This window comes from Microvirga zambiensis WSM3693 (genome assembly GCF_016735695.1).
Lineage (GTDB): Bacteria > Pseudomonadota > Alphaproteobacteria > Rhizobiales > Beijerinckiaceae > Microvirga > Microvirga zambiensis.
Genome location: NZ_JAERQD010000003.1, coordinates 55,652 through 113,322, shown reverse-complemented (window position 1 = coordinate 113,322; position 57,671 = coordinate 55,652). Strand labels below are relative to the sequence as shown.

47 protein-coding genes (2 of these 47 running past the window's edge) are annotated in these 57,671 nt (G+C 62.1%); 22 read left to right on the top strand and 25 right to left on the bottom strand.

The genetic code is table 11. The features are described 5' to 3' along the window. From JKL46_RS04040 to JKL46_RS04010, 7 genes are all read right to left on the bottom strand, one after another. On the bottom strand, positions 1-5,806 hold the 5' portion of the coding sequence (locus JKL46_RS04040; protein WP_201830131.1) for a HAMP domain-containing protein. 44 nt of this gene lie to the left of the window's left edge; the window shows 5,806 of its 5,850 coding nt (coding positions 1-5,806); its start codon is at positions 5,804-5,806; its stop codon lies off the left edge, out of view. Positions 5,807-6,113: 307 nt separating this feature from the next. Further along, positions 6,114-6,464 carry a cupin domain-containing protein gene (locus JKL46_RS04035; protein WP_201830130.1) on the bottom strand — a complete coding sequence of 117 codons (351 nt, stop codon included), beginning with the start codon at positions 6,462-6,464 and terminating at the stop codon, positions 6,114-6,116. 19 nt (positions 6,465-6,483) lie between these two features. Further along, positions 6,484-7,242 (bottom strand): 2-dehydro-3-deoxy-D-gluconate 5-dehydrogenase KduD, encoded by a 759-nt coding sequence (gene kduD / locus JKL46_RS04030; RefSeq protein ID WP_201830129.1) that lies wholly within the window; start codon positions 7,240-7,242, stop codon positions 6,484-6,486. A 10-nt stretch (positions 7,243-7,252) separates the two neighbouring features. After that, positions 7,253-8,089, bottom strand: coding sequence for a 5-dehydro-4-deoxy-D-glucuronate isomerase (gene kduI, locus JKL46_RS04025; protein WP_201830128.1), 837 nt, complete (start codon positions 8,087-8,089; stop codon positions 7,253-7,255). Between the two features lie 24 nt (positions 8,090-8,113). Beyond that, positions 8,114-9,394, bottom strand: coding sequence for a TRAP transporter large permease (locus JKL46_RS04020; protein ID WP_201830127.1), 1,281 nt, complete (start codon positions 9,392-9,394; stop codon positions 8,114-8,116). Positions 9,395-9,398: 4 nt separating this feature from the next. After that, entirely contained in the window at positions 9,399-9,938 is a 540-nt protein-coding gene (locus tag JKL46_RS04015) for a TRAP transporter small permease (protein WP_201830126.1), read from the bottom strand. A 71-nt stretch (positions 9,939-10,009) separates the two neighbouring features. Continuing rightward, complete coding sequence (locus JKL46_RS04010; protein WP_201830125.1) at positions 10,010-10,990, bottom strand: TRAP transporter substrate-binding protein; 981 nt, start codon at positions 10,988-10,990, stop codon at positions 10,010-10,012. 195 nt (positions 10,991-11,185) lie between these two features. Between JKL46_RS04010 and JKL46_RS04005 the strand changes: the two genes are divergently transcribed. Then, entirely contained in the window at positions 11,186-11,866 is a 681-nt protein-coding gene (locus JKL46_RS04005) for a GntR family transcriptional regulator (RefSeq protein ID WP_343074007.1), read from the top strand. A gap of 13 nt (positions 11,867-11,879) precedes the next feature. Here JKL46_RS04005 and JKL46_RS04000 read toward each other — a convergent pair whose 3' ends face one another. After that, positions 11,880-12,335 (bottom strand): Lrp/AsnC family transcriptional regulator, encoded by a 456-nt coding sequence (locus JKL46_RS04000; protein ID WP_201830253.1) that lies wholly within the window; start codon positions 12,333-12,335, stop codon positions 11,880-11,882. Between the two features lie 413 nt (positions 12,336-12,748). Between JKL46_RS04000 and JKL46_RS03995 the strand changes: the two genes are divergently transcribed. From JKL46_RS03995 to JKL46_RS03980, 4 genes are all read left to right on the top strand, one after another. Continuing rightward, positions 12,749-13,582, top strand: coding sequence for a MetQ/NlpA family ABC transporter substrate-binding protein (locus tag JKL46_RS03995; protein ID WP_201830123.1), 834 nt, complete (start codon positions 12,749-12,751; stop codon positions 13,580-13,582). A gap of 76 nt (positions 13,583-13,658) precedes the next feature. Continuing rightward, entirely contained in the window at positions 13,659-15,059 is a 1,401-nt protein-coding gene (locus JKL46_RS03990) for an LLM class flavin-dependent oxidoreductase (RefSeq protein ID WP_201830122.1), read from the top strand. Positions 15,060-15,083: 24 nt separating this feature from the next. Beyond that, on the top strand, positions 15,084-16,391 hold the full coding sequence (locus tag JKL46_RS03985) for an acyl-CoA dehydrogenase family protein (protein WP_201830121.1): 1,308 nt from the start codon (positions 15,084-15,086) through the stop codon (positions 16,389-16,391). 21 nt (positions 16,392-16,412) lie between these two features. Next, complete coding sequence (locus JKL46_RS03980) at positions 16,413-17,066, top strand: methionine ABC transporter permease (protein WP_201830120.1); 654 nt, start codon at positions 16,413-16,415, stop codon at positions 17,064-17,066. A gap of 67 nt (positions 17,067-17,133) precedes the next feature. Here JKL46_RS03980 and JKL46_RS03975 read toward each other — a convergent pair whose 3' ends face one another. Together JKL46_RS03975 and JKL46_RS03970 are read right to left on the bottom strand one after the other, a co-directional pair. After that, a complete protein-coding gene (locus JKL46_RS03975) occupies positions 17,134-21,435 on the bottom strand; it encodes a translocation/assembly module TamB domain-containing protein (RefSeq protein ID WP_246529130.1) in 4,302 nt (1,433 codons plus the stop codon). Continuing rightward, positions 21,435-23,375 (bottom strand): autotransporter assembly complex protein TamA, encoded by a 1,941-nt coding sequence (locus tag JKL46_RS03970; RefSeq protein WP_246529129.1) that lies wholly within the window; start codon positions 23,373-23,375, stop codon positions 21,435-21,437. The genes JKL46_RS03975 and JKL46_RS03970 overlap by 1 nt, the downstream gene beginning before the upstream one ends. A gap of 641 nt (positions 23,376-24,016) precedes the next feature. On the opposite strand from JKL46_RS03970, the gene JKL46_RS03965 reads away from it, so the two are divergent. Genes JKL46_RS03965 through JKL46_RS03945 form a run of 5 tightly spaced genes read left to right on the top strand, consistent with a single transcriptional unit; the run spans position 24,017 to position 28,437 of the window. Next, a complete protein-coding gene (locus tag JKL46_RS03965; RefSeq protein WP_201830118.1) occupies positions 24,017-24,826 on the top strand; it encodes a cytochrome c oxidase subunit II in 810 nt (269 codons plus the stop codon). 55 nt (positions 24,827-24,881) lie between these two features. Then, a complete protein-coding gene (locus JKL46_RS03960) occupies positions 24,882-26,663 on the top strand; it encodes a cbb3-type cytochrome c oxidase subunit I (RefSeq protein ID WP_201830117.1) in 1,782 nt (593 codons plus the stop codon). Beyond that, a complete protein-coding gene (locus JKL46_RS03955) occupies positions 26,656-27,360 on the top strand; it encodes a cytochrome c oxidase subunit 3 (RefSeq protein ID WP_201830116.1) in 705 nt (234 codons plus the stop codon). Before JKL46_RS03960 ends, JKL46_RS03955 begins: the two co-directional genes overlap by 8 nt. A 13-nt stretch (positions 27,361-27,373) precedes the next feature. After that, on the top strand, positions 27,374-28,093 hold the full coding sequence (locus JKL46_RS03950; RefSeq protein ID WP_201830115.1) for a heme-copper oxidase subunit III family protein: 720 nt from the start codon (positions 27,374-27,376) through the stop codon (positions 28,091-28,093). An 8-nt stretch (positions 28,094-28,101) separates the two neighbouring features. Continuing rightward, complete coding sequence (locus JKL46_RS03945; RefSeq protein WP_201830114.1) at positions 28,102-28,437, top strand: cytochrome C oxidase subunit IV family protein; 336 nt, start codon at positions 28,102-28,104, stop codon at positions 28,435-28,437. Between the two features lie 51 nt (positions 28,438-28,488). Here JKL46_RS03945 and JKL46_RS03940 read toward each other — a convergent pair whose 3' ends face one another. Both JKL46_RS03940 and JKL46_RS03935 read right to left on the bottom strand, forming a co-directional pair. Continuing rightward, positions 28,489-29,313 carry a DUF2189 domain-containing protein gene (locus JKL46_RS03940; protein ID WP_201830113.1) on the bottom strand — a complete coding sequence of 275 codons (825 nt, stop codon included), beginning with the start codon at positions 29,311-29,313 and terminating at the stop codon, positions 28,489-28,491. Between the two features lie 189 nt (positions 29,314-29,502). Beyond that, positions 29,503-30,891: a dipeptidase gene (locus tag JKL46_RS03935; RefSeq protein ID WP_201830112.1), complete on the bottom strand. Its 1,389-nt coding sequence runs from the start codon at positions 30,889-30,891 to the stop codon at positions 29,503-29,505. Positions 30,892-31,115: 224 nt separating this feature from the next. Between JKL46_RS03935 and tam the strand changes: the two genes are divergently transcribed. From tam to JKL46_RS03920, 3 genes are all read left to right on the top strand, one after another. Next, entirely contained in the window at positions 31,116-31,889 is a 774-nt protein-coding gene (tam, locus tag JKL46_RS03930; protein WP_201830250.1) for a trans-aconitate 2-methyltransferase, read from the top strand. Positions 31,890-32,031: 142 nt separating this feature from the next. Continuing rightward, a complete protein-coding gene (locus tag JKL46_RS03925; protein ID WP_201830111.1) occupies positions 32,032-32,580 on the top strand; it encodes a FecR domain-containing protein in 549 nt (182 codons plus the stop codon). 7 nt (positions 32,581-32,587) lie between these two features. Further along, the gene (locus JKL46_RS03920) at positions 32,588-34,474 is read left to right on the top strand and encodes a CHASE2 domain-containing protein (protein WP_201830110.1); all 1,887 of its coding nucleotides are present in this window, start codon (positions 32,588-32,590) and stop codon (positions 34,472-34,474) included. A gap of 43 nt (positions 34,475-34,517) precedes the next feature. On the opposite strand, the gene JKL46_RS03915 is transcribed toward JKL46_RS03920, so the two are convergent. Next, positions 34,518-36,401, bottom strand: coding sequence for a tetratricopeptide repeat protein (locus JKL46_RS03915; RefSeq protein WP_201830109.1), 1,884 nt, complete (start codon positions 36,399-36,401; stop codon positions 34,518-34,520). Between the two features lie 151 nt (positions 36,402-36,552). On the opposite strand from JKL46_RS03915, the gene JKL46_RS03910 reads away from it, so the two are divergent. After that, positions 36,553-37,626: a GlxA family transcriptional regulator gene (locus tag JKL46_RS03910; RefSeq protein ID WP_201830108.1), complete on the top strand. Its 1,074-nt coding sequence runs from the start codon at positions 36,553-36,555 to the stop codon at positions 37,624-37,626. 339 nt (positions 37,627-37,965) lie between these two features. Here JKL46_RS03910 and JKL46_RS03905 read toward each other — a convergent pair whose 3' ends face one another. From JKL46_RS03905 to JKL46_RS03875, 7 genes are all read right to left on the bottom strand, one after another. Further along, positions 37,966-39,333 carry an FGGY-family carbohydrate kinase gene (locus JKL46_RS03905; RefSeq protein ID WP_201830107.1) on the bottom strand — a complete coding sequence of 456 codons (1,368 nt, stop codon included), beginning with the start codon at positions 39,331-39,333 and terminating at the stop codon, positions 37,966-37,968. A gap of 6 nt (positions 39,334-39,339) precedes the next feature. After that, positions 39,340-39,660: an L-rhamnose mutarotase gene (gene rhaM, locus JKL46_RS03900; RefSeq protein ID WP_201830106.1), complete on the bottom strand. Its 321-nt coding sequence runs from the start codon at positions 39,658-39,660 to the stop codon at positions 39,340-39,342. Beyond that, the gene (locus JKL46_RS03895) at positions 39,657-40,703 is read right to left on the bottom strand and encodes an ABC transporter permease (RefSeq protein ID WP_201830105.1); all 1,047 of its coding nucleotides are present in this window, start codon (positions 40,701-40,703) and stop codon (positions 39,657-39,659) included. The genes rhaM and JKL46_RS03895 overlap by 4 nt, the downstream gene beginning before the upstream one ends. Beyond that, a complete protein-coding gene (locus JKL46_RS03890; RefSeq protein WP_201830249.1) occupies positions 40,700-41,719 on the bottom strand; it encodes an ABC transporter permease in 1,020 nt (339 codons plus the stop codon). The genes JKL46_RS03895 and JKL46_RS03890 overlap by 4 nt, the downstream gene beginning before the upstream one ends. A gap of 18 nt (positions 41,720-41,737) precedes the next feature. Then, entirely contained in the window at positions 41,738-43,255 is a 1,518-nt protein-coding gene (locus JKL46_RS03885) for a sugar ABC transporter ATP-binding protein (protein ID WP_201830104.1), read from the bottom strand. 75 nt (positions 43,256-43,330) lie between these two features. After that, positions 43,331-44,326 carry a rhamnose ABC transporter substrate-binding protein gene (rhaS, locus tag JKL46_RS03880; RefSeq protein WP_201830103.1) on the bottom strand — a complete coding sequence of 332 codons (996 nt, stop codon included), beginning with the start codon at positions 44,324-44,326 and terminating at the stop codon, positions 43,331-43,333. 36 nt (positions 44,327-44,362) lie between these two features. Continuing rightward, entirely contained in the window at positions 44,363-45,172 is an 810-nt protein-coding gene (locus JKL46_RS03875) for a DeoR/GlpR family DNA-binding transcription regulator (RefSeq protein ID WP_201830102.1), read from the bottom strand. 224 nt (positions 45,173-45,396) lie between these two features. On the opposite strand from JKL46_RS03875, the gene JKL46_RS03870 reads away from it, so the two are divergent. The 4 genes from JKL46_RS03870 to JKL46_RS03855 all read left to right on the top strand — a co-directional run bounded on the left by JKL46_RS03870 (position 45,397) and on the right by JKL46_RS03855 (position 50,185). Beyond that, positions 45,397-47,502 (top strand): bifunctional rhamnulose-1-phosphate aldolase/short-chain dehydrogenase, encoded by a 2,106-nt coding sequence (locus JKL46_RS03870; RefSeq protein ID WP_201830101.1) that lies wholly within the window; start codon positions 45,397-45,399, stop codon positions 47,500-47,502. A gap of 21 nt (positions 47,503-47,523) precedes the next feature. After that, positions 47,524-48,819, top strand: coding sequence for an L-rhamnose catabolism isomerase (gene rhaI / locus JKL46_RS03865; RefSeq protein ID WP_201830100.1), 1,296 nt, complete (start codon positions 47,524-47,526; stop codon positions 48,817-48,819). A 32-nt stretch (positions 48,820-48,851) separates the two neighbouring features. Continuing rightward, on the top strand, positions 48,852-49,463 hold the full coding sequence (locus JKL46_RS03860; RefSeq protein WP_201830099.1) for a LysE family translocator: 612 nt from the start codon (positions 48,852-48,854) through the stop codon (positions 49,461-49,463). 101 nt (positions 49,464-49,564) lie between these two features. Continuing rightward, positions 49,565-50,185, top strand: a complete 621-nt coding sequence (locus JKL46_RS03855) for a MarC family protein (RefSeq protein WP_246529128.1) — start codon at positions 49,565-49,567, stop codon at positions 50,183-50,185. Positions 50,186-50,192: 7 nt separating this feature from the next. On the opposite strand, the gene JKL46_RS03850 is transcribed toward JKL46_RS03855, so the two are convergent. The 5 genes from JKL46_RS03850 to JKL46_RS03830 form a co-directional block, all read right to left on the bottom strand. Beyond that, positions 50,193-51,035 (bottom strand): endonuclease/exonuclease/phosphatase family protein, encoded by an 843-nt coding sequence (locus JKL46_RS03850; protein ID WP_201830097.1) that lies wholly within the window; start codon positions 51,033-51,035, stop codon positions 50,193-50,195. A 14-nt stretch (positions 51,036-51,049) separates the two neighbouring features. After that, positions 51,050-51,925: an ABC transporter permease gene (locus JKL46_RS03845; protein WP_201830096.1), complete on the bottom strand. Its 876-nt coding sequence runs from the start codon at positions 51,923-51,925 to the stop codon at positions 51,050-51,052. 23 nt (positions 51,926-51,948) lie between these two features. Continuing rightward, complete coding sequence (locus JKL46_RS03840; RefSeq protein ID WP_201830095.1) at positions 51,949-52,782, bottom strand: ABC transporter permease; 834 nt, start codon at positions 52,780-52,782, stop codon at positions 51,949-51,951. Between the two features lie 69 nt (positions 52,783-52,851). Further along, the gene (locus tag JKL46_RS03835) at positions 52,852-53,985 is read right to left on the bottom strand and encodes an ABC transporter substrate-binding protein (RefSeq protein WP_201830094.1); all 1,134 of its coding nucleotides are present in this window, start codon (positions 53,983-53,985) and stop codon (positions 52,852-52,854) included. Beyond that, positions 53,978-55,069 carry an ABC transporter ATP-binding protein gene (locus JKL46_RS03830; protein WP_343074006.1) on the bottom strand — a complete coding sequence of 364 codons (1,092 nt, stop codon included), beginning with the start codon at positions 55,067-55,069 and terminating at the stop codon, positions 53,978-53,980. The genes JKL46_RS03835 and JKL46_RS03830 overlap by 8 nt, the downstream gene beginning before the upstream one ends. Before the next feature lie 200 nt (positions 55,070-55,269). On the opposite strand from JKL46_RS03830, the gene JKL46_RS03825 reads away from it, so the two are divergent. From JKL46_RS03825 to JKL46_RS03810, 4 genes are all read left to right on the top strand, one after another. After that, on the top strand, positions 55,270-55,632 hold the full coding sequence (locus JKL46_RS03825) for an ArsR/SmtB family transcription factor (protein ID WP_201830248.1): 363 nt from the start codon (positions 55,270-55,272) through the stop codon (positions 55,630-55,632). Then, entirely contained in the window at positions 55,629-56,105 is a 477-nt protein-coding gene (locus JKL46_RS03820; protein ID WP_201830092.1) for an SRPBCC family protein, read from the top strand. Before JKL46_RS03825 ends, JKL46_RS03820 begins: the two co-directional genes overlap by 4 nt. Next, the gene (locus JKL46_RS03815) at positions 56,102-56,500 is read left to right on the top strand and encodes a VOC family protein (RefSeq protein ID WP_201830091.1); all 399 of its coding nucleotides are present in this window, start codon (positions 56,102-56,104) and stop codon (positions 56,498-56,500) included. Before JKL46_RS03820 ends, JKL46_RS03815 begins: the two co-directional genes overlap by 4 nt. 838 nt (positions 56,501-57,338) lie before the next feature. Beyond that, on the top strand, positions 57,339-57,671 hold the 5' portion of the coding sequence (locus tag JKL46_RS03810) for a lysozyme inhibitor LprI family protein (protein WP_201830090.1). The gene runs 21 nt beyond the window's last position; 333 of the gene's 354 nt are visible here — the first part of the coding sequence; its start codon is at positions 57,339-57,341; its stop codon lies beyond the right edge, outside the window.

Below are 57,671 nucleotides of genomic sequence, written 5' to 3'. Positions count from 1 at the left end.
TTCCCTCTGGGATATATGTGCTCCGGCTCAATTGAACCCGCAGGACTGCGAGAAGCTGATCGACATCCACAGGTTTCGACACGTAATCCGTGGCACCGGCCTCGATGCACTTTTCGCGGTCTCCCTTCATCGCCTTCGCGGTGACCGCAACAAGCGGGAGATCCTCATATCGTGGAATTCTCCGGATTGCCCGCATGGTCTCATAGCCGTCCATCTCGGGCATCATGATATCGACCAGGGCCACGTCGACATCAGGATTGGCCTGCAGCTTCTCGATGCCCTCGAGGCCGTTCTCCGCAAAGATGACCGATATCCCATGCTGCTCCAACGCGCTCGTGAGCGAGAAGATGTTGCGCATGTCGTCGTCGACGATCAGAACCTTGCGGCCATCGAGGGAAGCATCGGCACGCCGCTCCACGATGATGTGCTTTTCCTCCGGTATCGCACTGATCGCACGGTGAAGGAACAACGCCGTATCGTTGAGGAGACGCTCGGGCGAACCTTCGCCCTTGACGATGAGCGTCGCCGCCATGCTTTGCAGGCGGCGCTCCTCCGCCTTCGTGAGATCCTGTCCCGTATAGATGACGATCGGCAGCTCCGCTCCGCCCTTGAACTTGCGGATGCGCTCGATGAGCTCCGTGCCAGGCAGGTCAGGAAGCCCGAGATCGACGATGGCGCAATCGAACTGCCGCGCACCGATGACCTCCAGCGCACCCTCGGCCGTTCCAACCGCCGTGACATCGACCTGCTCATCCTTCATGAGCTCGGACAGGCTCATCCGCTGATTGTCGTCATCCTCCACGAGAAGCAGCTTCTTCACGGGCCGGTCGATGAACTCCTTCGTCCGGTTGAGCGCGCCCATGAGCGCTTCCCGATCAACAGGCTTCTCAAGGAAGCCGAAGGCACCGGCCTTGAGTCCGCGCTTCTTCTGATCGTCCACCGAGATCACATGGATCGGTACGTGACGGGTGCGCGGATCGTGCTTCAGCAAATCGAGCAGCGCCCAGCCATCCATGTCGGGCAATCCGATATCGAGGGTGATGGCATGCGGCTTGTAGCGGTGAGCAAGAGCCAGTGCCGAGGCGCCGTCCATGGCGATGAGGCCCTTGAATCCCTCCTCGCGGGCCAGTTCGAGAAGGACGGACGCGAACATCGCGTCATCCTCTACGATGAGGACGACGCGATCGCCGTTGGTGATGGCATGGCGGTCGTCGAGCGATGCTGAAAGTGCCATTGCCGCTGATGGTTGGCGGATCATGGACGCGGAAGCATCCTCGGACCCTGCATAATATCCGACCGCGTCGCCGTTCGGTCGCGCGGCGGCTCCGGAACCCACCAGCCCGTGGCTTGCGGGCGGCTCCGCCGGCACGAACAACGTGAAGGTCGAGCCGCTTCCCGGCGTGCTCGACACCACGATCTCGCCGCCGAGCAGGCGGGCGATCTCTCGGCTGATCGACAACCCGAGGCCGGTTCCACCATATTTGCGGCTCGTGGTGCCATCGGCCTGCTGGAATGCCTCGAAGATGATGCGCTGCTTGTCTTCCGGAATGCCGATTCCGGTGTCCGTCACCGACATGGCGATCCACTGACTGCCGGCTCGCAGCGGCGATCCTTCGGCCGATCCGATCTGAAGCGTGACGCCTCCCCGCTCGGTAAACTTGAAGGCGTTCGAAAGGAGATTGCGCAGTACCTGCTGCAGCCGCTTCGAATCCGTCCTGATTGCTGGCGGCAGATTGGGATCGACCTCCACATGGAAGTCCAGCTTTCGCTCCTCCGCGACCTGCCGGAAGGTGCGGTCCATGTTGTCGACGAGGTCCTTGAATCCGACACCCGACACTTCGAGGCTGACCGTGCCGGACTCGATCTTGGACAAGTCCAGGATGTCGTTGATCAGCGCCAGCAGGTCGGAGCCTGCGGCATGGATCGTCTTGGCGAATTCCCGCTGCTTGTCCGTCAGATTGCCGTCGGAATTCTCCGTCAGAAGCTTTGAGAGAATGAGCAGAGAGTTCAGAGGCGTCCTCAGTTCGTGGCTCATATTGGCGAGGAACTGCGACTTGTAGCGCGAGGTCAGCGAGAGCTGCTCGGCCTTCTCCTCCAGAGCGGTCTTCGCCACCGAGACTTCCTGGTTCTTCGTCTCCACTTCCCGCTTCTGGAGTTCCAGCAGGCGGGCCTTGTCCTCAAGCTCCTCGTTGGTCTTCTGGAGCGCTTCCTGCTGTTGGCGCAGGAGCTCTTCCGATTGACGGAGGGTCGCCGCCTGCTGCTCCAGCCGGTCGTTGGTGTTTCGCAGTTCTTCCTGCTGGCTCTGCAGCTCGGTGGTCAGAAGCTGAGACTGCTTCAGCAGACCTTCCGTGCGCATGTTGGCGGCGATCGTGTTGAGAACGATTCCGATCGATTCCGTCAGCTGTTCGAGGAATGACTGATGCGCCTCCGAGAAGCGGCTGAACGAAGCGAGCTCGATCACCGCCTTCACCTCCTGCTCGAACAGCACCGGCAGCACGATGATGTTGAGGGGCGGTGCTTCGCCGAGGGCAGAGCCGATGGTGATGTAGTCGCCAGGCACATTGGTAAGGAGAATGCGCTTTTTCTCGTAGGCCACCTGGCCGACCAGCCCTTGGCGCAGACGGAAGCGGTTGTTGAGATGCTTTCTCTCGGTGAAGGCATAGGAAGCGACGAGATCGAGAATTGGCTCGCTGCCGTCGGTTCCGACGGTGTAGAAGACACCCTGATGCGCATTCACCAGCGGCGCGATCTCGGACAGGATCATGTTCGAGACGGTTGTGAGATCGCGCTCGCCCTGCAGCATCCGGGTGAACTTGGCGAGGTTGGTCTTGAGCCAGTCCTGTTCCGCATTCTTGAGCGTCGTATCGCGCAGGTTGCGGATCATCTCGTTGACGTTGTCTTTCAGCGAAGCCAGCTCGCCCGAGGCCTCGACCGAGATCGACCGGGTCAGATCGCCCTTGGTCACGGCAGTAGCAACGTCGGCGATCGCGCGCACCTGCGTGGTAAGATTGGCTGCGAGCTGGTTCACGTTGTCGGTGAGGTCGCGCCACAGGCCGGCGGCGCCTGGCACTCTCGCCTGCCCGCCGAGCTTGCCTTCGACACCCACTTCGCGGGCCACGTTCGTCACCTGATCGGCGAAGGTCGCGAGCGTGTCGATCATCTCGTTGATGGTCTCGGCAAGCGCCGCGATTTCACCCTTGGCATCGACCGTCAACTTGCGCTTGAGATCGCCTTCGGCCACCGCCGTCACGACGCTGGCGATGCCGCGCACCTGACCGGTGAGGTTGTTCGCCATCATGTTGACGTTGTCGGTGAGGTCTTTCCATGTTCCCGCAACGCCGCGCACCTGGGCCTGCCCACCGAGCTTTCCTTCGATGCCCACCTCGCGCGCCACGCGCGTCACTTCCGAGGCGAAGGAGTTGAGCTGGTCCACCATGGTATTGATCGTCGACTTCAGCTCCAGGATTTCACCCCGGACATCGACGGTGATCTTTTTCGACAGATCGCCATTCGCCACGGCCGTCGTCACTTCGGCGATGTTACGAACCTGACCGGTCAGGTTAGCGGCCATCATGTTCACATTGTCGGTGAGGTCTTTCCAGACGCCGCCGACGCCGCGCACCTGGGCCTGTCCACCGAGCTTTCCTTCCGTGCCCACCTCGCGCGCCACGCGCGTCACCTCGCCGGCAAAGGAGTTGAGCTGGTCCACCATAGTGTTGATCGTGGATTTCAGCTCCAGGATTTCGCCTTCGACCGCCACGGTGATCTTTTTCGAGAGATCGCCGTTCGCCACCGCGGTGGTGACCTCTGCGATGTTTCGCACCTGGCCGGTGAGGTTCGCCGCCATCATGTTCACATTGTCGGTCAAATCCTTCCAGACGCCGCCGACGCCGCGCACCTGCGCCTGACCGCCGAGCTTTCCTTCCGTGCCCACTTCGCGCGCCACACGTGTCACCTCGCCGGCAAAGGAGTTGAGCTGGTCGACCATGGTGTTGATGGTGGATTTCAGCTCCAAAATCTCACCCCGGACATCGACGGTGATCTTTTTCGACAGATCGCCGTTCGCCACCGCAGTTGTGACCTCTGCGATGTTACGGACCTGACCAGTCAGGTTCGCCGCCATCAGGTTCACATTGTCGGTGAGGTCCTTCCAGGTTCCGGCCACGCCTTCCACGCGGGCCTGACCACCGAGTTTGCCTTCCGAGCCCACCTCCTTGGCCACGCGGGTCACCTCGCCGGCGAAGGAATTGAGCTGGTCCACCATGGTGTTGATCGTGGATTTCAGCTCCAGAATCTCGCCGCGCACTTCCACGGTGATTTTCTTCGAGAGGTCGCCATTCGCCACCGCTGTGGTGACCTCGGCAATGTTTCGCACCTGGCCGGTGAGGTTCGCCGCCATCAGGTTCACGTTGTCGGTGAGGTCCTTCCAGGTGCCGGCAACGCCGCGCACTTCGGCCTGGCCACCGAGCTTGCCCTCCGAGCCCACCTCGCGGGCCACACGCGTCACCTCCGAGGCGAAGGAATTGAGCTGATCGACCATGGTGTTGATGGTGTTCTTCAGCTCCAAAATCTCGCCGCGCACTTCCACGGTAATTTTCTTCGACAGGTCGCCGTTCGCGACCGCCGTCGTGACTTCGGCGATGTTACGCACCTGACCGGTCAGGTTCGCAGCCATCATGTTCACGTTCTCAGTCAGATCCTTCCAGGTACCGCCAACGCCCTCCACCTGGGCCTGTCCGCCGAGTTTTCCTTCCGAGCCCACCTCTTTCGCCACACGTGTCACTTCCGAGGCGAAGGAGTTCAGCTGATCCACCATCGTATTAATCGTGGATTTGAGTGCAAGAATTTCACCCTTGACGTCCACCGTGATCTTCTTCGAGAGGTCACCCCGGGCGACCGCCGTGGTGACTTCCGCGATGTTACGGACCTGACCGGTCAGGTTCGCGGCCATCATGTTGACGTTGTCGGTGAGATCCTTCCAGACGCCCGCGACGCCGCGCACCTGCGCCTGCCCACCGAGCTTGCCTTCGGTGCCGACTTCCTTCGCGACACGCGTCACTTCAGAGGCGAAGGAATTGAGCTGATCCACCATGGTATTAATGGTGTCCTTCAACTCCAGGATCTCGCCCTTCACATCGACTGTGATCTTCTTCGAGAGATCGCCATTGGCCACGGCGGTCGTGACCTCGGCGATGTTACGCACCTGGCCGGTCAGGTTCGCGGCCATGAGATTCACGTTCTCGGTCAGGTCCTTCCAGGTGCCGGCGACGCCCTTGACCTTCGCCTGTCCACCGAGCTTACCCTCCGAGCCCACCTCGCGGGCCACACGCGTCACCTCCGAGGCGAAGCTTCCAAGCTGCCCAACCATGGTGTTCACGACCTTGCCGATGCGCAGGAATTCGCCGCGCAGAGGCCGCCCGTCGGTTTCGAGATCGATGGTCTGACTGAGGTCGCCCTTCGCCACGGCGCCGATCACGCGCGCCACTTCGGTCGTGGGCTGGACGAGGTCGCCGATCATGGAATTCACCGAGTCGACACACTCACTCCAGCAGCCCGTCGCGCCGGCGAGACGTCCGCGCTCCTCGATGCGCCCCTCCTTGCCGACGACCTTCGCGACCCGCTCGAGTTCACGCGCAAGGCCTTGATTCAGGTCGGCGATGTCATTGAAAGCTTCCGCGATTTCGCCCTCGATGCCTATGAGATCGGAGGGAAGGCGGGCAGAGAAATCGCCTTTTCGAAAGGCACGCAATGTTTTGAGAAGCAGCTTTGGATTAAGCTGCATAGCGGCAGTTTCGACTTGTGACATTAGGCCCCCCGTTACGCTATTCCAGGCCAACTTCCCCCGCCTGGATCCCCATATGCCGACATCCAAAATGCGACTTTGTTCGTCATCAGATGGAATTCGACCCTATGTAACGCTTTTCAAGGGCAGGAAGTTTCAGGGCCGGGAAAATTTTGCGGGGCGCTCGGGAGAGCGATATTTTGTATCCTTGCGGCAGCGCCATTCGGGCCGTCACAGCACCTTGCCTCAGATTACGCAACGTAAGTTAAAATGGAAAACCGGGAGGTTATCCCGGTTGATCTGATCATAAGCTGTTGTAAGCCGTTGATTGTTAACGCTTGAGGCCGACGAAATCCTCGCGCATGGGGGTGAACACGTCGAGCAGCACACCGGCCTCTACAGCCACAGCGCCATGGATGGCGTCCGGCGGCACGAGAAAGCTGTCGCCCTGCTTAAGGCGCTCAGTACGCCCGGCGACGGTGATGTCGAAGACGCCCTGCTCGACGAGGCTGCACTGAATGTGCGGATGCGAATGCGCAGCGCCGACGGCGCCTGCTTCGAAGGCCACGCGCACCATCATCACCTCGGCATTGTAGGTGAGGATCTTGCGGCGGATGCCTTCGCCCGCGGGCTCCCAAGCGACATCGCTGTCGAAGGCGAAGGGTTGGTTGATGCGGTTCATCGGTTTTCTCCAGAAAGGTTCATCGGGCCAGCCATCCACCATCCACCGGCAGAACGATGCCATGAATATAACGCGCGGCAGGCGATGCCAGGAACACGGCCGCCCCGCCGAGATCGCCCGGATCGCCCCAACGGCCGGCCGGGATGCGCGCGAGAATCTCGCCTCTCCGCTTCGGATCGGCGCGGAGCGCTTCGGTATTGTTGGTCACGAAATAGCCCGGCGCAATGGCATTCACATTGATGCCCTTAGCCGCCCATTCACAGGCGAGAAGACGCGTGAGGCCGGCAAGTCCGCTCTTGCTCGCCGTGTAGGAGGGTATGCGGATGCCGCCCTGGAAGGACAGGAGCGATGCAATGTTGATGATCTTGCCTCCACCCTCGTCGGCGAGCATGGTTTTTGCCACCGCCTGAGACAGGAAGAAGGTCGATTTGAGATTGACGTTCATCACGTCGTCCCAATCCTGCTCCGTGAAATCGATGGCATCGGCGCGGCGGATGATGCCGGCGTTGTTGACGAGGATGTCGATGCGCCCGCCCGCCGATACGGCCTCCGTGACGATGCGCTCGATGGGTTCGAGGTTCGACAGATCGGCCTGGACCGCGTGAAAGCCGGCGCCGGCTTCGCGGCACAGCCGCTCGGTCTCGTCCATGCTCGAGCGGCCGACCCCGACGATGGAGGCTCCCGCTTGAGCCAAGGCGACTGCAATCGCCTGGCCGAGTCCGGTATTGGCCCCGGTCACGACCGCATTCTTGCCTGTCAGATCAAAGGAGAATGGCATCGCCGACCTCTCAGCGCAGAGCGTCCATGGACACCATATCCATATCGGTGAAATCCTGGTTGTCGCCGCCCATGGCCCAGACGAAGGTGTAGTTGCTCGTGCCGACACCGGAATGGATCGACCAGCCGGGAGACAGGATCGCCTGCTCGTTGGCGACGACGAGGTGCTTCGTCTCGTCCGGCTCACCCATGAGGTGGAACACGCGCGTGTCGGGCTGCATGTCGAAATAGACATACACCTCGGAGCGGCGGTCATGCACATGCGCCGGCATGGTATTCCACATGCTGCCGGGCTTGAGCTGCGTCATGCCGAGGACGAGCTGGGCCGAGCGGCACACATCCGGGTGGATCATCTGAAAGATCGTGCGGACATTGCCGTTGGCGGCATCGCCCAGGTCGACCCGGCGGGCGCGTTCGAGCCCGATCTTCACCGTCTCGAAGCGGGCATGGGCCGGGGTACTGACGAGGTAGAATTTCGCCGGGGTTGCTGCGTCGAGACTGTCGAACCACACGTCCTTCGTGCCCATGGCGATATAGAGAGCGTCTCGCGGCCCAAGATTATGGATCTCGCCGTCGGTGTGAACCCGCCCGGCGCCGCCCAGATTGACGATGCCGATTTCCCGGCGATCCAGGAAATTCGGCGAACCGATTTGCTTGTTCGATTCGAGCTTGATCGCACCCATCGTCGGCGTCGCGCCGCCCACCACCAGCCGGTCGATGTGGCTGTAGGTAAGCTTGATCTCTCCAGGAACGAACAAGGTCTCGATCAGGAAGTGGCGGCGCAGATCCGCCGTGCTGAAGTGGCGAACGGCCTCCGGGTGGCATACCTGCCGGATGTCGATGGTCATAGGTGCCTCGTTGAATATGAATGATCAGCGGAAAAGGGCCGGGAGCCAGAGCGACAGGCCGGGAATGTAGGTGACGAGAAGCAGCACCAGGATGCTGGCTCCCAGGAATGGCCAGATGGTCTTCATGGCCTCGCCGATCGTGATCTTGCCGACCGCGCAGCCGACGAAGAGGACCGAGCCCACCGGCGGCGTGTTGAGGCCGATGCCGGCGTTGAGGATCAGGATCACGCCGAAATGCACCGGATCGATGCCGAACGCCTTGATCACCGGCAGGAAGATCGGCGTGCAGATGATGATCATCGGCGCCATGTCCATGAAGGTGCCGAGCACCAGCAGGATGATGTTGATGAGGAGCAGGACGACGATCGGGTTGTCCGATACCGTCTTCATGAGGGCGATGGTCGCCTGCGGCACCTGCAGGAAGGCCATGAGCCACCCGAAGGCGCTTGCCGTGCCGATGACGAGGAGAACCATCGCCGTGGTTCGCACCGCGCCGAGGGTCGCCTCGACGAAGCTCTCCCAATTCATCTCGCGATAGACGAAGAGCGTGACGAGCAGGGCGTAGATGACGGCGATGCAGGAACTTTCGGTCGCCGTGAAGATGCCCGAGCGGACGCCGCCGAAGATGATGAAGATGAGCAGGATACCCGGAACGGCCGAAACGAGGAAGTAGCCGAGCATCCGGAAACCGGGGAATGGATCGGCCGGGTAGCCGCGGCGCACGGCGACCCAATAGGCCGTGATCATCAAGGCCGCCGCCAGCAGAAGCCCTGGAACGATGCCGGCCGTGAACAGGTCCGCGACCGAGATCGTGCCGCCCGCGGCAATCGAATAGATGATCATGTTGTGCGACGGCGGGATGAGGAGCGCGATGATGGCCGCATTCACCGTGACGTTGACGCTGTAATCTTTGGCGTAACCCCGCTTCTCCATCTGCGGGATCATGATGCCGCCGATGGCGGAGGCATCCGCGATCGCGGAGCCCGAGATGCCGCCGAAGAGTGTCGATGCGACGACGTTCACCTGCCCCAGGCCGCCGCGCAGGTGCCCGACGAGGCCGGCGGCAAGACGGATCAACCGGTCGGCGATGCCGCCGCGCATCATCAGGTCTCCGGCATAGATGAAGAACGGGATTGCCATCATGGCGAAGGCGTTCATGCCGGAATTGAGCTGCTGGAACACCACGATCGGCGGCAGCTGCATATAGAGAATCGTGGCGAGCGATGCGATGCCGAGGCAGAACGCGACAGGCGTGCCGATGATGAGCAGGAGCGTGAAGACGCCGAAGAGAACCCAGATCTCCATTGACTTAATCCTTCACGGCAACGAGATGGGGCTCGTCGACGCGCACCATGGGCGCTTCGTCGCCAACCAGGAGCAGGCGAACGAGCTTTTCGAGGGAGAAAAGAGCGATCAGCACACCGCCCACGGCGAGAGGCACGTAGTCGAAGCCCTGCGGGATCGGCAGGCCCGGCATCAGAGCGGACCAGGTTTCGACCGCAAGCGACGTGCCGTACCACGCCATGGCGGCACCGAAGAACATCACGAGCACTTCCGTGACGGCGAGCATGATCTGCCGCAGGCCATGCGGCGCATAATGGAGGGCGATCTCGAAGCCGAGATGATTGCCGTCGCGTACGCCGACGGCGGAGCCGAGCAGAATGAACCAGCTCATGAGCAGCAGCGAGGCCGGCTCTGTCCAGCTCGGCGACTGGTTCAGCACGTAGCGGCCGAACACCTGCCAGGCGACGAAGGCTGTCATGAGAACAAGGCCGATCCCGGCGATCCACAAGGCCGCTCTATTCACGACGGCCAGGATCCGGGACAGCGCGGCAAGTTCGGCGCGCATCGGTAAAGATCTCCAGTATGGAAAAGGCGGACCGGCCGGAGCCGGTCCGGAGCAGCATGCGTCGATGACGCTCAGTTCATCGCCTGGATGCGGGAGACGAGTTCCTTCACCTTCGCGTCCTTGGCGTATTTCTCATAGACCGGCTTCATCGCGTCGATGAAGGGCTGCTTGTCCACGTTGTTGATCTGGTTGCTGTTCGCGCGGATCTTCTTCTCGGCATCCTTCTCGCGCGCTTCCCAGAGCTCGCGCATCTTCGCGACGGATTCCTTTGCCGTCTCGCGCACCGCCTTCTGGTCCTCGGGCGACATCTTGTCGAAGCTCTTCTTCGACATCACCAGCACTTCCGGCGACATGGAATGCTCGGTCAGCGAGTAGAACTTCGCTACCTCGAAATGGCGGAAGGAATCGTAGCTCGGCCAGTTGTTCTCGGCGCCGTCGACCACGCCGGTCTGCAGCGCGGAATAGACCTCGCCCGGAGGCATCGGCGTCGCATTGGCGCCGAGCGCATTCACCATGTCGAGGAAGAGATCCGACTGGATCACGCGCACCCTCATGCCCTTGAGATCCGCCGGCGAATTGATGGAGCGCTTCGAGTTATAGAACGAGCGGGCGCCCGAATCATAGAAGGCGAGCGCGACGAGACCGTGCGGCTCGAATGCCTTCAGGATCTGGTCTCCGACCGGCCCGTCCATGGTCTTGCGCATGTGGTCGACCGACCGGAAGATGAAGGGCAGCGAGGGCACCAGGGTCTCGGGGATCAGGTTGTTGAACGGGCCCATATTGATCCGGTTCAGGTCGATGACGCCGAAGCGGGTCTGCTCGATCGTGTCCTTTTCCTGGCCGAGCTGCGCGGAATGGAAGACTTGGATCTTGTATCGGCCGTTGGTCTTCTTCTCGAGCAGGGAGCCGAAATATTTTACCGCCTCGACGGTCGGGTACCCATCCGGGTGAATATCGGCGGAGCGCAGTGTCGTCTGGGCGCCGGCTGTGCCACTTATAAGGGCCGTCCATAGTCCAACGGCGGCAGCGGCGAGGGTTCTCTTGGTCAACATCGTATCCTCCTTAAGCTTTCCTCTGATGCTCTGTTGTTTCAGGCCCGGTCTTCCGCCGGCTATCCTGCGCCCCGAAAAGCCTTGCAAACCCTCGGGACGAGACCAGATGCCCCTTGTCGCGGCTTAACTGGTCGACTCTTGTATGGTAGTATACACTTATATATGATGCAACCCGTCTTAAGCATGAGATCCGCCGTGAACACGCCCTTCCCCATCGCCCAAGGCTCCGCTGCCCAGCGCATCGAGAACGAGCTGCGCCGCCTGATCATCGCCCTGGAGCTCCCACCCGGAAGCCGGCTCTCCGAGCAGGATATCGCCGAGCGCCATGGAGTTTCGCGCCAGCCCGTCCGCGAGGCGCTGATCGGGCTCGCCCGGACGCGGCTGGTGGAGATCCAGCCCCAGCGCGGCACGACGGTGGTCAAGATTTCGGTGCGCAAGATGATGGAGGCCCGCTTCGTCCGAGAAGCCATCGAGACGGCGGTCGTGCGCCGCGCCTGCTCGTCCTTCGACCAGCAGAGCCGCGAGCGGATCAACGATCTCCTGGAGATGCAGGAACACGCCGCCAAACGGGACGACCATGCAGCCTTCCAGCGCTACGACGAGCTCTTCCATATCGCACTTGCGGAAGGCGCCGGCTGTCCGCTGGCATGGGAGGCGGTTCAGGACATCAAAGCCCACATGGACCGGGTGTGCCAGCTCACCCTCCCCGGCCCCGAGGCGATGCTTCCCCTGATCGATCAGCACCGCGCCATCGTTACGGCCATCGACAGCCGTGACGAGGATGCTGCGGCCGAGGCCATGCGCCGGCACCTGACGGAAATCCTGCGCGCCCTGCCCCGCGTCGAAGCGGAGCACCCGGAGCTGTTCAGCGCGTAAATAGCCGAATCTGCTACGCCGTCAGTGCAAAGGCGGTCGTGGACTTGATGCGCTCCATGGCGAAGCGCGAGGTGACGTTCTTGAGCGGAACGGCGCCTATGAGCCTTTTGTAGAAACCGTCATAAGCAGCCATGTCTGGCACGACGACGCGCAGGATGTAGTCGACATCGCCGGCCATGCGGTAGAACTCCATCACCTCCGGCAGCGTCGCGACGAACTCCGCAAAGCGCTGCGTCCACGCCTCGGTGTGGTCGTAGGCCTCGACCGAAACGAAAGCCGTGAGGCTGAGCCCGATCTTCTCCGGGTCGACGAGCGCGACCCGCCCCTTGATGATTCCCGAGGCCTCGAGGCGCTGGATCCGCTTCCAGCACGGTGTCTGAGACAGGTTTACGCGCTGAGCCAGCTCCGCAATGGAGATGCTCGCATCCTCCTGGAGGAACCTGAGGATCTTCGTGTCGGTCGCATCCATCGCCTGATCCATGTGTTCGTCATGAGGGTTATGTTCTTTTTAAAGAACAAAATCAAGAGCACAACATTACGCATAAGGCCATCTAGCCTCATAAGGATCAGAGATTCCCGCGATCCTGATACCCGGCTGCATGGCCCTTAGCGAGCGAGAGAAGTTTCTTCTACACGTCGCTGTTCTAAAAAAAGAACATTCTAATTGACGCCCTCGGCCGGCCGGGGCACGATCCTGCAAGTCTCCAAGCCGACCTTGAGACAATGCCTCGCCGGAAACTGAATATTCATCGTGAATAGATGCTCCGCGACTTTGAATATGTCCTGGCGAAGTACTCAACGGATAACGCCCTTTTCATGGGCATCGCCCCGCATGGGGAAGAACATTCGCCGCGCAACCTTCAATAACCCGAGGCTTTACCTATGCTGACGACATCCCTGGCCACTTGGCACCGCCGCCTGAAACAGTCCAAGGTCCTCCCCGTGCTCGCCGTTCTTGCCGCATCCACCTGGGCTCTTGCCTCGGGCAATGCGCAGGCAGGCCCGCTGCGGGTCGGTATCAATTCCGGGCTTTCGGCCGATGCGGTTCATCAGGCCGCGAAGGAGGCCAAGGAACAGGGCCTCGACGTGAAGGTGATCGAGTTCACCGACTGGATCACGCCCAATGCGGCGCTTGCCAACAGCGACATCGACGTCAACTACTTCCAGCACATCCCCTTCCTGGAGGATGCGAAGAAGGCGCGCGGGTACAACTTCGTGTCCATCGGCGTCGGCACCATGTCGAAGGTCGGCCTGTATTCGAAGAGATACAAGAACGTCTCCGATCTGCCCAACGGCGCCAAAGTCGCCATCGCCAACGATCCGGTCAACGGCGGCCGCGGCCTCGTGCTTCTCGACCGCATCGGCCTGATCAAGCTCAAGGACGGCCTGGACTACAGGGCGACCGTCGCCGACATCGTGTCGAACCCGAAGAACGTCAAGATCACCGAGCTTGTCGCCCAGCAATTGCCGACGGCTCTCGATGATGTGGACCTGGGACAGGGTTATCCTGCGACCCTCAAGCAATTCAACATCGATCCGAACTCGGCGCTCATCTTCGACGACGTGCAGAAGCGCTTCGCCATTCAATGGGTTGTCCGTGCCGAGGACGCAAAGGATGAGCGGATCAACAAGTTCGTCTCCATCTACCAGAACTCGCCCGAGGTTAAAGCGATCCTCAAGAAGCATTTCGGCGAGATGACCGTCCCCGCCTGGTAGCGGCAGCCAGAACGCATCGAGCCCGCGGACGGAGCGACCGATCCGCGGGCCTTTAGACATTCAATCCGGGTGGGACATGACCAAGAAGATCAACATCTACGCCTTCGACATGAATTGCGTCGGCCACATCAACCATGGCATGTGGACTCACCCGCGCGATCTGTCGTCGTCCTATACGAGCCTCGACTACTGGGTGAACCTCGCCAAGATCGCCGAGCGCGGCAAGCTCGACGGCATCTTCCTCGCCGACATCGTCGGCGTCTACGATGTCTACAAGGGTGGGCCTGAGACGGCCATTGCTGCCGGCGCGCAGGTTCCGGTTAACGACCCGATGCTGCTGGTGCCCGCCATGGCCCATGCCACGAAGCATCTGGGCTTCGGCGTGACCGTCAACACCACCTACGAGCAGCCCTATCTTCACGCCCGTCGCATGTCGACGCTCGATCATCTCACAAACGGCCGCATCGGCTGGAACATCGTCACCGGATATCTCGACAGTGCGGCACGCGGCATGGGCCTGCCGGAGCAGCTCGATCACGATCACCGCTACGACGTCGCGGACGATTACCTCGACGTGCTCTACAAGCTCTGGGAAGGCAGCTGGGACGACGATGCCGTCATTGCCGACCGCGCGAAGGGAATCTATGCGCAGCCGGACAAGGTGCGCGCCATCAAGCATGACGGCCCGTACTACCAGATCGACGCCATCCACCTGAGCGAGCCTTCGCCGCAGCGCACGCCGGTTTTGTATCAGGCAGGCTCATCGACGCGCGGCCGGGAATTTGCCTCGAAGCATGCCGAATGCGTGTTCACCGGCGGCCCGAACCCGACCATTGCCCGCGACATCATCGCGGATATCCGCGCGGGCGCCGCGAGCCAGGGCCGCGATCCTCAAGACGTGAAGGTCTTCGTCGGCATGAGCCTCGTCGTCGGTCGCACGGAGAAGGAGGCGCGCGACAAGCTCGAGGATTATCGCCGCCATGCCAGCGTCGAAGGGGCACTCGCGCATTTCTCGAGCTCGTCCGGTGTCGATTTCTCGAAATACGATCTCGACGAGCCGATCCAGTACGAGAAGAACAACGCCAACAATTCCACACTGGAAGCGATCACGAAGCGCAGTGCCGGCACGGTCTGGACGGTGCGCAAGCTGATCGACCAGATGATCCTCGGCAGCCGCCAGAAGCCGTTCGTCGGCACACCGGAGCAGATCGCCGACCACATCGCCTCATGGGTCGAAGAGGCCGACATCGACGGCATCAACCTGCCGCGGACGGTCGCGCCGGAGAGCCTTGCCGACTTCGTCGATCTGGTGGTTCCTGTGCTGCAGGAACGCGGCCTGTTCAAGGCGGATTACGCAAAAGGCACCTTACGCGAGAAGCTGTTCGGCGAGGGAAGAAGACATCTCCCGGCCGAGCATTGGGGCGCCCGCTTCAGGCACGGAGCAACGCAATTTGCGCCTGCCAAAGAACTTGCTTGAACCCTCTTTCGAACGGAACCAACGATGTCCGCAGCCCCCCATCTCTTTGCCCAGGATCCCGGCATCGGCAATGCCGTGCAGCCGTTAGGATCAGAGCCGCCTACCTACCAGGAACTGGCTGCCCGCTTCCGGCCGATCTTCGCAAGGATCGCCGAGGGTGCGGTTGCCCGCGAGCAGTCGCGGACGCTTGCCTTCGAAGCTGTCGCCTGGCTGCGCGAAGCGGGCTTTGGCGCGTTGCGCGTCCCGCAGGCTTATGGCGGTCTCGGCGCCACGCTGCCGCAGACATTCCGCCTTCTCATCGAGCTGGGTGAAGCGGACTCGAACCTGCCGCAGATCGTTCGTGCCCATTTCGCCTTCGTCGAGGAGCGCCTCAACAGCAAGGATGAGGCCGACCGGAAACGTTGGTTCTCCCTGATCGTGGAAGGTGCTCTCTTCGGTGCGGCCATGGCCGAGAAGACGGAAGGAACGGAAACGACCGTCACGCTCACCAGGGACGGCGCGCGCTGGATCCTCGACGGCTACAAATATTACAGCACCGGCACGATCTACTCGACCTGGATCGTCGCCGTAGCACTCGAGGGCACGGACTACGTGTCCCTCGCCGTTCCAGCGACCGCCAAGGGCGTCGCGATCGAGGACGATTGGGACGGGTTCGGCCAGCGTCTCACCGGCAGCGGCACGACGCGCTTCCATCAGGTCGCGATCGACGAGGAGCAGATCCTGCGCCGTGTCTCCGTCGAGCAGCCGCCCAAGACCTCCTACATCATCGCCTATTACCAGCTGTTCCATCTCGCGGCGCTTGCCGGCATCGCGCGGGCCGTGCTGCGGGATGCCATCGACTTCACCCGCGCCAAGACCCGGACATTCGCCGTTCCGGGCAAATCCAGCCCGCGTCACGATCCTCTCGTCCAGAGCGTGATCGGGCGGCTCGCGAGTCTCTCGTTCACGGCGGACACCCTGGTCGACGGCGTCGCCGATGCCATCGATGAATCCTATCAGGCCGCGCTCAAGGGTGCAGATGCGACGGAGCTTTACACCGCCGCCAACGTCAAGGCGTATCAGGCGCAGCAGATCGTCATCGAGCAGGTGCTGGAGGCGACGACGCAGCTCTTCGAGATCGGCGGTGCCTCGGCCACCAGCGAGGCACGCCGGTTCGATCGCTACTGGCGCAATGCCCGAACGCTCGCCTCGCACAACCCGCTGATCCACCGCGAGCGCGCCATCGGCGATTACTGGCTGAACGGCACGCCGCCTTTCGGCGTCCTGCAGGCCGTGATCCAGAGCGAGGCGCAGGCGAAGAACGCGGCCGAAGCGCCGGCACGGACTTCATAACCAAAGACGGGACGACCTCACATGCCCACAAACTTCCTCCCGATGTTCTGGGATGCATTCCTAGAGAGCCTGATCATGGTCGGCGCAGCGGGCCTGTTCGCGTTCGCCGCCGGGATTCCCCTGGCTGTCATTCTCGTCACCACCAGCGTCGGCGGCATCTATGAAATGCCGCGTCTCAACCGGGTGCTCGGCAGCATCGTCAACGGCTTCCGCTCGACGCCCTTCATCATCCTCCTGGTGGCCCTCATCCCCTTCACGCGCCTGATCGTGGGCACGTCGATCGGACTCTGGGCCGCGGTCGTGCCGTTGAGCATCGCGGCAACACCCTTCTTCGCCCGCATCGCCGAAGTCAGCCTGCGCGAGGTCGACCATGGTCTCATCGAAGCGGCGCAGGCCATGGGCGCGAGCCGCTGGCAGATCATCGTCCATGTGCTGCTGCCGGAATCTCTTCCCGGCATCATCCGCGGCTTCACCATCACCGTGGTGTCGATGATCGGGTCGTCGGCCATGGCCGGCGCCGTTGGTGCGGGCGGGCTCGGCGATCTCGCCATGCGCTATGGCTACCAGCGTTTCGACACGAGTGTCATGGTCAGCGTGATCGCCGTCCTGATCGTCATCGTGACGGTCGTGCAGTCGACGGGTGACTTCATCGCCAGCCGCTTCGACCGGCGCTGACGGCAAATCCACCAAAGAGCAAAATTTACAAAGAGGGGCATCCTATGGGACGCCCCTCTTTCGCGTCTCAATACTCCAATTCGAATCCGAGCCCGACCGAGGTGCCGCCTTCCGCGTTCACCTCGCCCTGCGCCTTCAGGCGGCGAGTGAGATCGACGTCGACGGTCACGCCGCTATCCTGGGGCAGCGCTCCGGCCTTCACGCCCACGCGCACGTTGTCGCTGATATAGCGCGAGACGCCGACCTCCGGCCCGCCGCCGGCGCCGACAGTGATATCGAGGCTGTCGACGCCGAGCGACTTGCGCAGGCGGTCGAATGCATCGTTCCCCGATCCGCCGGAGAGCTGCGCGACGGCTTGTGCCAGTTGCAGGGCCTGGCCGGCGGACAATCCGCCGGAAGGCCGCTGGAACAGGATGCGCGAGAGCACCTCGTCCTGCGGCAGATCGGGCTCGGAGCTGAAGGTGAATTCAGGCCGCGAAGCCGGGCCTGTCACGCCGATCCGGGCGGTGACGTCCCCGGCCTGGGTCTCGGCCAGGAAATCGAGCGACGGCGTGAGATCGCCGGTGAAGTCCAGCCGGCCGCGCACGAAATCGAGGCGCTTGCCGAGGATGTCGAAGCGACCGCGCCGGAGTTCGAAGGCGCCGATGGCAATCGGATCCTGGCTCGTTCCCTGCAGCCGCAGGTCGCCGCCGAGTTCCGCGTTGATACCGCGGCCGCGCACGAAGATGCGGTTCTGCGCGCTCACCGTCAGATCGAGATCGGCGCGGAAGGGCGGTCCCTGAGTCGCCCCCGATTGCTGGCGCCGTGCCAGCGCAAGCCGCGCGGCGGCAGTCGGCGTCGGATTGACATGCCTGGTTCCCGGCAGCGGGCGCAGCGTCGTCGGCAGCCGGTCGGGGACGGAGACGCTCATCGTGATGATGTTGACGTTGCCCGAGGCGCGCGGCCGCGTCAGAAGCGGACCGGAGATCGTCAGGTTCAGATCGGCGCTCGCCTCGACGGTCTCGTTGGAGACGAGCTGGGCGCGGTTGCCGGTGATGCGGATATCGCCGGGCAGGCCGGCGGCTGGATCGAGGGTCACCTGGCCACTCGCCGAAAGCGATCCGCCATTCGGCGTCTGTGCGGTGAGGCTCTCTATGGCGAGAACCTGCCCGCGCGCCGCAAGCCGGGCCGCGATACCGTTCAGCTGGATGCCCTGCAGCGTATCGACGAAGCTGCCATTGGCAACCGTCACCGTGCCCTGGACGCGAGGGCTGGTGAAGGTGCCTGCAATCGACAGATCGAGATTGGCAGCTCCTGTCACTCGTCTTCCAGATACCGAAAGCAGGTTATTGGCAATGGCGAGATCGGTGCGTCCCGAAATCCTGAGCGCCAGTTCCTCGGTCGGATCGATCGGAACGCTGCCGGAGATCTGAAGCGTTCCGGCTCGCCCGAGCGCCACTCGCGCATCGATTCCGGCACGGCGGTCGGCCAGCCGCCCCTGCGCGTCGATGTTGATCGGCGGCAAGCCCGATTGCCGCGTCTGCGCCGTGGCGAGGCCCGTGACGGCAAGGCGATAGGTTCCGCTCGGGTTCGCCGTAGTGCCTCCCACCGACGCATTGCCGTTGACCGTGCCGGCGAGGCCGGGATTGGGAACCACGATCTCCGCGACCTGAAGCGGCAGGTTGCGGATGTCGACGGACAGATCGAGCCTGTCGCCGATGGTGCCTGAGACGGCGACCCGGCCCTGATCGGCCGCGATCACCACATTCGACAAGGTCACCGTGCCGCTCTGCAAGGCGATGGATGCGGGCTGGGCAAGCGACAGCCGCCGCCCACCACGGCGCGCCGTGAAGCTGGCAAGCTCGATCCGTGTCGCATCGCCGGGAACGAGGCGTCCCTGTGCATCGAGATCGAAGCCCTGGCCCACGGCCGACGCCGTGAACCGCGATGCCTCGGGCGTCCCTTGGGCGGCGAAGCGGATGTTGCGATAGGTCTGTCCGCCGGCCGTCACGGCCTCGGCGGAAACGAGGCCGTCGACCATCGGGCGGCGATAAAGGTCCTGCAGCGTGAGCCGCGTCTCGAAGTTCCTGATCGCGACGTCCGCCGCCCCGAAACTGGCACCTCTCGCGGTAATCTGAGCATTCTGGCCGCCATTCACCGCACTGAGCGACACGTTCGCGTCGAGCGCTCCCTCGAGCTTCGTCAGCACCAGGGGACTGAGATCGTCGAAATTGCTGCCGGACAACGAGATCTCGCCCTGTGCCAGCTGATCGGCGCCGAGACGGAGATTGCCGTTGAGCGCCACGGAGCCGATATCGACATCGAGACGATCGAGGAGCCAGCCTCCATCCGATGGCCTTGCGAGATGGGCCGAACCTGTCGCCGGCTTGCCGCCGACCTGTCCGTCGAGGGTCAGAGCCGCATCGAGCGCGCCGGTCACATCCTTGGCATCGAGATTGACGGTGAGGCGCGGGATGAACCGGCCCATGGCTCGCACATCAGTGAGAGTCGCAGCGCCCGCGACGTCCGGTCGCTCGAGGGATCCCGACAAACGGGCAGCGATGCCCGCCCGGCCGGCGGTGATGCGCGGATCGACCTGCCTCAGCTCGTCGATGGTGACGTCGAGACCGAGATCCGCGGCCGATTGCGTCGCGCGGCCGTCGATGCGGGCGTCGAGATGGGCGCCGTCGACCCGCAGGTTCTCGAACCCGAATCCGTTGGGAATGCGGCGCATCGTGCCCGTGGCCGTAACGGTGCGGCCCAGAAGGCCGTCGACCGCCGGCATTCCGGTCGAGAGGTTCCGCAGGCTGGCATCGATGACGGCCGCCATGTCGTAGCGCCGGGGATTGCCCGACAGGCGCGCCGACACGTTCGCCGAACCCCGCAGCGCGCGGCCTGCCAGTCCGGAAAAGGACGACAGCTCCGGAATGCTCGCCTGAAGCGTACCGTCTAGAACGGTACCTCCGACACGCCCCGTGAGGCCCGCCTGCGCGGTGGAGGTTTCGATGCGGGCCATCTCGACGGTGGCGATGCCCTCGAGATCGAAAGAGCCGCGTGATGTCACCGCCAGCGTCGTGCCGAGCGCCCGGGCGAGAGCCGGGTCGGCGGGCTTGATTCCGCTGGCATTGGCGTCGATCTCGAAGGAGAAGCGGTCGGGAGGCGTTGCACCTGCTACTGGGTTCATGGCCACGCGGGCCGTCAGCGCATCGAGCGAACCCTGAGGCAGCCTGACCTCCGCAGCATCGAGCGATCCGTTGACGCGTGGCGCAGTCAGCGGCCCCTGGACCGTCCCGTCGAAGTTGAGCCGGGCGATCTCCGCCTGCCCTGCCCGTGTCTTCGTCCCGTCAGTGGGCAGCGCCCGGGCGTTGAGCCTCAGGTCGAGGACCTGGCCGGAGCTGACGGTTCCCGTCATGTCGAAGCTTGCAACATTCGAAGTGATGCGAACCGGCTGGAAGCGCAGGCTGCTGTCGTCACCGACGGTCACGTTGCCGACGAGCTGGGTCGTGCCGCTGAAGATCGGCGCGGCAGCAGCTGGCAGCAGCCCTTCGATGCGGGAGGCGAGATCCACGTTCACGTCGTAGGCCGACGTCGCCCGCCTGACGGTGGCCGTGCCTGCAGCGCCGATGGTCGGGCCAGCCGAGAAATCGAGCCGCGCCGCGAAATTGCTCATCGGGCCTTGGCCGGACAGCTTGAGATCGACCGGCGGCAGGCCGGGCAAATCCATCAGCCGGGCGGCGATGCCGCCGGCGGGCTCCTGGTGCGTCAGGTCGAGGGACAGCCGGTTCGTCTGCGGCACGTAGTCGAGATTGATGGTCAGTGCGCCGGGGGCGTCGAGGCGCCGCGCCGAGAACTTCAGATTAAGCCCTTCCGACGGGTTGCCGAGCTGGGCCGACCCTTGCGCCGACAGCCGGGCCGCGGTGCCGAGGATCGGCTCGCCGAGGGCGAGCTCCTGCAGCGCGAACCGGTCGATGACCACCCTCACCGGCAGTTCGGGCAGGATCGGCTCGTCGGAGACGGGCGCCGCCTCGTCGGCCGGCAGCGGGCGGCGCAGGATCTGGAGGCGGTCGACCGTGAGCTCGTCCACCTGGAGGCGGCCGCGCAACAGCGCGGTGCGGCTCCAGACCAGGCGGGCGCGGTCGAGATTGAGCCAAACGCCGTCCTTGTCGGCGATGCGGATGTCACGGATCACCGCATTCGAGGACAGCGCGCCCTCGATGCTGCCGATGGTGACCTGCGTGGTCGGCGTGGAGAGCAGGCGCGAGATCAGGCTTGCCAGGATGCCCTGGTCGCTCTGCGCCTGGCTCGGACGGCTGGTCATCAGCCAGAAGGCGACGAGTGCGGCCGCAGCAACCAGGAACAGGAGGGCGAGGGAGCGGATTGGCTTGATCATCAGAAGGCCTGCCCGATTCCGACATAAATGGCGTAAGAGGGGTCGCCCGGTCCCGGATTGAGGGGAGCGGCGACGTCCAGGCGAATGGGGCCGATGGCCGTATAATAGCGCAGGCCGAGACCTGCGGAGAAGCGGACGCTCTCGTCGAAATCCGGAAAGCTCGACTCGAAGGCGGTGCCGGCGTCGACGAAGGGCACGATGCCGATGGTGTTGGTGATCTTGATGCGCGCCTCGACGGAGGCTTCCAGCAGGCTCCGGCCACCGATTGGCTGGCCGAGGAAGGTCGGACTGAGGCTCCGATAGCGATAGCCGCGCACCGAACCGCCGCCGCCGGCATAGAAGCGCCGGTTGGCCGGGATCTCGTCGAGATCCGCGCCGACGATGGAACCCAGCCCGATGCGGCCGGCAAGGATGTAGCGCGCCTCTTCGTCGAGGGAGAAATAGGTGGAAGCGGTGCCCTTGGCGACCGTCATCGGAACCGAGGAGCCGAGGAACTCCGGATAGGGTGCGACCGAGGCGATCACCCGGAAACCCTTCGTCGGGTTGAGGAGGTCGTCGGTGGAATCGTAAGTGAGGGAGACGGGCAGTCCCACCAGCGTGTAGTCGATCTGCCCCAGGATGTCCGTCGCCTGCCCGCGTTCGTACTCGATGGCGCCCTGGACCGAGAAGGTCTGGCTGAAACGGTGACGGATGCCGGCGGTCACGTTCACGAGGCGGCTGGTATAGCCCTCCGTCCGATCACGCTCGACGAGACCGTCGATCAGCAGGTCGTTCCGGGTTCCCCAGAGAGCCGGCTTCAGGAAACTCGCACGGAACCGCCCGCCGAGATTGTCCCAGTTCCAGCCCTGGTCCCGGTCAGGCTGACCGCCATCCTCGGTGAGATAGAAGACGCTGGCATCGAGACGCAACCGCTCGGCGCCGCCGAACAGGTTCCGGTGCGCCCAATAGGCCCGCAAGGCAGGCCCGTCCGTCGTGGAATACTGTGCAGATGCGCCGATGACGCGGAGAGGCCGCTCGGTGAGTTCCACGAAGAGTGGGAGGTTGCCGTAGGCGTCCAGCACCTCGGCCTCGCGGATGCGCACCGACCCCAGCGCTTCGATCTGGGAGATCGACTTGCGCATGTTGGCCAGAGCCGCGGGCGAGTAAGGGTCGCCCGGCTCGGTGTAGATGAAGGAACGCACGACGGCCGGATCGACGCCTTCCGCCCCCTGGATCGTGATCGGCCCGATGCCGGCCCGAGGGCCCGGATTGACGCCGAGCCCGACGTCCATGACCTGAGCCTGGTGAAAGACGACGGGGTCCTGCCGCTGAATCTTTGCGAACGGCCGCGACTGTGCGCGGAAATAGTCTACGATCCGCGCTTCGGCGGCGAGGATGTCGGCGGAGCGGGCCGGGTCTCCTGGCTTGATCTGCACGACCCGCGGCGGGAGTTCGGCCGGCGTAAATGCGAGGCGCGTCCGCGTATCGAAGACATTCACGTCTCTGAGGGCGAATTGCGGCCCCGGATCCGCGACGATCTGGATGGGCACGAGGGCCCGCGACCGATAGCCGGCCGCGGCCCGCACCGCCGCCTCCGTGCGCGGCGCCTGCAGGGCCATCGGCACGCCGGCCACGTTGATCGTCACGCGAGCATTGTAGAACCCGGCTCCCCAGAGCGCATCGATCACGCGCGGCAGATCGGCCTGGGCGCGACTGACGAGGGCGGCGGAGTCGGGAGGCGGATCAGAGAGCAGGCTCTGGAGCGTCGACGCATCTTTGATGGGCTGCTCCAGATTATCCTTGTCACCGGAAATGACGATGTCGAGGGAATACGGCAGTGCGTTTGCGCTCGGAGCCGGCGGCTCATCGCTGCTGCCGCGGAACCAGCCGAAGAGATCGAACGCGAAGGCGGGCGCGAGCGGCAGCCCGCTGAACAGAACGCCCACTAGAAACAGAGACAATATCCGTCGGTTGGTGCTCAGCCACGACAATGAGGCACGATCTCCCTGTAGAAGCGGACCGATGGAACATGGTCTCGAAATCCCGGCACGCAGCATCTGCAAGCGCTGACCAGGACAGTCCGGTGTTATTGGGTGGCGTACCTAACCATAGTTTCCGCAGCGGAAAAACCCTAGCTTCCCGATTTTTGCTCGATTTGATGAACGCGCATGTGGGGCAGAAAAGGAAGATAAGCTCATTCGCTGAAAAACAAGCCTGGACCTGGCGTTGATTGAACGGGAATAGGTTCCAAATTCCAGACAATGTTCTCTCACCGCGTGGAGATAGGAATTTACAATTTGTGCCATTTGGGCAACGCGAGAGCACTACGCTCGGAACGCCGAATAGACCGCTTCCGCCGCTCCGGCCGATGGCCAAGGCTCATTGACCGGACGTGCGCCCGGGTGTAGTTTCACAGTTGGCTGCTGGCTTAATCGAAGTTGCCCGCATGTATAGGGTAGCCAGTTGCGAGAATATACCGCCTGAGCATTTGTTTTGATCGAATCCGACCTTAGAGTTTTTCAATCAAAACATGTAATGGCGTGAAATAGAGTTATCGCCTTCTGCATATCCGAGGCCTCGAAACGGCAAGGATGGGTAAGAAATGGCTGTAGCGCTCATATTGGTTTTGGTTGCCCTCGGCTCGGTCATTTTCCACCTCGTCAGTCCCTGGTGGTGGACCCCGATCGCGTCGAATTGGCAATATATCGACAACACGATCATCATCACGTTCTGGATCACGGGCGCCGTCTTCGTAGCCGTCGTTCTCTTCATGGCCTATTGCGTCTATCGGTTCCGCCATCAGGCGGGACAGCAGGCGCATTACGAGCCGGAGAACAAGAGGCTCGAATGGTGGCTGACGATCGTCACGGGCGTGGGCGTCGCGGCCATGCTGACGCCGGGCCTCTTCGTATGGCGCGAGTTCATCACCGTCCCTGACGACGCCACCGATATCGAGATCTTCGGGCAGCAATGGCAATGGAGCTTCCGCCTGCCCGGCCCGGACGGTAAGCTCGCCACGTCGGACGCGCGCCTCATCAGCCCCGACAATCCGCTCGGCATCAACAAGGACGATCCGAAATCGAAGGACGATGTGGTGATCGAAGGCGGCGAGCTGCACCTGCCGATCGGCAAGCCGGTCAAGGCGCTGCTCCGCTCAGCTGACGTCCTTCACGATTTCTATGTGCCGGAATTGCGGGCCAAGATGGATATGGTGCCGGGCCAGGTTTCCTATATCTGGTTCACGCCGACGCGAACGGGAACCTTCGACGTTCTCTGCGCCGAACTCTGCGGGGTCGGTCATCCGCAGATGCGTGGCAAGCTCGTGATTCAGGAGCAGAAAGATTATCAGGCATGGCTGGAGAGGCAGACGTCGCAGGGCTTCGCCCGCCTCGCGCCCTCGCCGGTGGAGTAGCGTCCGCGCCTGATCGACGGGAGACGAAACGGAAACAACCGAGGAGAGCATCCTGATGGTTGATGTCCCACTTGGTCCGGGCGGCGTCGTTGCACCGACCGACATAGACGATGTCGAGCTCTACCACCCTCACAGCTGGGTGACGAAATACGTCTTTGCTCAGGATGCGAAGGTCATCGCGATCCAATATGCCCTGGTCGCCCTCTCCGTGGGACTGATCGCCCTCGTGCTGTCTTGGCTGATGCGGCTGCAGCTCGGATTTCCCGGCGTATTCGCCTTCATCGATGCCAACGCCTATTACCAGTTCATCACCATGCACGGCATGATGATGGTGGTCTACGTGCTCACCGCCCTCTTCCTCGGCGGTTTCGGCAACTACCTCATCCCCCTGATGGTCGGCGCCCGCGACATGGTCTTTCCCTATGTCAACATGCTGAGCTTCTGGGTCTATCTGCTCGCCGTTCTGGTGCTCGTTGCAAGCTTCTTCGCGCCGGGCGGCCCGACGGGCGCCGGCTGGACGCTGTATCCGCCGCAGGCGATCCTGTCCGGAACGCCCGGAGGCCAGGAATGGGGCATCATCCTGATGCTCGCCTCCCTGATGATCTTCATCATCGGCTTCACCATGGGCGGTTTGAACTATGTCGTGACGGTGCTTCAGGCGCGGGCACGGGGCATGACCCTGATGCGGATGCCTCTCACTGTGTGGGGAATCTTCACGGCAAGCTTCATGGCGCTCCTTGCCTTTCCGGCGCTCTTCGTCGGCGCGGTCATGATGCTGTTCGACAGGATTTTTGGAACCAGCTTCTTCATGCCGGCCATCGTCGAGATGGGCCAGCCTCTCGATCGCAGCGGCGGCAGCCCGCTCCTGTTCCAGCATCTCTTCTGGTTCTTCGGCCACCCGGAAGTCTACATCGTGGCCCTGCCCGCCTTCGGCATCGTGTCCGATCTGATCAGCACCCATGCGAGGCGCAACATCTTCGGCTACCGCATGATGGTCTGGGCGCTCCTTGCCATCGGCGCCCTGAGCTTTGTCGTCTGGGCGCATCACATGTATGTGAGCGGCATGAACCCCTATTTCGGGTTCTTCTTTGCCACGACCACGCTGATCATCGCCATTCCGACAGCGATCAAGGTCTATAACTGGATCCTGACCCTCTGGCGTGGGAACATTCACCTCAACGTTCCGATGCTCTTCGCCCTCGCCTTCATCGTCACCTTCGTGAACGGAGGCCTGACCGGCCTGTTTCTCGGGAACGTGGTCGTGGACGTTCCACTCTCGGACACGATGTTCGTGGTCGCTCATTTCCACATGGTGATGGGCGTCGCACCGATCCTCGTGATCTTCGGCGCGATCTATCATTGGTACCCGAAGGTTACGGGGCGCATGCTGAACGATACGCTCGGCAAGATCCATTTCTGGGTCACCTTCCTCGGCGCCTATCTGATCTTCTTCCCCATGCATTATCTCGGCCTGATGGGGATCCCGCGCCGCTATCACGACATCGCGGACATGTCCTTCGTTCCGCAATCGGCCCACACGCTCAACGCATTCATCACAATCGTCGCGCTCTTCGTCGGCGCGATCCAGATGATCTTCGTCTTCAACCTGTTCTGGAGCCTGCGCCACGGCAGACCTTCCGGCGGCAACCCCTGGCGGGCGACGACGCTCGAATGGCAGACGCCGGAGACACCGCCACCGCATGGCAACTGGGGCAAGGAGGTGCCGGTCGTCTATCGCTGGGCCTACGATTACAGCGTTCCGGGAGCGGATCAGGACTTCCTGCCGCAGAACCAGCCCGGCACCGCACGAACCGCGGCGGGGCCGGCCCATGGCTAGCATCCTGCTATTCTTAAGCCTTCTGGCTCTCATCGGAGCCTGGTGGCTCTCGCGCCAAGGCCTCGCCTCCAAGCCCTGGCTGGAGCAGGGCGCGACCGCGGCCCTGCCCCCTGCCGACGACACGCCGACGCCAGCCTCCAAGGTCGCCCTATGGATCCTTCTCGCTGTTATCGGCTCCTTCTTCGCACTCTTCATCAGCGCCTATTCGATGCGCATGCAGCTGCCCGACTGGCGCGCCGTGCCTGTGCCGACCATTCTGTGGCTGAATACGGGAATGCTGGCCCTGAGCAGCGTTGCACTTCATGGAGCAAGGAACGCCGCCCGTCGCGGCGAGATGACGGACCTCCGGTGGGGCCTCGTCGCAGCGGGAGTTGCGGCTTTGGCCTTCCTGTCAGGCCAGCTCGTTGCGTGGCAGCAATTGACGGGCGAGGGATACCGACTGGCTGCCAATCCCGCGAGTGACTTCTTCTATGTGCTGACCGGCCTGCATGGTCTGCATCTTTTGGGCGGACTGGTGTGGCTCGGCGGAACGATCCAGAAGGCGTGGCGCACATCTGACACCGGATCGCTTCGGCTCCCGGTCGATCTCTGCGCGACCTATTGGCATTTCCTGCTGTTCGTCTGGCTCATCGTTCTGAGCATCCTGACAGGCTGGGCCGGCGAGTTCATCGACATCTGCCGGCAGATACTGACGTGAGAGGAGTTCGCACATGGTGGACCACGCTCTGACAGGTGTCGCAACCTCTGCGGAATCGTCAGGCCTGAAAAGCGTCGCCGCGGATTTCTCCTCCGATCGGAAGGCCTTCAGAAACGTGTCCTGGGGGAAGGCCATGATGTGGATCTTTCTCCTCAGCGATACCTTCGTCTTCAGCTGCTTCTTGATCTCCTACATGACCGCGCGCATGTCGACGACCGTGCCGTGGCCCAACCCGAGCGAAGTCTTCGCTCTGACCATCGCCGGCAAGTCCCTCCCCCTGATCCTGATCGCGATCATGACTTTCGTGCTGATCAGCAGCAGCGGAACCATGGCCATGGCCGTCAACTTCGGCTATCGCCGCGACCGCAGGAAAACCGCGATCCTGATGCTGCTGACGGCGCTGCTCGGCGCGACTTTCGTCGGCATGCAGGCTTTCGAATGGACGAAGCTGATCCACGAAGGCGTCCGCCCCTGGGGCAATCCCTGGGGCGCGGCGCAGTTCGGTTCGTCTTTCTTCATGATCACGGGCTTTCACGGCACCCATGTGAGTATCGGCGTGATCTTCCTCCTCATCATCGCGCGCAAGGTCTGGCGCGGCGACTATGACAGCCAAGCACGCGGTTTCTTCACGAGCCGGAAGGGCAATTACGAATCGGTCGAGATCATGGGCCTCTACTGGCACTTCGTCGATCTCGTCTGGGTCTTCATCTTCGCGTTTTTCTATCTTTGGTGAGAACGGCCATGGCACAGGCAACCGCACATGCGCAGGGACAGCAGCATCCCATCAAGCTCTATCTGGTGGTCTGGGCGTGGCTCTTCATCCTGAGCGCCTGCTCGTATTTCGTCGATTATTTCCAGCTCCAGGGGCTTCTCCGTTATTCCCTCATTCTCCTGTTCATGATGCTGAAGGCCGGCCTCATCGTCGCCGTGTTCATGCATATGGCGTGGGAGAGACTGTCCCTGGTCTATGCGATCCTGGTCCCGATCAGTGCAGTCCTGGTTTTCGTGGCGATCATGGTTCTCGAGGCGGATTACACGCTTTTCTCCAGAATATCCTTCTTCGGAACCGGTTCATGAAAAAGGCGGCCTGGGATCCAGGCCGCCCGTTCAATTCGCTGGAAGCGTCAATCACCTCGCAGGATGAGCGTCGTCCGGATGCGGCGGCTCCACGACCCGGCGGTACAGATGCCACGTGGCATGACCCAGCACAGGCATCACGATAGCGAGGCCGACAAAGAGCGGGATCGAGCCGATGAAAAGCGCAGCGGCCACGATCAATCCCCAGATCGCCATGGTGACCGGATTCATCACGACGGCCTTGATCGAAGTGTAGACGGCCACGGCCACTCCAACGTCGCGGTCGAGCAGGAGCGGGAATGAAATCACGCTGATGCTCAGAACAGCCACTGCGAAGACGAAGCCGAGAGCATTGCCTAGGACGATCAGCTTCATTCCCTCCGAGGTCGTGAGGACCTGATGGATGAATTGCGGATAGGATTCCGGTGCAGCGTAACCGAAGAGAGATTGATACAGCAGACGGGCCGTCGTCAGCCAGACCAGGAAGATCACCAGCAGCACGACGCCCAACCCGATGATCGAGGGGATCGACGGCGATTTCAGGACATCGAACGCATCCTGCCAGGAGACCGGAAGGCCGAGTTCCCGCCGCCGGCTGATTTCATAGAGGCCGATACCGGCAAAGGGTCCGACAAGCGCGAAGCCCGAGGCCAAGGGGAAGAGGAGCGGGAGTGCATTGTTGCTGAAGGTGAGCGCAGCCAGGCACGCGCCGAGGATGGGATAGATCAGCCCGAGGAACACCAGATGCGAGGGCATGGCCCAGAAATCGTCGAAGCCTTTCGTCAGAGCTTCCTTCAGATCGGCGGTCGATATCCGTCTGACGACTGGATGGGCCGGAACCTCGCTAGCGCCGGCGACAATATGAAAATTGGCCATACTCGCTCCTCCAGGGCTTAACCTTGGCAGTTGAGATCACGGCCGGGCGTGCATCGTGCGAGGTCACGCGTAACCGTAACCGATACCCTCAATATAGGGCGGAACGATTTGGATGTCGCCATGGATCCATGCCAGTTGAATCCATGGCGGCGTTTGAGGACAGAATTTGTGAACCGCCGGAAGGCTTTCCTAGCGGGCAAATGCTGCCAGGATCCGGGCCCAGGACCGGATGCCGTGATGGAAGCTCGAAAGGTCGTATTTCTCGTTCGGCGAATGCACCCGGTTGTCGAAGCGGGCAAAGCCCACCATCAACGCATCCATGTTGAGCAGGCGCTTGAAATCGCCGACGATCGGGATCGAGCCGCCGGTGCCGGCGAGGGCCGCCTCCCTGCCCCATTCATCGGTCAGTGCCTGCAGAGTAGGCTTGAGCCACGGCCCGTCGAGCGGCAGGCTGAGCGCCGGGCTGCCACCATGTTCCTTGAAGGTCACGGTGCAGTCGGCAGGGATCCGCGCTTTGACATGGGCGCGGAACGCCTCCCGGACTTTCATCGGATCCTGCCCGGAGACCAGGCGGAACGACACTTTGGCGGAGGCCTTCGACGGAATGACCGTCTTGAAGCCCTCGCCCGTATAGCCGCCGACGATCCCGTTGACTTCGCAGGTCGGACGCGCCCAGACCTGCTCCAGCACGCTGCGCCCCTTTTCACCCGCCGGTATCCTCAAGCCTACCCCACCGAGGAAGCCTGCCTCGTCGAATGGCAGACGGTTCCATTGATCCTTCACCTCTGCCGGCAGTTCCTGCACGCCATCATAGAAGCCGGGCAAGGTGATGCGTCCGTCGGCATCGCGCAGCGAGGCGAGGATGTCGGTGAGCAGGTGAATCGGATTGCGGGCGGCGGACCCGAACATGCCCGAATGGAGATCCCTGTCGGCGCAGGTGATTTCGATCTCCTCGCCCACCAGCCCACGCAGCATGGTGGTCACAGCCGGAGTGTCATTGTCCCACATGTCCGTGTCGCAAACGAGCGCGACATCCGCCGACAATTCCTTCTGGTTCGCTTCCAGAAACGGCTGGAGGCTCGGGCTTCCGGATTCCTCCTCGCCCTCCAGCAGGATCGAGACGCGGATGGGAAGATCGCCCGACACCGCCTTCCAGGCGCGGCAGGCCTCGATGAAGGTCATCAGAGCGCCCTTGTCGTCGGAGGCACCTCTTGCGACGATCCAGGTGTCGCCATTGGGAGCCGCCACCAGCGTCGGCTCGAAGGGCGGTGTATTCCACAGCTCTATGGGATCGACCGGCTGCACGTCATAATGGCCGTAGAACAGCGCATGCGGTCCTTCTGCCCCCTGCCCATGATGGCCGACGACCATCGGATGGCCGCCCGTCAGCCTGGCTGAGGCGTCGAACCCGAGCTCACGCAGTTCCGTGGCAAGCCATTCCGCCGCCCGACGGCATTCATCCTTGTACGCGGGATCAGTCGAGATGCTTGGAATCCGGATGAATTCGAAGAGACGCTCAAGGCTCCTGTCGAGATCGGCATCGATGCGGTCGAGTACGGCGGAGAGATGGTCGGTCACGGAAAGGTCCTTGCTGCTTGCTCCGAACGACGATAGCGGAACAGTTTCTCAGGATGGGGCTGGTGTTGTAGCGCCTCAATGCCATGCGCAAAAGCCCCGAATCGCCTGGCTCCCAAGCCGCGGGATCCATCGGGTCAATTTGCCAAATCCCGGTGGCGATGGTCAGATGCGCCGCGATGCACGCGAAAACTTGATCGCGATCTTGCCGAAGTGAGGGAATGCCGGTGAAGGATTGGGATGCAGGCCAGTATCTGAAGTTCGAGGACGAGCGCACCCGACCGTCGATCGACCTGCTCAATCGTGTTCCTTTGGGCGAGCCGAGAAACGGCGTCGATCTCGGTTGCGGCCCGGGCAACAGCACGGAGCTGATCGTCAAGCGCTTTCCCTCGGCACGCATTCTCGGCCTCGACAGCTCCCCCGACATGCTGTCCAAGGCACGCAAGCGTCTTCCGGGCCTGGCATTCGAGGAGGCCGATGTCGCGACTTGGGAGCCGAAGGAGCGGTTCGATCTGATCTTCGCCAATGCGGTTCTGCAATGGCTTCCCAATCACGCAAATCTCCTCACACGCCTCGTCTCCTTCCTTGCGGATGGCGGATGCCTTGCCGTGCAAATGCCCAACAATCTCGACGAGTCGTCCCATCGTCTCATGAGGCAGATCGCACAGGCGGGACCATGGGCGGGCAAGCTCGCTCCGGCTGTCGAAGCGCGAGAAGCTATCGGCTCGTTCGACGACTATTATCTGTGGCTGAGGCGAACGGGATGCTCGGTCGACATCTGGCAGACGACCTATGTCCACCCTCTCGACGGTGCTGCCGCGATCGCCGAATGGTTCAAGAGCACCGGGCTGAAACCTTATCTCGATTTGCTGACCGGTGAGGAGCAGGAGGAATATCTGCGCCGCTATCGCGGCGAAATCGCGAAGGCTTACCCACTCCAAAGTGACGGCAAGGTGCTCCTGCGCTTCCCGCGCCTGTTTTTTGTCGCCCGACGGCCCTGACAGAAGCATCCGCACCCGAAGTTTAGATCGGAAGGTGACATCCGGCACATCGCTGGTTCTAAAGCCTCCCGCATAGTATAAACACCAGCCATTGCATCCCTCTTGGATGATGTTTCACTTTTGCGGACCTTGGAGAGTGATCATGGTCTCGCGCCGATCCGGACGGCGAGCAGCCTTTGCCGCGGCAGTCCGCTCTCTGCTGCCTCTCTTCGCGTGCGTTCTCGCCGACGAGGCTCTCGCGCAGCAAAACGGATGCGTGCTGCAGACCGCGGGATCCCCTCAAAGGCAGGTTCTGCGTTGTCGCGACGGCCTCACCATCGAAGCAGAACCAGGGTCCACTTTCAGTCTCGTGGACCGGAATCGGGATGCCGCTCCCGATGCCGTCAATCTCCAGAACCGAGCCATTCTCATCGATGCTCCGCCGGCTGCTCTCCGACAGGGTTTCCAGGTTCAGACTCCGCAGGCCATCGCTGCCGTACGCGGCACTCAATGGGTCGTCGATGTCAGCCCGGGAAAGACGGCCGTCTTTGTGGTCAATGGGCGCGTCTCGGTCAGGCGGGCAACCAATACGCGCAGCGTGAATCTCGGTCCGGGAGAAGGCGTGGATGTCGAACCGGGAACGGCTCCTCTCGTGGTGAGGCGGTGGCCGGCGGCGCGCGCAGCCGCGCTCCTGGCGCGCTTCGGTCGGTAGGATCCCGATGGGCAGACGCCGGACGGTCACGCTCATCGCTTTGGTCCTGACCGGCTTATGGGGCCTCGGACTGGCATTCGTTCATCTGCACGGCGGCATAGCAGTGCTCGACCGGCTTGAAGCGCCGCTTGCAGATCTGAGGTTCGTCCTTCAAGGGCCACGCCCGGCGCCCGGCGACGTGGTCATAGTCGCGATCGACGATCAAACAGTGCGAGAGGTCGGCTCGTATCCACTGCCACGCGCGACGATGGCGGCCCTCGTTTCCACCATCGGCCGCATGAAGCCGAAGGTCGTCGCGGTCGATGTGCTCTTCATCGAGCCCGGATCGGCAGAAGGCGATCTTGCACTCGCATCGGCCCTGCGAGAAACCCCGAGCGTTCTCGCGGCAGCAGGGCTGTTCGGCCGTGGCCCGCCGGCAGCCGGTTCACAAGACAGCAGCGCCTTGGTCCTCCCGGAGGCACAGGACCTGCTGTTGCCTCGAGCGACGTTCTCGGATGCCGCGGCGCTTGGCGTCGTCAATATTGCGACCGATGCATCCGGCGTGCCGCGCCACCTCCCTCTCCTGCTGCGTTCGGGAGGCCGGATCTGGCCATCATTTCCGCTGCGAGCGGTCTCAGTCGCCGTGAATAGCGACCCTGTTCTGCAACCCGACGGCATCGTCTTAGGATCTACGACATCGAGCACAGCCGAAGGATATGCCTTGCCGCTTCGCTTCTACGGGCCCGGCGGGACCATTCGCACCCTCGGCGCCAACGAGGTGCTGAACGGCAGGGTTGCGGGTGAGGCGATACGGGACAAGATCATCGTCGTCGGCGCCACAGTCGCAGGCGGAGGGGATACCTTTCCCACGCCATTCGATCCCGTTCTGCCGGGCGTCGAAGTTCTGGCGACGGCAATCTCCCATCTGGTGGACGGCGACGCTCTGGTGCGGGACTACCGTATTCGCTTCGTCGATGCCGCCGTGGCCTTCACCTTGCCCGTCCTCTTCATCATGCTCCTGTCCTGGCATCGTAGCGTCCTGGCATTTGCCCTCATCGCGCTCGTGTCGGCCCTGTGGATAGGATTGACGATGGTGGCGTTCGCGCATGGCATCTGGCTGAGTGCGACCTTGCCTCTGCTGGCCGCGGTGCCACCAGCAATTCTTTTCGGCGCAGCACGACTTTGGCTCGACCGCAGTCGCGCGGACCGCTTCAGCGCCCAAAGCCGAGCCCTGCGCAGCTTTCAAGCACCGAGCCTCACCGAAAGACTTGTGAAGGATCCGGGATTTCTCGCAACGCCCGTGCGCCAGAAAGCTGCCGTCGTCTTCATCGATCTCTCAGGCTTTACCGGTCTCAGCGAAGTCCTGCCGCTCGATGAAACTCGCGACATCCTCCGCGGCTTTCACGCGATCGTCGATCGGCAGGCGGTGGCGCATCACGGGATCGTTGCAGGCTTCATGGGAGATGGCGCCATGATCATCTTCGGTCTTCCCGATCCTTCGCCCGACGATGCCCGCCACGCGGTCGATACCTGTGTCGCCCTGAGCTCGCGCATGGAGGAGTGGATTGGGAGTTTGCCGGAAGCCGTTGCATCACACATCGGATTCAAGATCGGCGCCCATTGCGGCATGATCATCGCATCGCGTCTCGGCGGCGACAGCCACCAGCACATCACGGCGATCGGAGATACTGTAAATATAGCAAGCCGCCTGATGGAAGTGGCGGCTGCTCATCGAGCGGACGTCGCCTTGAGCGACGATCTCTACAGGGCTGCCGGAGATGCGCGTTCCGTCCTGATCTCGGGATCGTTGAACGGAACGCTTGACGCCTCGATCCGCGGCCGCTCCGGTTCGGTTCCCGTCTGGCTTTGGCAGCGAACGAAGCAATCTGATGCGATCACCGAAAAACTCCGATGACCCGCATCGGAGCTTTTCGCATATTGCGCAATAAGCGGAAGGATTAAAGCCGGTCGGGCGCCGGCATCTCGCTGCCGAACCAGTTTTTCTGCATCAAGGCCTGTGCCTCATCGACCACTTTCTGATCGCCCTGCGCCTGCGCGGCGCGAAGCAATCCTGCTGCCGCCCAGCCATTGTTCGGCGAGCGCTGCAGAGCCTCCCGGAATGCCACTGCCGCTTCCGCAGGCTTGCCCTGAGCCATCAGGGCGGCGCCGAGGGACTGATGCACCGGATAATACCAATACGGTGGCTCCATATAGGGCAGCCGGTCCTGGATGCCTGCCGCTTCGGCGAACAGCGAGGCGGCTTTTGCCGGATCACCCGATGTCTGCGCAATGCGTGCCGCAATCTCATGCGACGCGATGGCCAACAGGTCGGGGCCGGGGACGCCAGCATCGACGAGACCCGTGACCTCTGGCCTCTTCGCCAGGATATCTATGGCGGCAGCCTCGGCGCGAGCTTCGTCCGCTCGCCCAAGGCGGGCAAGAGCGATGCCGCGGGCGTAATGCCACGATGCCTCGACGAGGGGAAAATCACCCTCCGGCTTCGGAAGGGCCAGCACGTCCTCCGGCTTCGAGAACACGGCATGGGCGTTGTAGGGAGCGGCGGCAATCGGCTGCGTCCAAGGCACCTCACGCTTGGCACGGTCGGACACTATTCCGGAAAGCTTCTGCGCCGCCTCGATGGCGGTGCGTCCGTCTCCTCCCGTCAGGGCGGAGACCATGACGAAGTGAACGTTGTGGGCATAATAAGCCTCCGAATAGAGAACGCTCGCGCCCCCCTTGCCCAAGAAAGCTTCGTCGGCAGCCGCCGCGCGCACATTGGCATCGAGGCTCTCACGCCAGCGCCCGAGCCGATACCAGATGTGGCTCGGCATATGCACGAGGTGACCTGCACCGGGAATGAGCGCCTCCAGCCGCGCAGCATGAGGGGCCGCGCGCTCCGGATGATCCGATGACTCGACCGCGTGGATGTAGAGGTGGATTGCACCCGGATGATCGGGGCTCGGCTGCAGCGGACCGAGCGGGGTTGTTCCGAGTATGCCCTCAAGCAGCGCAACGATCTTCTCCGTCTTGCCTTTCGGCGTCTTCCCGCCATCGGCCCAGTAATCCCAGGGCGTCAGATTCATGAGCGCATCGGCCGTCAGCAGAGCGACATTGGCGTCCTGCGGGAAACGGACCTGCACGGCTTCCATGGCATCCGCGTAAGCCTGGTCCAGAGCCTTGCGATCGGCATTGGGATCCGGCGAATGCCGCTTCGATAAGGCCTCTACGAGGGCTGTCTGCATGTCGCCAGTCTTCGCCGCAAGGCCTTTGGCCTTTTCAAGCACGAACAAGGCACGGGCATTCGCATCGGCGTCCATCGGATAATTGATGTGCGGACCGAGCACCCAAGCCTCGCCCCACAGGCACATGGCGCAATTCGGGTCGAGGTCCTGTGCCGCCCGGAATGACCGCGCGGCCTCGGCATGGTTGAAACCCCAGCCCAAACGATAACCCTGATCGAAATAGGCTTGAGCATACCCTGCCGGATCGTTGGTCACGATCCAGGACAGCTTGCCCATATTGGGGTGAATCGGGGGCTTTTCATCCACACTGGGTGCCGCCGCTCCTTTCGGCAGATCGCGACCATAGGCGCCGAGCTCCGTGCGCTTCGGCTGCACGCTTTGCGGCTGCGACTGCAGCTGCGCCATCTGCGCATGATGCCCCGTGCCCGCCTGGCTGGGCTTCTGCAAGGCATGAAGCATCCGGACCCTCGGGCTGTCATGGCTACCGAGCGGGCAGGCATCGGCCGAGGAGCCGGCTGCGAGAAGCGCGATCGCCGCGCTGGCCGAGAGAAGGATGGATCTCACCGAGAGGCGATTGTGCCGGGCAAGGAGAATCCTCATGAGCACAGGTTCCCATACTGAAGGAATGCCAAGGCGCGCGGCTTTGTGGTGCCAGACCGCACGTATCGCATGATTGTGCCCTCAACTTCGCTTGCCCGGCATAGGCGATCATGACAACGTAAAGGGGCAAAACTGCCAAGGAGACATCGCAATGCTCCATGTGGTCGTTCTGTTTCTGAATGGCGGATGCGCCTCGACCGCGCTTCTCCCGATGGAGATTTTCCGCAACACCGGCGTGCTCTGGAATCTCCTGACCGGAAGGATACCGCAACCTCGATTTCGCGTGACGACGGCAACCCTCCAAGGCACGCCTGCGGTGACCGATCGACTGGTCTCGCTCACGCCCTCCTGTTCTGTGGAGGATGTGGAGCGACCGGACATCGTGTTCGTGCCAGCAGGCGGACTGCCGCTCGATACAATGATGCAGAGCGGCTATGACATCGATTCCGTCATCACCTGCAACGCGGCCATCATTCCCTGGCTTAAGAAATGGTCCGCAGACGGTGCGAAGATCGCGGGAGTCTGCTCCGGTGTTGCGCTCCTTGCGGAAGCCGGCCTGCTCGACGGCAGGCGCGCCACGACTCACTGGGGATTGACGGAGGTCTACCGCAGGCGCTTTCCCGATGTGGACTGGCAGCCTGACTATCTCATCACCGATGCAGGAAATGTACTCTGCAGCGGTGGCATCAATTCGGCCGCGGATTTGAGTCTGTATTTGGTCGAGCGGTTCGCAGGCCGCGATCTGGCTTTGGAATGCGCCAAGGCCCTATTGATCGAAATGCCGCGCACGTGGCAGGTCGCCTTCGCCGATGTCATATTGCGCAAAGTACATCGTGACGAAAGCATCCAGCGCGCACAGGATTGGGTCCATAGGCATTACAGGAACGCGATCGGCGTGGACGCAATCGCGGCCAAAGTCGGCATGAGCCCGCGAAACTTTGTTCGCCGTTTCAAGGATGCAACCGGGCATACGCCGCTGAGCTATATCCACACGATCCGCATCACGATGGCGAAGCGGCTTTTGGAGGATGGTCGCCAAAGCATTCAGGAGGTCAGCCAAGCCGTCGGCTACGAGGATGTGATCTTCTTCCGTGATCTGTTCAAGCGTCACACGGGCATATGCCCCACCGAATATCGCAGCCGTTTCGGCACGCCAGCGATGGTCCAGCCCGGAAGCCGACCGGGTGGTCGAAGCTTCCGGCTCGTGGGCGGATCTCGCGTCTGAACCTACTCTGCAGCGCCCTGATGCTCGACTGAACCATTGCTGCGGGTGGAACGCCTCCGCTCACGCCTGAGGCGCTTCATCAAGGCGATCGATGCGACCATCGTCCGCTCGAGTTCGGTCAGGACGGCACTCGTATCCTGAGCAAGTGTTAGGTTCTTTCGTTCCAACTTCATTGGCAACTCATTCCACTCTTGCTGTCATACCCATAGGAGCCAGTGGCGCCTATATGCCAGCTAAGCGTCGCAGTGCGGCTGCAATGTGGCGAGAGCCTGGAAGTGCGCAACGGCATCATTATAACGAACGCTCAGACCAGCTCTCGCAGCTTCGAGACATGAGATTCTATCCGGCCTGCGCCAGCTGACTCCATTTCGCGCAATAGTCACGAAAGGCAGAGGAAAGACGACCGGATGCCTCGGCGTGACTCAACTGAAGTCCGCTGCGCTCCGATGATCCGAGAGCAAGAAGTGCTGCACCGACACTTGTTCCGGTGGAGCTTGCGACAGGCCTGACGGAGCGCCCTGTCGCCTTCGACAACGCCTCCACATAGAGAGCGTTTCGCGCGAACGGCCCTTCCACGATGATCGGACCCGCGGCCCTTGTCAGATCGAGGCATGCCTTCGTCATCAGGGCTGTGTAGAGACAGGCGGCGACATAAGTTTCGTCGGGACTGAGTCCCATCGCAGCATTCTCAACGCGATGCTCGGCATCGGGAAACGGCCCGCATCCGGGCACGACGCTCGGCGTGAGAAAAATACCTTCATCGACGACACGCTGAATGGCATGAGGTGTCGCAGTGCCCTGCCCTTTTGTCAGGAGTTCGAACTCACGCCCTCCCATGAAGCGGGAGGATGGAACCGCGCGGCCGAAGGCATCCACATTGGCGAGGGCGTCACGCCGCGGATCGAGATGATCCAGGTCGCCGCCGATGGCAAAGATCACAACCCATGTGCCCGTCGAGACCACAGCAAAGGGAGGCTCGTTCTGACCGAGATGCGGCAGAAGTGAAGCATTCGAATCGTGGATGCCGCAATAGACGGGCACCGGATGCGCAAGCCCGATCGCAGCCGCAACCCCCTCGGTCACATTGCCCAGAACATCGGACGGATTTCGCACCGGCGCCAGATCATCGCCAATTCCCAGCGCATCGACGAGAGCGGAAAATCGGCCCTCTCTCGGGTACCAGAGATCGGTGTGACATCCGAGGGAGGTCACCTCGGTCGCTGCAATTCCCGTCAGCCGCCAGGCCCAGTACTGCGGATAGGTGACGATGGTCCGCACTCTCGCAAAGGCTTCCGGAAAGGCGTTCTTCTGGTAGTGGAACTGCGCACCGAGATTAAGGCCGCCAGGCAGGCGCGGCGAAAACGTCTCCGCAAAGGGTGGTCTGATCGTGTCGTAGGCGGCCTCGATCTCCGCAGGATAGCGAAACTCGTAATCCAGGACAGGCAGCGCCAATCCATCGTCCTTGAGAAGCGCTCCGCTTGCACCATGGGCCGTGATCGAAATGGCCTCGAAGCCGAACTCCGCATGGAGCTCCTTCAAGGCGGAGAGAAAGAACGCGAAGATGCCGTCGACATCGAAATGCGGGTAAGGTCCGTCGGTCAAGACCCGGTTCGGTCTCGTCCGGGCTGCGATCTCGCGCCTTTCCCGTCCATCGACGATGACCGCTTTTACATTGGTCTTGCCGACATCGAGCACAGCAACATTCATGTGTGATCAAGCCATATGGAAAACGCCGACGAGCGGCTTCTGAACCGGTGAATTGTCGGAGTTCGTCGCCATGATGTCGGCCATGTAGGCCCACCAGCGTTTCATCACCGGATGGTTCGGCAGATCATCCATCCGATGATCCTTCAGTCGCCACAGAACGCCGAAGAGCGTGCCGGTGTCCCGGTCGAGATGAATCGAATAATCCTCGACGCCTGCTTCCTTCAGGAGCGTGACAAGCTCCGGCCAAATCTCGTCGTGTCGGCGCCGATACTCGTCTTCCATGCCCGGATTGAGTTTCATCGTGAAGGCGAACTTTTCCCTGATCATGCTGCTGCCTTTGAACGGATGCGGCGGACGACGATCGGCAGCGCGATCACCAGGATCAGCAGCAGGCCGATGAAGATCGACATGACGATGCCGGGCACGTTGAGAAGCCCCAGGCCGAAGGTGACGAGACCCATGACGATGGCAGCAAGCACGACACCGGGGATCGTGCCGGAACCACCGAGGATGCTCACGCCGCCCAGCACCGCCATGGTCACGACCTCAAGCTCCCACCCCGCCGCGATGGTATGGCGGGTCGATCCCAAGCGCGATGTCAGGCAGATGGCAGCAACGCCGCTCATCACGCCGGTCAGAAGAAAGAGAGCGAACTTGGTGCGCTGAACCGGGATCCCTGAGAACTGCGCCGCGAAAGCATTGTTGCCAATGGCATAGACCCACCGCCCGAAAGCGGTCCAGTGCAGCAGGATGCCGAAAATCAGCGCGAAGATCACGAAGGCCACCATCTCGACGGTCACGACCTCGAAACCGGGCAGCGCCGGCCACCAGGAAAAATCGGACATGTAGCCCTGCCCGAACCAGGCGAAGCTCGTCGGGTAGCCACCATAGGCGCGGTCGCCGAGAACGATCTGTGCAATCCCGCGAAAGAGACTCATGGTGCCGATCGTCACGACAATGGAGGGAAGGCCGATGCGCGCCACCAGAAATCCGTTGAAGGCACCACACAGAAGCCCGACCCCGAGCCCGATTCCGACAAGGGCCGGCGCCTGGAATCCGGCCTGCGCTGCGGCTCCCATGGCGGTCGAGGCCAGAGCGATGATGGCGGCGACCGACAGATCGATCTCGCCCGAGATGATCAGCAGCGTCATCGCGAAGGCGATCATCGCCTTCTCGGTGAAGTTGTAGGTCGCATCCGACAGGTTCCATGGATCGAGGAAGTGAGGGGACGCGAACGAGTTTGCAATGAAGATCGCGATCGCAACGGCAGCCAGCAGGGCTTCCCAACTTCCAAAAAAGCGTCCCATCGGGGTCGAAAGCTTGTCCGGGATATGCCTGATAGGCTGCTTCTCGAGCGTGAGCATGCTCATGCAGCGGCTCCTCCCGCTTGCGCATTCACCAAAGAAGGTCGCTGCTTCGCGGCGTCGCGAAGGATGAGACGACCCTTGCGCCGCTCCTGCCGGGCGTTGAACAGCACTGCGATGATGATCACCAGGCCTGAGATCGCCATCTGCCAGAACGGCGAAATGTTGATCACAGGCAGCGCATTCTTGATCACGCCCAGGAAGAGAGCGCCGAGCACCGCTCCGCCCACGGAGCCGATCCCTCCCAACGTCGAGATCCCGCCGATGACGCAAGCCGCGACCGTATCGAGCTCGAATCCTGCGGCGATGTCCACATAGGCAACCGCATAGCGCGATACCCAAAGATAGCCGCAGAGACCCGCCAGCGCGCCTGAGAGCATGAAGGCGAAGAAGCGCGTGCGGCCGACATTGATTCCGGCATAGAGCGCCGCGGTGGGATTGCCGCCGGCGGCATAGAGCGTCCGTCCGAAGACCGTACGCGTGAAGGTGACGGCAATCAGCGCGATGACGAGAATTGCCGTCCAGCCGAGCACGGGAAGCCCGAGCACCGAGGTGCGCGGCGCATCGAGGAAGATCGGCGTCATCTGGGTCTGGTTGACCCAGGCCCCGCCGGACAACACGAAGGCCATGCCGCGATAGACCGTGAGCGTGCCGAGCGTCGCCACGATGGCGGGTATGCCGATCTTCCACACCATGAAGCCGTTGATGGCGCCGAGCGCCGCGCCGATCGCGAGGGCACAGAGGATCAATACCGGCAGCGGAATTCCCGGATAGGCCGCATTCATCATCGCCACGGCCATGCCTGTGAAGGAAAGATTCGCGGCAACCGACAGATCGATGGACCTCGTCAGGATCACCGCCATCTGGCCAAGCGCCAGAATGATCAGGATCGCCGTATCGTTGAAGATATTGGCCAGGCTTTCAGGCGAGGCAAATCCAGGCGCGCGGTAGGCGAAGACCGCGATCAGGACGATGATGATCGCTGCCAGGAGGAGTTCACGATACGTGAGGATACGGCTCATCATGACTTCCCTGTCCGATCACACATTGCCTGTCGCCGCCCGCACGAGCGTTTCCGCGTCGAGCTCATCGCGCCTCCAGGTTCCAGCCATCCGCCCCTCACGCATCACCAGCACGCGATCGGACATGCCGAGAATCTCCGGCAGTTCGGAAGAGACCATGATGACGCTCAAGCCCTCGCTAGCGAGTTCGCTCATGAAGGCGTGCACGGCCGCCTTCGAGCCGATATCGATGCCCTTCGTAGGTTCATCCAGAATGATGACCTTGGGCCTCGTGGCGAGCCACTTGCCGACAACGACCTTCTGCTGGTTTCCGCCTGAGAGCGTGCCGACGGGCACAGAGAGCGCTGCAGCGCGCAGATCAAGTCTTTCCGCATAGCGGCGGGCGAGCGCGAATTCCTCGGCCTGCCGTAGGAAGCCCGCTCGCGTCGTCTTGCCCAGCGTCGCCATGGAGATGTTCTGAAAAATCGGCATCTGCAGGACGACGCCGTGCCGCCCGCGCTCCTCCGGCACGTAGACGATTCCGGCGGCGATGGCATCGCGCGGAGAGTGCAGAGCTATCGGTCGGCCTTCGAGTTCAACCATGCCCGCGCTCGGGCGGGTGATGCCGAACAGGGCCTGGCACAGTTCGGAGCGCCCGGCCCCGACGAGCCCGTAGAGTCCCAAGATCTCGCCGCGATGCAGATCGAAGGAAATATTGTCGAACTCAGTCGGATGCGAGTATCCGGACACCTTCAGAACCGTGTTGCCGATAGTCACATCGACTTTGGGGAAAACGTGTTCGACCGAGCGCCCGACCATCATTCGGACGATCTCGTCCTGCCCGGTCTGCGACAGCAGGCCGGAACCGATGGAGCGCCCATCGCGAAACACCACGAAATGCTCCGCGATCTCGTAGACCTCTTCGAACTTGTGGCTGATGAAGAGGATCGCTTTGCCTTGTTTCTTCAGCCGTTCGATGATGCGGAAGAGATCTTCCACTTCCTTGTAGGACAACGCTGCCGTCGGCTCGTCCATGATGACCACGCGGGCTTCGACGGACAATGCGCGCGCAATGGCGACCAGATGTCGATGTGCGATCGAGAGATCCTTCAGTCGGGTATAGGGGCTGATCGGCGCATCGATGGAAGTCAGGAGCGCGGCAGCGCGCGCATTCATCGCCGCCCAATTGACCAGGCCGAGACGATCTCTCGGAGCGTGGCCGAGAAAGATGTTTTCAGCCACAGACAATTCGTCGAAGAGAACGGTTTCCTGATGGATCGCAGTGATCCCGCTTCGGATCGCCGCGTCGGCATTTCCGAACTCGACGGGCGCGCCGTCGACCAGGATCTCGCCGCCATCCGGCTGATAGATGCCGGTGAGAATCTTGACGAGCGTGGATTTTCCCGCCCCGTTCTCACCGATCAGGGCGGTCACGGTCCCGGGATAGAGAATCACGTCGACCTGATCGAGCGCCTTGACACCAGGAAACGCCTTGGAGATGCCCCGCATCTCCAGAAGCGGTGTCAGAGTATGATGCGCCGCTTGCACCACGGACATGGAAAACCCGCCGATAGACAAGGAAGAAAAGGGCGGCGCGGCTGCCCGCGCCACCACTCTCGAGATGCCGCGATCTCAGAAGATCTTGGCGAACTCGTCGACGTTCTTCTTATCGTAGACGAACGGATCGGCCATGGCTGCCTCGCCGTTGTCGCCGATCTTGATCTTGCCCATGCGCCCGGCATTGATCTCGGACCCCGGCTTGCCGTCGGTCTCGTTCTTGATCAGGCGATAGGCGATCTGCGTAGCGGAATATCCGAGGTCAATCGGGTTCCAAATCGCGAATTCCTTCGTCGCGCCGGAATGAACCGCGCCTGCCATCTCGGACGGAAGACCGAGACCGGTCACATAGACTTGACCGATCTTGCCCGCATCCTTCACCGCCTGCGAGGCTGCGAGCACGCCCACCGTCGTCGGAGCGACGATCACCTTCACGTTCGGATAGGACTTGAGCAGACCCTGAGCCTCACGGTAGCTCTTGTCGGCAAGATCGTCGCCATAGACGGTCGTGACGAGGTTCAGGCCCGGATATTTCGGAAGCTGCTTCTTCATCTCGGCAATCCAGGTGTTCTGGTTGGTCGAGGTGGAGGTTGCGGACAGGATCGCGAAATCGCCCTTGCCGTCCGGCAGATGAGACGCGGCAAGCTTCAGGCACATATTGCCGATCAGCTCGTTGGACGACGGGTTGAGATGGAGGATGCGTCCGTCCTTGCCCACCGCGGAATCCCAGGAAATGACCTTGATACCACGCTGCGCCGCGCGCTTCAGCGCCGGCACGACCGCGTCGGGATCGTTGGCGGAGATCGCGATGGCGTCGACGCGCTGAGCGATGAGGGCGTTGATCACCTCGATCTGCCCTTCGGCGGTGGTGGTGGTCGGTCCGGTATAGATGACCTCGACACCGCCGAGTTCCTTCGCGGCCTCCTGCGCACCCTTGTTGGCGGCCTCGAAGAAGCCGTTGCCGAGGGACTTCACCAAGAGGCCGATCTTCACGTTCTGCGCGCTCGCCGACCCGGCGAACAGAGCCAGTCCCAATGCGGTACCGAGGGCAAGCTTTGCAAATGCCTTCATTGTCTTCCTCCCTTTCGAACCACCTCCTGCCGGCTCTCAGGCCGCCGAGGAGGATTCCGTTGCCTGACCCGCCGTTACGCCGGCAATGATCAGCTTGATTCCCGCATTCTCGATCATGGTTCTAGCCGAGTCCGGGATGGCGTCGTCGGTGATCAGCGTGGAAACTCGATCCAGCGGGCAAAGGATGAGGCTCGATCGGCGCTGGAACTTGCTGGCATCAATCATCAGCACCAATTCATCCGCCTGATTGATCAGCTTCTGCTCGGCCTGGATGATCAGGGCATCCTGCTCCATGACGCCGAGCGCGCCCACGCCCTGCGCGCCCATGAACATGCGGCGGGCATAGAAGTTGCGCGTCACATCGTTCTCGAACGGCGAGAGGATTATGCTCTGGTCGCGATAGATCGAGCCGCCCGGAAGCATCACCTGGTTCTTGGAATGCTTCACGAGATGCTCGGCGATCGCGAAGGAATTCGTGAAGACCTGCAGCCGGCGAGTCGTCAGGTAATGCACCATCTGGAAGGTGGTGGTGCCGCCGTTGATGATGATCGCATCGCCCTCGGTGCACAGCGCGACGGCTTCCCGCGCAATGGCCCGCTTCTTGGCGACGTTCTCACCCTCGGACACGCGAAACGGCTTGGCGGCGAGGCTTCCGATCTGGGCCGGGTGCAGCGCTTCCGCGCCACCACGCACACGACGCAGGCGGCCCTGGACATGCAGGGCTGCGATATCGCGCCTGATCGTCGCCTCCGACGCGGAGGTCAGCTCGACGAGATCCTGCACCGTCGCCACAGGCTTCTCCTGGACGGCGCTGAGGATGATCCGGTGCCTCTCACGTTCGTGCATGAATCCTCGACAAGTGATGGCGGAATCGACGGCAGCATCGATCAAGTTACCGTCAAAGACTGCTCCCAAGAACGATCATGGTCAATCAATTATCTGCTACAACCTTCGTATCATGATCGCAATTGATCGTTTATGATCGTTTTCGGTTGACAACTCCCTGCCTCGGAGCGACCTTGCAGCCCAATTTAGGGCATCCTTGCCCCTAAGCGGATGAGGAGGAAACCGTGGATACAGCGACCCCAACCGTGAAACTGCTGGACGATCACTGGGACGATGCCAAGGCGGCCACCCTCGACGAGCCCGGCCTCCTGCTCTACCGCTCGAATCTCCTCGGCGCCGACAAGCGCATCACCAATTATGGCGGCGGCAATACCTCTGCCAAGGTGATGGAGACCGATCCCCTCACAGGCGAGACGGTGGAAGTGCTCTGGGTCAAGGGCTCCGGCGGCGACGTGGGAACCATCAAGCTCGACGGTTTCGCCACCCTCTATATGGACAAGCTTCGGTCCCTGAAGACCCTCTACAAGGGCGTCGAGGACGAGGATCGCATGGTAGGCTTCCTGCCGCACGCCACCTTCAACCTGAATTCGCGAGCAGCCTCCATCGACACGCCGCTTCACGGCTTCCTTCCCTACAAGCATGTCGACCACATGCATCCCGACGCGATCATCGCCATCGCCGCGGCGAAGAACTCGCGCGAACTCACTAAGGAAGTCTTCGGCGACGAAATCGGCTGGCTGCCGTGGCGCCGTCCGGGTTTTCAGCTCGGTCTCGACCTCGAGGCCTTTGCGAAAGCCAATCCCAAGGCCAAAGGCGTGGTGCTGGAAAGCCATGGTCTGTTTACCTGGGCCGACGAGGCCAAGGAATGCTATGAGCTGACGCTTCGGATCATCAATCAGGCCATCAAATGGTTCGCCGAGAAGACATCAGGCAAACAGGCCTTCGGCGGTGCCGTGACCTCCAGCCTCTCGCGCGAAGAGCGTCGCAGGATCGCGGCGCGCCTCATGCCTGAAATCCGCGGCAAGATTGGTCAAGCAGAGCGCAAGCTCGGTCACTTCGACGATCAGGACGCCGTGTTGGAATTCGTCAATTCCGCCAACCTGAAGCCCCTCGCCCAGCTCGGCACCAGCTGCCCCGACCACTTCCTGCGCACGAAGATCCGCCCGCTGGTTCTCGACTTCGATCCCAAGTCTCCGAACGCAGACGCGGTTCTGACCGGTCTCGATGCGGCGCTCGATGCCTATCGCGCCGATTACGCGCGTTACTACGAGCAGTGCAAGCATTCGAACAGCCCGAAGATGCGCGATCCCAACCCGGTGATCTTCCTGATCCCCGGCGTCGGCATGCTCTCCTTCGCCCGCGACAAGGCGACGGCGCGCATCGCCAGCGAGTTCTATGTCAACGCGATCAACGTGATGCGCGGTGCATCGTCGGTGTCCGAGTATCAGGGGCTTCCGGAGCAGGAGGCCTTCGACATCGAATACTGGCTATTGGAGGAAGCAAAGCTCCAGCGCATGCCGAGGCCCAAGAGCCTCGCAGGCCGCATCGCCCTCATCACCGGCGGCGCCGGCGGCATCGGCCGCGCCACAGCCGAGCGGCTCGTCGGTGAAGGCGCCTGCGTCGTGTTGGCCGACATCGACCAGGACGCGTTGGATTCCACGGTAACCGATTTCAGCAAACGCTTCGGCCAGGACGCGGTGCGCGGCGTCAAGCTCAACGTCACGAGCGAGCCGGAGGTGCTCTCCTCCTTCATCGAGGCGAGCGTGGAATTCGGCGGCATCGATATTCTCGTCTCCAATGCCGGCATCGCTTCCTCGGCTCCGGTCGAGGACACGGACCTCGCGATGTGGAACCGCAACATCGACATTCTCGCGACGGGCTATTTCCTGGTCTCGCGGGAGGCCTTCCGGCTGTTCCGCCGTCAGAAGCTTGGAGGCAACGTGGTCTTCGTGTCGTCGAAGAACGGCCTCGCCTCCTCCCCCAACGCCTCCGCCTATTGCACCGCCAAGGCCGCCGAGATTCATCTCGCCCGCTGCCTGGCACTGGAAGGCGCGGAGGCCGGCATTCGCGTGAATACGGTCAACCCGGATGCGGTGCTGCGCGGCTCGAAGATCTGGACCGGCGAGTGGCGCGAGCAGCGCGCCGCCTCCTCCAAGCTCGCCGTCGACGAGTTGGAAGAGCATTACCGCAAGCGGTCCCTCCTGAAGCTGAATGTCTTCCCCGAGGACATCGCGGAGGCGATCTATTTCCTTGCGTCCGATCTCTCGGCTAAGTCGACCGGCAACATCATCAACGTGGATGCAGGCAACGCGACGTCCTTCACGCGATAAGCACTGCCCAGGGAGGATGCCATGAGCGAACAAAGAATCTCGGCGGCTGTTGTTGCGGCCGACAACGAGAAGCGCGCTAAAGCTCTGAAGGAGGATTACGAGGCGCTTGGCGTCAAGCTCGCCCGCAGCGGTCTCAGCATCGACGCCGTCACCGACCAGGTGGCACGGTTCTTCGTCGCCGTGCCCTCCTGGGGTGTCGGCACGGGCGGAACCCGCTTCGCACGCTTTCCTGGCGCGGGAGAACCGCGCAATATCTTCGACAAGCTCGACGATTGCGCAGTGATCCAACAGCTCACGCGAGCGACCGCGACCGTTTCGCTGCACATTCCCTGGGACAAGGTCGACGACCCGCGGCGGCTTAAAGTCCATGGCGATGCGCTCGGCCTCGGCTTCGACGCCATGAACTCCAACACCTTCTCGGATGCGCCCGGGCAGGAGAAGAGCTACAAATACGGCTCCTTGAGCCATGCGGATGCCGCGACGCGCCAACAGGCCATCGAGCACAACATCGAATGCATCGAGATCGGTCAGGCGATCGGCTCGAAAGCACTCACCGTATGGATCGGCGACGGTTCGAACTTTCCCGGACAGTCGAACTTCACGAAGAGCTTCGAGCGCTATCTCGATGCCATGAAGGCGATCTACAAGCGGCTGCCGGAGGATTGGCGCATCTTCTCCGAGCACAAGATGTACGAGCCTGCCTTCTATTCGACCGTCGTGCAGGATTGGGGCACCAATTACATGATTGCGACCGAGCTCGGTGAGAAGGCTTATTGCCTCGTCGATCTCGGCCATCACGCGCCGAACGTGAATATCGAGATGATCGTCGCCCGCCTGATCCAGTTCAGAAAGCTCGGCGGCTTCCACTTCAACGACTCGAAATACGGCGACGACGATCTCGATACAGGATCCATCGACCCCCATCGCCTGTTCCTGGTCTTCAACGAGCTGGTGGATGCCGAGCATCGCGGCGTCGAGGGCTTCCACCCGGCGCACATGATCGACCAGTCGCACAACGTGACCGATCCCATCGAGAGCCTGATCCGCAGCGCCAACGAGATCCGTCGCGCCTATGCTCAGGCGCTCCTCGTGGACCGAAAAGCTCTCGAAGGCTATCAGGACGGCAACGACGTCCTCATGGCCTCGGAGACATTAAAGGCCGCCTACCGGACCGATGTCGAGCCCATCCTCGCCCAGGCCCGCCTCAAGGCCGGCGGTGCCATTGATCCGATCGCTGCCTACCGGGTGAGCGGCTATCGCGCAGCTGTTGCCAAGGAGCGCCCGGCCGTGACTGGCGGCAGCGGGGGGATCGTCTAAGAATAGGACCTCCACGCACGGGAGAGGACAGGATGATGGATTTCGGAAATATCTGGTTCTTCATCGTCCCCTTCGCACTCGCCGCTGCCCTCCCCGGCCCGGCGCAGGGAGCGCTCGTCGCGCAGGTTCTCACCCGTGGCGGTGCTGCAAGCGCTCCATTCCTGATCGGGATGGTAGCCGGAAATGCCCTCTGGCTTCTCGCCGCCATCTTCGGCCTGTCGACCCTGGCTCTCCGGTTCGAGGGCGCATTCATCGCCGTCAAATGGCTCGGTGTGGCTTACCTTCTGTTCCTGGCCTGGAAGCTCTGGAACGCGCCCTCCAGCGGCGCTGAACCTGAGCCCCCCGCATCGGGCAATCGCGGCATCCTGGCGGGTGCCGCCATTACGGTCGGCAATCCAAAGGCGGTGGTTTTCTTCGGCGCCGTTCTTCCCCATGCCTTCGACATGACGGCGCTCTCCATGACGGAGATCGGCGTCATCCTCGCTCTGGGCGTCGGGATCGACCTTGCGGTCCAGACGATTTACCTGTCGGTCGCGGCACGGGCGCGCTCCTTCATCCGCTCCTCCCGTCAGATCCGCATCGTCAATCGGTCGGCGGCCGGGCTGATGGCAGGCTCCGCCGCCGTGATTGCGAGCCGCGGCTGATCGGGCGCCTCCCGCCCTCCGATTGACGAGAAAAATCGTCGATACGGCTTGGCTTGCTTCCTCGTGAGCACTTAGTCTGGTGCCGATTGAGGATGGCCGCGATGAGCCAGCGATATATTACCGAGTTGATCACTTTGTGGGTCGTGATCGACCCAATCGGAACGCTTCCGGTCTTTCTGGCGGTCACCGCCGGGATGAGCGCTAAGGCCGCACGCCGGACCGCCCTGAGAGCGACGATCGCCGCTTTCGTCGTTCTGCTGTTCTTCGTCGTAGCAGGCCAGGTGCTGCTCCAGGCGATGGAGATCGACCTCGACGCTTTCCAGATCGCCGGCAGCGTCGTGCTTTTCCTGTTCGCGCTGACGATGATCTTCGGAGAACCGAAAGCGGAGGCCGAGGAGAAGGATCTTGAAACCTCCGACGTCGACCGGTCGATCTATCCTCTGGCCATCCCCTCCATCGCAAGTCCGGGAGCCATGCTGGCCGTCGTATCGCTGACCGACAACAGCAAGTTCAGCATTGCCGAGCAGGCCGAGACCCTCGTTCAGATGACCATGATCCTGAGTGTGACGCTCGTCCTCATGCTGCTGGCCTCCCGGATCATCAAAATCATCGGAGACGCCGGCGCCAGCGTCATCAGCCGGGTCATGGGGCTCATTCTCGCAAGCGTCGCCGTGAACGGCATCGTTCTGGGCATCAAGCAGGCCTTCAACCTGGCACATTGAGTGCCTGTCACAAATCGAGTTCGAGCAGAACCGGCTGGTGATCTGATGCCTGAGACCTCTGATCGTAGGCGATTCTACGCACCTTGGATGCAAGGTCTTCCGTCACGAACAGGAAATCGCAGCAATGCGGCGGGCCGTTCGACTGCTCGAAGAGGCAGAACGACGGCGGATGCGGACTTGATCCATTGGCAACCTCCCAGGCATCGAGGAGCCTCGGCGCCTCGTTCTCGAACGGATCCGATATCCGCCGCTTGACCGGATCCTCCGACCGCATGTTGAAGTCGCCGGTCAGCACCGCCGATGACGTGGTCGGAAGGCGAACATAGGTTCCGGGTCCGTCCTCGCGTGGTGTCAGATGACGCTCATGAGCCGTACGATGAGCGTCGCGGATCCCCTCCACCTGCGCGCGCCGCAAGTCGCTGGATGAATATTCGAGATGCGTGGTCATGACGCGCAGAGGCCCCGTAGGTGCTTCGACCACGGCCTCCAGCAACACGCGCGGCATGTTGCGGGTCGCGGCCGCCTCCCAGGGCAAGGTGTATCGCAGGACCTGCGCGACGGGGAGACGCGAGAGGATCATGTTGCCGAAGCGGCGACGCCTCCCCGCTCCATCCGGGATATCGAGGCCCACACCCTCGAGTGCCGTATAGTCCGGCAGAAGGCGCGCGAATTCCGCGAACTGGTCGCTGCCGTCATTGCCCTTCAGATTGGCGAAATTGTCCGATACCTCCTGCAGGCAGAGCACATCGAAATCCGCGATGGCGCGTGCCTCGTGGATCAGGCGCCTGAGATCGACGGTCTCGTCGATTCCCAAGCCCCATTGGATATTCCACGTGATGACTCTCAGCATATCCGCATACCGCCCTATTGACCGACCTTGCTCAGAACATCGGCCTTCAGGAAACGCTCGATGACGATCATGAACAGCACGGACGGCACCAGAAGGATGAGCGCCGTGATCGAGGCGATCTGATAATTGCCGCCCATGCTGGCGTTGTAGAGCAGCAGCGGCAGGGTCGTCACCTGGGGCACGCCGACGAAGAAGGTTCCGGTGAACTCGTCCAGGGATTCCAGGAAGACGAAGATCGCGCTTGCCATGATGCCGGGCGCGGCGAGCGGCAGAGTGACGGTGAAGAAGGCCCGCAGCGGCGACGCTCCGATATTACGCGCGGCCAATTCGAGATCGCGATCGACGGCGGCAAAGGCGGCAGCGGCGATCCAGACCGAATAGACGAGGCCGTGAGCGGCATGGACGAGCACGACGCCGGTGATCGTTCCGGTCAAACCGATGCTGTAGAAAACGCGGGCGACGTTGATGTAGATCGCGACGGAGGGAAATGCCTGCGGCAGCAGGAACAGGATCATCAGTGCCGTTCGCCATGGCAGCTTGAGGCGGGCCAGCGCGTAACCGGCCGGGATCGACACGGCAAGCGCCACCACAACCGTCAGGCACGCGATGATGACGCTCGTCGCAAGCGACGACATGGCATCCCCCGTCGGACGGAAGACGACCTCCCAATAGCGCAGGCCGTAGGACACCGGCAGCTTGAACGGCGTATACCAGCGCTCCGCGACCGACCAGAGAACCAGATTCGCCAAGGGCCCGAACAGCAGGAAGGCAAAGATCGCAAGGCCTGCGATCTTGAGAGCCGTGGAGCCGAGGGCCCAGACCCTCGCATTTGCCACCGATGTCGGTGGAACCGTCGACCGGCCGCGTTGAAGATCAAGTGCAGCACTCATGGGTGGTGAGGGAGACTTCCCGCTCATGCCTGCACCTCCCGCTTGACGTTGTGGCGGAGATAGATCCAGGCCACCGTTCCGGCCATGAAATAGGAAATAACGCCAAGGGCATTGGCCGTCGCGTAATCGCCGTAGGAGTTGATGCGGAAGGCCATGTCGACGGTCAGCATGGTCGGCTGCGAGCCGGCAACCATCATCGGGACGGACAGGACCGACAGCATCGTGACGAAAGACAGGACAAGGCCGACGAGGAGCGTCTGGGCCACCTGAGGCAGGACGAGCTCAACGAGCACCCGCAGCCGGGAAGCGCCGAGATTGCGTCCGGCTTCGATCGTCGCGCGGTCGATGGAGGCCATTGCACCGGCCAGCATCAGCGTCACGAAAGGCACCTGCTTCCAGACGAAGGTGATGATGATGCCGCGCCAGTCGAGAAAGCTCGTGGTCTGGATCGGCTCCATCAGCCCGAGCGCCACGAAGGAATTGTTCATCAGGCCGTTCTTGGCGAGAAAAGTGCGCATGCACTGGGCTGCAACGATGAAGGGGATGAAGAGCGGCCAGCGGTAGAGGTTGCGCAAGGTCGCGATCAGCCATGGCGTTTCGCTGAGCGTCAGAATGCCGGCGATGACGATCGAGAACAGACCGGTCAGAAGCGTCGAAACGACGACGATGAAGAGCGTGAAGAGAATATCCGTGGAGTAGAGCTCATACGCCTTCTGGAAATGCGTGAGCGAGAGTCCGCCTCCAGGTTCGGTGAACGCGGCGGCTAGCGAGAACCCGAGCGGATAAAGAAAAAGAGCGCCTATCATGATAAGCGCCGGCGCGATCAGCAGAAGGCCGAGGAACGAGGGTTTTGCCATGATCTGAGGGCGTCCCCGAGACGTGAAAGAATGAGGCAGGCGGCCTTGGCCGCCTGCCCTGGAAGGGAGTTAGTTCGCGACCTTCTTCTCGTAGGTCTCGAGGATGTCGTTGAAGTACGGCCCGATCGGGAACGGCTTGCCGTTCGCGGCGAGCGCATCCGGCGGGATATCCGCGAAGAGCTGGTTCCAGGCAGCCTGATCGAGCTTGCCTTGGAGGTTCTTGGCATCGATGCCGGGATACCAGTTGAAGCGCTTCACGATGCCCTCAGCCTGCACGTCGGGGCTCGTCGCAAGGGCGATGAAATCGGCGGCGAGCTTGTTCTGAGCCGTCTTGGCGGGGATGGCATAATACATCGGCTGGCCGGGCATGCCGGGCGAGACGAGCTTCAGCCGCATGTTCGGCGGAAGCTTGCCGTCGGCCTTCCAGGTGTAGAACATGTCGACCCAGACCGGTCCCATGGCGATCTCGCCGCGGTTGAGCATGTCGAGCGTGCCGGCATTGCCGGGCGTAATGACCACGTTCTGATTGAAAGCCTTGAGGTCGGCCATGGCCTTGTCCCAGGTGGCCTTGGTCGCGGCGTCGTAAGGACCCTTCTCGAGCTTTGCGGCATCGCCACCGAACGCGGACACCCAACCGGTCACGAAGGCCACGCCCGACATGCCGCCCTTGATGCCGTTATAGCCGAATTGCTTCGGGTTCTGCTTGGCCCAATCCCGCAGTTCGGCGTAGGTGCCGGGCGGGTTCTTGACGAGGTCCGGATTGTAGGCGATCGCCGTCTGCGAGTGGAACATCGGCATGACATAGCCGGTGACGTCCGTGCCGAGGGCATTCGTCGCCGTGTCGCGCGTCACGAGTGCGCCGGTCGGAAGCGCATCGCGATACTTCTGGATCAGCCCGTCCTGCGCCATCGTGCCGGCGGCCTTCTGGTGGATCACCACCACGTCGAAATCGGAATTGGCGCCTGCCTTCTTCTGGGCATCGAGCTTCTCGAAGATCTTCTGCGATCCGCCGTCGCCGGGCCCGGTGCCGACGGCGACCACCTTCACGCCGGGATGGCTCTTCTCGAACATCGGCCCGAGATAATCCTTGATGTAATCGACCATGTTCTGGTCGCCGGCGGTCGCAACATTGAGCGTCTGGGCGCTTGCCGCATTAGTCATCAGAAAGGCTGCGAGACCCGCAGCCATTAAGCTATTACGCATGGTTTCCTCCCGTTGATTGGGCTTGAGGGAACAGGTGCAGCGATGCCAGCGGCAGGCGCATGCCGACCGGGCGATCGACGTCGTGGTAACGATCGTCCGTCACGGTAAAATGACGGTCGCCGATTGCGACCACGTACCTGTAATGTCCTCCCGGATACGTTCTCTGCGTAATCTTTCCCGGGAGAATGATGGACCCGTCGACCCGTGCATTCGGATCGTCGAGCGAAGCGACATCGTCGCGAAAATAGGCGGTCAGGGATCCGACCGGTACTTCGCCGCCATAGAAGGCCGTGCTTCCGTTGTCGGTGCTAACTTCCACGCCCCCTCCGGAGGGCCTGACATCGAGGCCGATCGTATTGTCCGCCCCCATGAAGCTCGCCACGAACGGAGAATTCGGGCGGTCGTAGACTTCCTTCGGTGCGCCGACCTGAGCGATGCGCCCGGCATCCATCACCACGATCCTGTCGGCCATGGTCATGGCCTCCTCGCGGTCATGCGTGACGTGGATCGCCGTGAAGCCGAGGCGGCTCTGCAACGACTTGATCTCCGACCGCAACTGGATGCGCACCTTGGCGTCGAGGTTCGACAGGGGCTCGTCGAGCAGCAGGATCTTCGGCTCGATGGCAAGGGCCCGACCGAGCGCCACGCGCTGGCGCTGGCCGCCGGAAAGATTGGTCACCTTCCGATCCTCGAGCCCGGACAGGTTCAGCATCTTGAGAACAGCGGCGACACGGCTGCGGATCTCGTCCTTCGGCACGCCGCGCAGGCGCAGGCCATAGCCGACATTGCCGAGCACAGTCATGTGCGGCCAGAGCGCGTAGGATTGGAACATCATCGCCATGCCGCGCTTCTCGGGAGGCATATTCACCACATCCTGGCCGTAGAGCCGAATGGCCCCGCCGGACGCCTTCTGGAATCCGGCGATGGTGCGCAGCAGAGTGGTCTTTCCGCAGCCCGACGAACCTAGGATTGCGATGAACTCGCCGGGCGCAACCGAGAGACTAACACCGTGCAGCACCTGCTGGCTGCCATAACTGACCTGAAGATGATCTACATCGATCGCGGCCAAGACAGAATCGTCCACGCCGATATCCTCCCTGATGCGCTTTACGCGTCTGTTGTTGCGCGAGAAGATCACAACTGGATGTCGATGGGAAGCCTGCCCTACAGTCATCAAAAGGGGTCTTTCGGGCGACCTCCGCACATCGGCTTAGCCGGCAAAGCTCCGGTCTGAAAATAAACTAATCGGTTGACTATTTGGGCGCCGACGGCTATTTAAACCAAATGGTTGAGCAAACGTCCGCCCATCTCGACGCCGTATTCCATGCTTTATCTGATGCAACCCGACGGGCGATGCTGAGTCAGCTTTCCTCGGGTCCCCGCAGCATCGGCGAGCTCGCGGCACCATTCTCCATGACATTTGCCGGCGCCTCGAAGCATGTGAAGGTTCTGGAATCCGCTGGCCTTGTCCGCCGGCGTGTGCAGGGCCGGACACATATCTGCCAACTCGACGCGGCGCGGTTGTCCGAAGCGGAAGCTTGGCTGCGTCATTACGAGCGCTTCTGGACGACGAAACTCGACAAGCTGGAGGAGCTGCTGCTCGCGGATGCCGATCAGCAAAAATCCGGAAAGGAATCCGCCCGATGAATGCAGATGCGAAGCCGGCTGTTGTCGTGGTGCGCCGTTTCGATGCCTCGCCCGAGCGGGTCTTCGACGCATGGCTCGACCCGCAGATCGCACGGCACTGGCTGTTCTCCACGCCCGACGGAGAGATGGTGCGCGCGGAGACCGATGCTCGCATCGGCGGCCACTTCACCTTCACCGAGAGGCGCAATGGCGAAGACGTAGAGCATGTCGGCGAATATCTCGTCATCGACCGCCCTTCCCGCCTCGTCTTCACCTTCGCGGTGCCGAAATACAGCGATGAATATGACCGGGTAACCATCGAGATTCGAAGACTCGACAAGGGATGCGAGTTGACGCTCACCAACGAGATGTCGCCCGAGATCTATCGCGAGTGGGGCGAGCAAACCCGCAACGGCTGGACAACGCTGCTCGATAGCCTTGCGGCCCTTCTCGATGATGAGAACGCTTCGGATGAAGGGGCAATCACACGATGATCAAGATCAATATCACGAGCGTCCTCGTCGACGACCAAGCCAAGGCGGAAGCGTTCTATGTCGATGTTCTCGGCTTCGTCAAAAAGCATGACGTGCCGGCCGGCGGTGCGCGCTGGCTGACCGTTGCCAACGCAGATGGCTCCGGGGTCGAGCTGCTGCTTGAGCCGATGGGGTACGAGTTCGCGAAAACCTACCAGAGAGCCCTGTTCGACAACGGCATTCCGATCACCTCACTCGGATGCGACGACATCCGCGCCGAGTACGAGCGTCTGAAGGCGCGCGGTGTCACCTTCCGCTCCGAGCCGAGCACGCCATCGGCCGGGATGCCGCCGATGGTCATGTTCGAGGATGGGTGCGGCAACCTGCTTCTGCTCATCGAGAGTGCAGCCGACTGAGCGAGATCGAGCGAGCCGCATTCGCAATGCAGTTTCGCTCAGAGGATCACCTTGAACGTGAAGATGATTGTCGCTGTCAGGATCGTGCCGCTAACGGCATAAGGAAACCAGGCCGGGAACGGCCGGTCATGTCCGCTGTAATCGCTCATCATGAGCCCCTACATAGATAGTCGTTCTTGAGGCGATGCTCCGGCAGCTCATCATGAGTGCTCTTTGGCATCGCTTACAGGATCGATCTTACAACGGAGCGCGGAATCGGTGAGCGGAAAGCCGCGCGAGGGTTAAAAGAAAGTATCGGTCTTGCCGAGGAAATGCTTCAACGGAGCGAGGATATCGCTTCGGCCACTCTGGCGCGAATGAATGGCAGCTCCGCGGATACTTCCAGCGTTCAGCGCAACGAACATGCGTCGAGTGTCAGGTAGACGGAGATCACGACTGCTATGGCAACGAGAACGGCGGTGGCCATCAAGGTTGGCCAGCCGACGCGGCTTTCGTGAGCGATGCGCGCTTCCAGACTCTGAAGCTTCCGGTCCCGCAGGTCCTGTTGTCCAATTCGGTCGTGAATCATTGATGCCCCCACGGCCATTCTAGTTATGCCTCCATGTCGTCAGCGACATCTCTAAAGTGGTAGCGTCACGCGATCGCATGCTCGCTGGGTATTGGAAATCAAGCATCGCGAGCCCATAGCCGGGATTCGTCAGCGGAAAATGCGCGAATGGACGTATCCGGCATTTCACACTGTGTTAAGCCTGTTTTCTAAATGCGTTGCCTCGGCCGGAGCCCGATCGCGCCGAAAGCGGTTGTCCTCATAATTCCACTTTTCGAAGAGGACCCGACGATGGAAAGACCTTCATACCTCGTTGCTCTCTCCCTGCTGATCATTGGCTGCTCATGGTATCCCGCGTCAGCCGCCAGCTTCGATTGTGCCAAGGCCGAGACCGCCGATGAGAAGGCGATCTGTACGGACCGCAAACTGAACGATGACGATGTCGAGATGTCGGTCCTCTATGTCCAACTCAAACCTCTGCTTGGAATGGGCGCGCGCGGCGACATGGAGGATCAACAGGTTGCCTGGCTCAAGCGACGCGCGGCATGCGGAGCCGACCATGCGTGCCTGAGCAAGGCCTATGCGGATCGCGTTCAGCAATTGAGGGGCGGCTTCGAGGCGCTC

What these genes read in the sequence shown, in the direction of transcription:
- JKL46_RS04035 (WP_201830130.1), bottom strand. Translation starts at nt 6,464, where the DNA reads ATGAACCGCATCAACCAACCCTTCGCCTTCGACAGCGATGTCGCTTGG.
- kduD (WP_201830129.1), bottom strand. Translation starts at nt 7,242, where the DNA reads ATGCCATTCTCCTTTGATCTGACAGGCAAGAATGCGGTCGTGACCGGG.
- kduI (WP_201830128.1), bottom strand. Translation starts at nt 8,089, where the DNA reads ATGACCATCGACATCCGGCAGGTATGCCACCCGGAGGCCGTTCGCCAC.
- JKL46_RS04020 (WP_201830127.1), bottom strand. Translation starts at nt 9,394, where the DNA reads ATGGAGATCTGGGTTCTCTTCGGCGTCTTCACGCTCCTGCTCATCATC.
- JKL46_RS04015 (WP_201830126.1), bottom strand. Translation starts at nt 9,938, where the DNA reads ATGCGCGCCGAACTTGCCGCGCTGTCCCGGATCCTGGCCGTCGTGAAT.
- JKL46_RS04010 (WP_201830125.1), bottom strand. Translation starts at nt 10,990, where the DNA reads ATGTTGACCAAGAGAACCCTCGCCGCTGCCGCCGTTGGACTATGGACG.
- JKL46_RS04000 (WP_201830253.1), bottom strand. Translation starts at nt 12,335, where the DNA reads ATGGATGCGACCGACACGAAGATCCTCAGGTTCCTCCAGGAGGATGCG.
- JKL46_RS03995 (WP_201830123.1), top strand. Translation starts at nt 12,749, where the DNA reads ATGCTGACGACATCCCTGGCCACTTGGCACCGCCGCCTGAAACAGTCC.
- JKL46_RS03990 (WP_201830122.1), top strand. Translation starts at nt 13,659, where the DNA reads ATGACCAAGAAGATCAACATCTACGCCTTCGACATGAATTGCGTCGGC.
- JKL46_RS03985 (WP_201830121.1), top strand. Translation starts at nt 15,084, where the DNA reads ATGTCCGCAGCCCCCCATCTCTTTGCCCAGGATCCCGGCATCGGCAAT.
- JKL46_RS03980 (WP_201830120.1), top strand. Translation starts at nt 16,413, where the DNA reads ATGCCCACAAACTTCCTCCCGATGTTCTGGGATGCATTCCTAGAGAGC.
- JKL46_RS03975 (WP_246529130.1), bottom strand. Translation starts at nt 21,435, where the DNA reads ATGATCAAGCCAATCCGCTCCCTCGCCCTCCTGTTCCTGGTTGCTGCG.
- JKL46_RS03965 (WP_201830118.1), top strand. Translation starts at nt 24,017, where the DNA reads ATGGCTGTAGCGCTCATATTGGTTTTGGTTGCCCTCGGCTCGGTCATT.
- JKL46_RS03960 (WP_201830117.1), top strand. Translation starts at nt 24,882, where the DNA reads ATGGTTGATGTCCCACTTGGTCCGGGCGGCGTCGTTGCACCGACCGAC.
- JKL46_RS03955 (WP_201830116.1), top strand. Translation starts at nt 26,656, where the DNA reads ATGGCTAGCATCCTGCTATTCTTAAGCCTTCTGGCTCTCATCGGAGCC.
- JKL46_RS03950 (WP_201830115.1), top strand. Translation starts at nt 27,374, where the DNA reads ATGGTGGACCACGCTCTGACAGGTGTCGCAACCTCTGCGGAATCGTCA.
- JKL46_RS03945 (WP_201830114.1), top strand. Translation starts at nt 28,102, where the DNA reads ATGGCACAGGCAACCGCACATGCGCAGGGACAGCAGCATCCCATCAAG.
- JKL46_RS03940 (WP_201830113.1), bottom strand. Translation starts at nt 29,313, where the DNA reads ATGGCCAATTTTCATATTGTCGCCGGCGCTAGCGAGGTTCCGGCCCAT.
- JKL46_RS03925 (WP_201830111.1), top strand. Translation starts at nt 32,032, where the DNA reads ATGGTCTCGCGCCGATCCGGACGGCGAGCAGCCTTTGCCGCGGCAGTC.
- JKL46_RS03920 (WP_201830110.1), top strand. Translation starts at nt 32,588, where the DNA reads ATGGGCAGACGCCGGACGGTCACGCTCATCGCTTTGGTCCTGACCGGC.
- JKL46_RS03915 (WP_201830109.1), bottom strand. Translation starts at nt 36,401, where the DNA reads ATGAGGATTCTCCTTGCCCGGCACAATCGCCTCTCGGTGAGATCCATC.
- JKL46_RS03910 (WP_201830108.1), top strand. Translation starts at nt 36,553, where the DNA reads ATGCTCCATGTGGTCGTTCTGTTTCTGAATGGCGGATGCGCCTCGACC.
- JKL46_RS03905 (WP_201830107.1), bottom strand. Translation starts at nt 39,333, where the DNA reads ATGAATGTTGCTGTGCTCGATGTCGGCAAGACCAATGTAAAAGCGGTC.
- rhaM (WP_201830106.1), bottom strand. Translation starts at nt 39,660, where the DNA reads ATGATCAGGGAAAAGTTCGCCTTCACGATGAAACTCAATCCGGGCATG.
- JKL46_RS03895 (WP_201830105.1), bottom strand. Translation starts at nt 40,703, where the DNA reads ATGAGCATGCTCACGCTCGAGAAGCAGCCTATCAGGCATATCCCGGAC.
- JKL46_RS03890 (WP_201830249.1), bottom strand. Translation starts at nt 41,719, where the DNA reads ATGAGCCGTATCCTCACGTATCGTGAACTCCTCCTGGCAGCGATCATC.
- JKL46_RS03885 (WP_201830104.1), bottom strand. Translation starts at nt 43,255, where the DNA reads ATGTCCGTGGTGCAAGCGGCGCATCATACTCTGACACCGCTTCTGGAG.
- rhaS (WP_201830103.1), bottom strand. Translation starts at nt 44,326, where the DNA reads ATGAAGGCATTTGCAAAGCTTGCCCTCGGTACCGCATTGGGACTGGCT.
- JKL46_RS03875 (WP_201830102.1), bottom strand. Translation starts at nt 45,172, where the DNA reads ATGCACGAACGTGAGAGGCACCGGATCATCCTCAGCGCCGTCCAGGAG.
- rhaI (WP_201830100.1), top strand. Translation starts at nt 47,524, where the DNA reads ATGAGCGAACAAAGAATCTCGGCGGCTGTTGTTGCGGCCGACAACGAG.
- JKL46_RS03860 (WP_201830099.1), top strand. Translation starts at nt 48,852, where the DNA reads ATGATGGATTTCGGAAATATCTGGTTCTTCATCGTCCCCTTCGCACTC.
- JKL46_RS03855 (WP_246529128.1), top strand. Translation starts at nt 49,565, where the DNA reads ATGAGCCAGCGATATATTACCGAGTTGATCACTTTGTGGGTCGTGATC.
- JKL46_RS03850 (WP_201830097.1), bottom strand. Translation starts at nt 51,035, where the DNA reads ATGCTGAGAGTCATCACGTGGAATATCCAATGGGGCTTGGGAATCGAC.
- JKL46_RS03845 (WP_201830096.1), bottom strand. Translation starts at nt 51,925, where the DNA reads ATGAGTGCTGCACTTGATCTTCAACGCGGCCGGTCGACGGTTCCACCG.
- JKL46_RS03840 (WP_201830095.1), bottom strand. Translation starts at nt 52,782, where the DNA reads ATGGCAAAACCCTCGTTCCTCGGCCTTCTGCTGATCGCGCCGGCGCTT.
- JKL46_RS03835 (WP_201830094.1), bottom strand. Translation starts at nt 53,985, where the DNA reads ATGCGTAATAGCTTAATGGCTGCGGGTCTCGCAGCCTTTCTGATGACT.
- JKL46_RS03825 (WP_201830248.1), top strand. Translation starts at nt 55,270, where the DNA reads ATGGTTGAGCAAACGTCCGCCCATCTCGACGCCGTATTCCATGCTTTA.
- JKL46_RS03820 (WP_201830092.1), top strand. Translation starts at nt 55,629, where the DNA reads ATGAATGCAGATGCGAAGCCGGCTGTTGTCGTGGTGCGCCGTTTCGAT.
- JKL46_RS03815 (WP_201830091.1), top strand. Translation starts at nt 56,102, where the DNA reads ATGATCAAGATCAATATCACGAGCGTCCTCGTCGACGACCAAGCCAAG.